Genomic DNA, 56,591 nt, shown 5'->3' on the forward strand with positions numbered 1-56,591 from the left:
CTATTGAGCCGAGCAATATGGCTTCGGAAAAAGAAGAAACCCCTCCACCTCACTACTAATAACAAGCTGTCAGATTGTTTGGTTTACTAACCTTTTAGTTGGAATTATTTGTTAAAAGCCTTTAAAACCAAGACTGTTAAGCCAAGCAATACCTTGTTCCATACTGTCTGCGAACCTATAAGGCATATGCTTTTTGAGTTCAGCGTCAAAGGAATCTACATAAACTTTATAGTTTGGAGAGTTGGCATCATCTAACCTTGCTAAAGCGCTAAATCCATTCGCTACCCAATAGTTTAATCCTTCTGTCAAAGTCTCATAACTTTCAGAGGTAATGCCTTCTAAATTGTGGGTGTCTATTATTAAGGCAAAAGGCTTTTTTTTGAGTTCGTCAATTAAGCCTTTCATTTCTTCCATGATTTTTTTAGAGGTTTCTAAATTCCATGCACCAGAAGCTCTAATGAGAATAATATCTTGCTGACGTTGAATTTGATATTCACCGTGTTCAGGGAATTTTATTTTAGGCATAGAGTAGGGGCGTTTTTCTCAATATTGACATAGGGATATTAATTAACCAATTAATGAAAATATACCAATCTCTGGCTGCAAAGCAATGGTCACAGGCCTATATATTTAAATCGAATTTTAAACTTTGCGTTAAAAAAGCTTAATTTATTCTGGCTTAAATACACCAATGACACTTTCGTTATTGCGGGTAGCCTGACTGACTTTTTGATCCGCTTGAGATTCTGCGTAGTCGCATTTTACGCACTGTAACTTTTCTATGTTATTTTCGAAATACAGCATGATAGTGTCTAATGCTCTACATTTAGGGCAAGTGGCGCCAGCCACAAAACGCTTTTTAATTTTCTTTTGCATGATTTCTAGGATTTTTTTGTGTGTTCATCTTGCTATGATACCCGCATTCGAATTTGAGTGTTATGACTAAGTCAAAATCGTGGCTAATTAGCTACTTTTTTACTTAAAGTTCCAGCTAAAAAATAGGTTTCCATGATCCAATTTTCAGATGTGTCGTTGATGCGCGGCAGCAAAGTATTGTTACAAAACGCCAATGCTACAGTTTACCCTGGTCACAAAGCCGGGTTAATTGGAGCAAACGGTTGTGGCAAGTCCAGCTTATTTGCCTTGATCAAAGGAGAGTTGCAAACTGAACAAGGTGATTTTTCTATTCCTAAAGATTGGCAAATTGTCTCTGTGGCTCAAGAAACCCCGGCAGTAGAACGTTCGGCATTAGATTATGTTATTGACGGCGATACTCGCTACCGAAAATTGCAAGCGCAGCTAGAAAAAGCTGAAAGTGCACACAATGGCGAGCAAATCGCGCACCTGCATGGCTTATTAGAGCAAGCCGGTGGTTATGACATTGATGCCCGAGCGGCCACCATCTTGGCCGGGCTAGGATTTGCAAACCATGTAATGAAAAATCCGGTATCGGCTTTTTCTGGTGGTTGGCGCATGCGCTTAAACTTAGCCCAAGCCTTGTTGTGTCACTCAGATTTATTGTTACTCGATGAGCCGACTAACCATCTGGATTTAGACGCGGTGATTTGGTTAGAAAAATGGCTGCAAAGATACACAGGCACGCTGATGTTAATTTCCCATGACAAGTCGTTTTTAGATAGTACAGTCAATGAAATTATCAGTGTCGAGCAGCAACAATTGGTGTGTTATTCAGGTAATTACGATGCTTACGAAAGGCAAAGAGCCGAACGTTTGCGCTTACAAAGCTTAGAGTATCAAAAACAACAAGATAAAATAGACCACTTAAATTCGTTTATACGACGTTTTGGCGCCAAAGCCAGTAAAGCCAAGCAAGCTCAGAGTCGGGTTAAACAACTCGCAAAAATGGAAAACTTGTTGCCTGTGATGGCGGCTTCTGAGTTTTCTTTTGAGTTTTTTACGCCACCTAAATTACCTAATCCTTTAATTAAAATGGAACAGGTTAAAGTAGGCTACGGTGCAACCATCATCTTAGAAAGACTACACTTGAATTTAGTGCCAGGCAGTCGCATTGGCCTACTTGGTAAAAATGGCGCAGGTAAATCCACTTTAATTAAGTTATTGGCTGGCGAAAAATCACCTATAGAAGGTATATATGAAACCTCAGCAGGTTTACGTATTGGGTATTTTGCTCAGCATCAATTAGAATATTTACGCGGCGATGATTCAGCTTTAGCCCATATTCAACGCTTAGACAAACAAGCCACAGAGCAAAGCTTGCGCGATTATTTAGGCGGATTTGGTTTTCGTGGAGACAGTGCTTTAAGTAAAGTTGCGCCTATGTCGGGTGGCGAAAAAGCGCGTTTAGTATTGGCATTAACTGTTTATCAAAAACCCAACTTGTTGTTATTAGATGAGCCAACAAACCATTTAGACCTAGATATGCGCCACGCCTTAAATATGGCATTGCAGGGCTTTGAAGGGGCTATGGTACTGGTTTCCCACGACAGGTTTTTACTGAATTCAGTGTGTGATGATTTTTATTTAGTCGACTCAGGCCAAGTGCAAGCTTTTAATGGAGACTTAGATGACTACAAAGAGTGGATTTTAAAAGGTGAAAAAGCAACGAGTCAGCCAACCGAAAAAACCTCTGCAAAACCTGACAGAAAACAAACTAAGCGGCTCGAAGCAGAATTTAGGCAAGTCACTAAGCCACTTAGGCAAGCTATAGAAAAAAACGAAAAAATTATGGCAGATTGTCATAAAAAGCTTGAGAGCTTAGAAACTAAACTGAGCGATACAAGCTTATACAATCCAGAAAACAAAACCACCCTTAAACAAGTGTTGGCCGAACAAGCCGAGTACAAAGCTAAGCTCGAAGAAGCAGAAATCTTATGGCTAGACAGCCAAGAGCAACTAGAACAAAAACAACAGGCTTTTGAACAAGCTAATGTTGAGTAATCCTTTGGTTTTAAAGGCTTATTAGTATGCTAAGGGCAATAATAGGGTTTTATCAAGATGAGTTAGATGACTGGGTCGCTAAATTAGCTTGTGGCCATTCCCAACATGTAAGGCATCAACCACCTTTTATCCTGCGCCCTTGGGTACAAACGCTAGAGGGGCGCAATTCTATGTTAGGACATCAGCTAAACTGCAAAAAATGCCAAAGTGACTAGCTATAATTAGCCTTTATAGCTGTCACTTTTCAATTTAATCCATTTGTAACGCCGCGCGGTAAAGCTTAGTTTATTTTTTTAGCAAGATGTTCGCCGTTTTGGTGCAAGGTTAAACTCTCTATATCGCCACTTTGGTTATGGTTAAAGGTCATTTTAATATCGGAGTTTTTAAGCATTAATTGATTGGCACTTAGGGCAATTAATTCAGCTTGTTTTTGCCCAGTGGCTTGCGCAAACATTTTGTTATTTTCTGAAAATATTTTTATATGAAACTTAGGGGCAAGTTCGTAAGAGCCTACAAAAGTAGCAAATACTTTAGGATCTAAATCAATGCTAGAGAAAGATGGTATAGGCTTGTCGGTTTTTACCCATACCTGATCTTGTTTGGTGCTTTTTAAGCTAACTGAAATCAATTTCCCTTTTTTATTGCGATTAAACTCTAAGCTCACTATGCCATCTTCGAAAAAGAATTGATCTTTGCCAAAAGGATGAATTTTAAATCTGGCCCCGCCACTGCGTAACGAATACAACTGACCGTCTTCAAAGGTGAAAGTACGCAGGTCATCGGCTGTTCTTTCGTATACTCCTTGATAAGATTTTAATTCAGAATCAGACAGTACAATTTTCTCCCACTCATAAGGTTTATCTATAGCGATAGCCGCCATTTTGCTCGCCGTTGTGCCAGGGGCAATACAATTGCAATTAGAAAGTATGGCAACAAACACCTTTTCCTCAGGCAGGTAGATTGACGCGCTTAAAAAACCGTTAATCCCACCGCCATGCTCAATGGCTTTAGATCCTTGAATATTGCCAATAAACCAACCCAAACCATAATCTATACTTTTGCCGTTATTTAATTGGCCCATTTGGTGTGCCAAACTTCGGCTTTTAGCAGTGATTACTTTATCTGTCATGACCGCTTGGTACCAAGTATGGATATCATCTACAGTGGATAACAAAGAGCCTGCGGCATAAGGTTGGGTCATGCTTAAGTAGTCAGCGTTTTTAAGCCTCTGTTCATCTTTTTCATAACCTGACGCGCGATTTTTTATGATCTGTGCATTGGAGCCATAGTATGAATTGTGCATATTTAAAGGCTTAAAAATATGATTTTTAATATAGTCGGGATAACTTTCGCCAGACACTAATTCGATAATGTAGCCCAACAATACATAGCCTGAATTGTTATATTTGAATTGCTCTCCAGGCGCAAACTCCAAGGGTTCATGCTTAAATAATTCAATTAGCTGTAATGGTGTGAGCTGCTTTTTTCTAGCCTCAGCATCCCAACTCGCCATGCTGGTGTAACTTTTTATGCCAGACGTGTGATTTAATAATTGTTGGACAGTTATAGTGTGGCCGCCGGTTGGATAGTCTTTAATATAGCGGGTGATGTCGGCGTTTAAGTCAAGTTTGCCTTGCTCAGCTAATTTTAATATTGCCACTGCTGTAAATTGTTTAGTGATTGAGCCAATCCGAAATACATTATCGGGTTGCAAGTCTAGATTTAACTCTAAATTAGCCTTGCCTAAGGCTTTTCTATACAAAACTTGGCCGTTTTTAACCACTAAGGCTGCGGCCCCTGGGCCGTTATCTTCAACTAATTCATTCATCAGCCGATCAAATTTGGGGTTTGCAAAGGCAAGCTGGCTAACTAATAAAAGTGCCGCCAAAAATAGGGTCAAGGTATGGGTTTTCATGCTTTGTGTATCCTTTCTCTCGCTTGTTGTTTTTATGACGAGTTCAACCCTAGACAAATTTATCAAGCTGGTAAAGGTTAAATTTTAAGCAAATGTTTCCCCCCTATTTTATGCAAAAATGTTACGAATAGCTTTAAAGATGATTATATCCACAAGACTTTAAGCAGCTGCCCATAAGCCTTTAACTTTCTCTAGGGTATTGCTTATGTTTATGAGCAATACCCTGTCATTTTTAAGTGTTTAAAACTTTTTTATAAAACCTTGTCAACCAAATTGCTTGTGCCTCGTTCTATAGTATAAGAGACCATAAACGAGAGTAATGATGAGCGATCTTTCTTTTCAGCAACTATGTCATTTAACTAGACGAGGCGGTTTTGCTGCTAGTAATAGTCAACTTGAGCGGCTGTCATCAGCCACCACTAAACAGCAAGCAGTTGAACAGTTAATCAATCAGCCTGCTAGTTTGATAGATTTGCCCGAATGGCATGGACTTAAGCCCCCACAAAAAACTCAAGATCCTGAGCTTAAACAACAAATTCAAAGACAAAGACGCCAAATGGGTAGGGAGTTAAAGTATTGGTGGTTTAGGCAAATGGTCAACAATAGTGCGCCTTTACAAGAAAAACTCACCCTATTTTGGGCTAACCATTTCACCTCTTCACTCGAAAAAGTCAAGTGGCCTGCAGCTTTATTGCAACAAAACCTTACTTTGAGAACTCATGCGTTAGGTAATTTTCGCGATATGTTAAAAGCGATTTTGCGCGACCCTGCCATGTTGGTGTATTTAGACAACGCTAATAGTAAAAAACAAGCGCCAAATGAAAACCTTAGCCGTGAATTACTTGAATTATTTACCCTAGGCGAAGGGCAATACACAGAGCAAGATATTAAAGAATTGGCTCGTGCATTAACTGGAGCTTCGGTTAATCGTAAAACAGGCCAATATATGTTTAGAAAAGGCTTTCATGATGCCTCAAGCAAGCTAATTTTTGCCGAGCGTGCAAATTTTACCCCTGATGATGTAGCCGATCTTATTCTACGGCAACCACAAGTTGCTGGATTTATTACAGACAAACTTTGGCGCTTTTTTATTGACGAGCAACCTGATCCTGTTGCAATAGACAAACTAAGCGAAATATTTGTACAACATGACTTTGCCTTTAAACCTTTATTAACTGAATTATTCTTGCAAGATGCATTTTGGGCAGCTTCTGGGAAACAAGTTAAATCGCCCATGGAACTTATGGTTGGCGCAGTTCAGCTATTTTCTTTACCTATGTTAAAGCCGCAAATTGTGCTTAAGGCAAGTAAAGGTATGGGCCAAGATTTGTTTAGTCCCCCACATGTTAAAGGTTGGGCTGGTGGCTATGCTTGGTATTCCAGTACAAACCTGGCCTTACGCGAACGCGCGGCTAAATATTTAATACAACAGGCTGATTTTATTCCGCAGTTTTGGCAACTATTAGCCACTGATGCTGTTGGACCTTTACCCGATTCTAGTGACCCTCAATATTTAAGTTTAGTGCTTAATGATCCCGCCTTTCAGGTTGTATAGGAGCCTTTTATGCAAAGACGTACCTTTTTAAAAAGTTTAGGGGCCCTGCCAGTGATGGCCTATTTTTCGCACTCAAGTTTAGCCCAACAAAACCAACAAAAAGTGTTAATTTTAGTGCAGTTTGGTGGCGGTAATGACAGTTTAAACATGTTTGTTCCTTACTCTGATCCGGCTTATTACGCGGCCAGAACAAGTTTAGCCATTGATGCTCAAGACGTGCTACCCATGAACGCTAACCTAGGCATGAACCCGGTCATGGGGAATTTATCTGAGGCTTGGCAAACCGGGGATATGGCAGTTGTGCAAGGTCTAGGTTATCCCGAGCCCAACCGCTCACATTTTCGTTCAATTGAAATTTGGCAAACGGCTTCAGACGCCCATGAAGTGCTCACACAGGGCTGGTTAAATAGCCTGTTACCCGAATCTGATTTTCCGTTACAAGGGGTGATGATCAGTGGTAGTCCAGTCGCCCTCAAAGGCGAAGCGAATCAGTTTAGCTTAAATAGTAATAGTGGAGATTTAACCCCGGTTTTTGTTCCTGCTGGGGTATCCAGCACTGCTGCAGTTGCGCATATAGTGCAGCAACGTCAGTCATACAACCAAGCTTTAGATATTGTAAACAGCGCATTTGAGCAAGAGATTGAGTTAACCACAGACTTTGCCAATGATGAGTTTTCACAAGATTGTAAATTAGTGGCCGAGACATTAGCAGCGGGCATTCGACCTAGTGTCATGCATCTTAGTTTAGGCAGTTTTGATACCCACAGCAACCAAAGAGCTTCGCATGACGCTTTACTTAGCCAATTAGCAAATGGACTTGCGGCTTTGCGTACAGAGCTTATTGCACAAGGGTTGTGGCAGCATGTATGTATTGCTAGTTACTCTGAATTTGGGCGCAGACTTACTGCTAATGCCAGTTTAGGTACAGATCATGGCACAGCTGCCAGTCATTTTGTGTTAGGTGGCGAGGTGAATGGGGGGATCTTTGGTCAAGCGCCCTCTCTGACTAATTTAGATAATGGCGATTTAATTTTTACCCAAGATTTTCGCCAGTACTATCGTACCTTAGCAGATTGGATGCAGTGGCAACCCTCGTCTGTGGTCGAGGAGTTTGCTAACCTAGGTTTTATTTAAATATTTAAAGGGGTTGGGCTAAAGGTGAAAATTTGATTGCAGTAAAAGACGTCTCACACTATGCCGAATAATAAGCGTTTAAACTGGCTAAAGCAGTTGGCCGACTAACAATGGACGCTAAAACTCGCCATGTTGAGCCACAAGATTTGGATAGCTTTTTGTTGAGTATTGAACAAAAAGCTTACCGAATGACCTTAATGTCTGTGGGGCAGCATGCTGATGCTATTGATATTTTGCAAGATAGTATGTTTAAGCTAGCAGTGAAATATGCGCATAAACCAGCCGAACAATGGAAACCGTTATTTTACCGAATTTTACAAAATCGAATAAAAGACTGGCATCGTCAACAAAAGATTAAGAACTGGGTGTTTTTTTGGAAATCCAGCGATCAAATGGATGAAGAAGGTGAAACGCTCGTTAGCCAAATACCAGAACAACAAAATTTACCCGATGAAGACTTAATGAATAGTCAACAACAACACACCGCCTTGCAGCAATTGGCTGATTTATCAGATAAACAAAGGCAATGTTTTTTACTCAGAAGTTGGGAAGGGCTATCAGTGACAGAAACCGCACAAATAATGGGATGCTCGCCCGGTAGTGTTAAAACTCATTACTTTAGAGCGGTAAATAAATTGCGAGCCGTGATGGAGGAAACCCATGACATCAAAATCTAAACAAGCATTGGTAGAACATCAGGTAAATAGACAGCTTGATCAGGCCAATGCGGCCTTGCCTGAGCAGGTTAAACTAGACATAGCCACTGCGCGCCTTCAAGCACAAGCCATGGCTAAAGCTAAACAACAGCCAAGGTTGAAGCCAAGAATAAGCATAATGCCTGCGTCTTTTGCTACGCTTGGGGTTGCAATATTAGTGGCGGCGTTAGTAAGCTATCAACCTAACCCTAAGATCCCGGCATTACCTGCAGCTATATTAACTGAGGAAGTCCCACTTGAAGATCTGGCTTTACTAGAGGATTTAGAATTTGCAAACTGGTTGGCGGAACAACAAGAGGTATTGCTTTAGTATGCTGTTAGCAACGCTTCTTTCTCACCCAAGCTTGGCTAAAGAAACGGTTAAGCCACTGCCCAGTGCCGATTTTTTAGAGTTTTTAGCAGAATTACAAAAAATTGACGGAAAATGGGTCAGTCCGTTAGATGTTCAGCCTCAGCCCGAAAAAACAGCTCAACCGCTTGACGCGCAAGCCGCCAAACTGCCCCCCAAAAAAGCGGCTCCTAAGCCCAGAGTACAGGAGCCAAAATCATGATGTTACGTATTCTGATTTTGTGCTGTTGTTTGCTGAGTTTGTCGGTGAATGCCACTGATTGGCAGGCCCTGAGCAAAGAGCAAAAACTGGTATTAGCTGAGTTTAAAAATACTTGGCAGGAACTTGACCAAGCAAAACAAAACAGACTGGCTTTAGGGGCACAACGCTGGATAGATTTAGATGCAGGTACACGCACTGAATTAAGCCAAAAGTTTTCACAGTGGCAAGCACTTTCGCCGCAAAAGCGCGAGATGTTACGCCAACAATTTCAACGCTTTAAACAGTTGCCTCCGCACAAACAAGCCAAATTAAGACAGCAATATAAAAGGTATAAAATGCTGTCTAAAGAGCGCAAAATGAAATTGCGAGAGAAGTTTATTCGTAGCAAGCAAAAACAACGGGCGCGAAAAAACAAAGGTCCCTAAAGTCACTTAGATTAAAACAGATAACCTAAATTGATAGACCAGGCCTGGCTGTTTTGGGTGCTGGCAAAGTCTAGGCTGGTATCTATATCAAGTATCCAATTTAAGCCTAGATCAAATGAAACAAACAGATGCATCTGCCCATAACTTTCGGTACCAATAGCCGCTGCTGCTGCTAGTTGATTGGCTATGACTCTGTTGGTTATCTGGCTAATGTTGCGACCATTACGCGAAATGGCAGCAGACTCACTGTTTATCACTTGGTTCCAACCTAAACTAAGGCCTAACATCAGGTCATGCTGAGCGCTTAACGCCACAAACTTAGAGGTAGACACAGCAAGACTCACAAAACGCGAATGTCCTTGGTCTAAAGAAGATTGATCAATTTGTGATTGTTGATAAAACAGTCGTTGAGCGAGTTCCCATTTTGACTGATGTAGACCGGCAACTAAACCCAATTGCCATTGATTAAAAGTCCAATCATGGCCAATGGAAAAAGAGACAGAGGGGGAGCGAGATTGTTGTTGAAAAACGCTCTGTTCAACCTGTTGTACTGCAATGCCTAAATCGTCTTGCCATTTTGAGTAATTGGCCGAAATTGACCAGTTTTGCCAATAATAACTGGCGAATATGCCCCAAGACTCAATGTTTAATTGGCCAGCAATGCGTTCTGATAACTGCATTTGATCATCTAGCTCAGCAAAATTAACCGATACCTGTAATTTGTCGGTTAAATCAAATGAGATAAGTCCAACCGGCCCTTTAGGGGCAAAATGTAACTCTCTATTTCCAGCAAAAGATACTTGCTCTGCTTGTGAGTAGCCTAAGTAACTAGAGCTAGCTTGGGCCGAAGTGCAGCATAATAGTAGAGTCAATGCGCTGCTTAATGAGCAAAATAGGAGGCGTTTATTCATGAATTAATCGTTCACATGCTAAGGACTTCATTAACCATATCAATCTTTGCAATAAATTACCGCTTTGACAAAAAAAACGGGAGCGCCAAGGCGCCCCAGTTGCCTTTTGCCAGCTAATTAAAAGATGTCGGAGTTATCTATTTCATCGATACAGGATTTTATCGCACGACGGGTGGCATGTTGAGATTGTTTAAACAGCACATATTCGCGCACACTTATTTCATTGCTGGCATCTGTATTCATAAGTGTAAAATTGTTTTGGGCTTTGCTGGCTGCTGCAGTTAACACTTCGTCTAAGTCGAGTAAACCATCGCCAGATGCATCAAGGTTGGCAAACTTATCTTCAATTGAATTAAATGCCTCAGGATCAGGGACAGTGATTTTTTCGTTGCCTGTTTGCTCTTTAATGTCAGCAACACATTGCACAATTTGTTCGGCGTATTCAGAATAATCAGTGAGGTTTTTAGCAGCCTTAACTTCTTCAAGACTTAACCAGCCATCTGCATCTGTATCTAGGCGAATAAACCTTTTTTCAGCTCGCTTTAATAATGGCGCGCTAAGCTCATCTAGATTCAAGGTGCTGTTATTGTCGCTATCTAAGCGTTTAAACATGGCTTTGGCACTAGTATTTTTATGTTTACTTTGGGCGAATAAATCGCCGGTAGATAACAGCAAAGTTGTAAAAATAGCGGCAATTAAGCCTAGGGTGAGTTTGTTTTTGTTGGCGTTGGTCATAAGTATTTCCTTTAAATTTATGTGACTTGCATAAATTACAACGCCTCAAACTAAGTTTGGTTGACAACAGTCAGCTAAAAACTAGGGATGATTGCCGTACACTTAGGTATTAGGATTTTTAAGATATAGTAAATTAAGGTATGCTTGAGAGCTGATTTTTGTTGTTATTGTGATTGATGCCTTTTTCTTCTGAATCCTTGCATAGCGTGCGCTACGGTGAAATAGTCACCAGTGATTTTAGCCCTTCTTGGTGGGCGAAAAATCGTCATGTACAAACCATTTTCCCGCGTTTTTTTCAAAAGCGCGCCAAACTTAAATTCAGTACAGAAAAGCTCACATTAGCTGATGGCGACTTTGTTAACTTAGTCTGGGCTGGCGAGATAGATAAAGCTCAAAAATTAATCGTAATGTTTCATGGATTAGAGGGTTCTATCCGCTCACATTACAGTAACGATATGGCGGCGCACTTGGTGCAGCAAGGTTATGCAGTTGTATTGATGCACTTTAGAGGCTGTGGTGGCGAACCTAACCTTAGCACCCGTGCTTATCATTCGGGGGAAACCCAAGATGCCTGGTATTTTTTAAATTGGTTGCAGGACAAGTATCCTCATATACCCAAAGCTGCAATGGGCTTTTCTTTGGGCGCTAATATGTTGTTAAAGTTATTAAGCGAACGCCCTAATCAGCAGATTGTTCAAGCGGCTATGGCCATTTCTACGCCCTTTGACTTAGATCTATGTTCGCGCAGTATTAACCGAGGGTTTTCTCGCTTATATCAAGCCTATTTACTTAAAAGTATGGTGAAAAATTTATTAGATAAAATGCAAAGGCTAGATTATTCCAAAGTGTTAAAAGTGAGCAAGCAACAGATTAAAGGCTTTTCTAGTTTTTGGCATTTTGATGAGCATGTCACCGCACCTTTGCATGGTTTTGCCAATGCCAAAGAGTATTACCAAAAGTGTAGCTCTAGTTCTCTACTAAAAAATATAGCTACCCCCACTTTAGTCTTGCATGCAAAAGACGACCCCTTTATGCACCCAGATATTTTACCTAAATCCGATGCACTTTCACCTAAGGTATGTGTGGAAGTGAGTGAGCATGGTGGGCATGTTGGTTTTATGCAGGGCAGTCCGTGGCGGCCTAAAATATGGATGCAAAAGCGCGCCACCGAGTATTTTGCGGACTTTTTTCCAGAGTTAAATCAGCCCTTAGAGGAAAACCTTAAGTGATTATACCTTTTGCCGAATTAGAGCCGGCCACCTTAATGAATATTATTGAAGGCTTTGTGTTATCTGAGGGTACAGAGTACGGCGAAACTGACGTACCTCTTGCAGATAAAGTACAACAAGTACTCACGCAGCTTAAACAAGGAGAGGTGCTATTGGTGTATTCTGAACTGCACGAAAGTGTCAATATTATCCCTAAACAACAATTAGGCGAGTTCGAAAACCCATCCACCCCAGATGCTTATTAAACTTTTATTTGGGGTTAAACACTAAGTTAAAATTAACTGGTACAGTTTGGCCAATGCTATTTAATCCAGCAAGGGCCTGTAAGGCCTTAATACCCTCCACTAAGCCAAAGTCAGAGGCTTGAATGAGTATTGGCTGAATGCTGCTTGCCACTAACTCACCGCTTAAAGTATGACTGACCTGTACCCACACCTCTATTGGCTTAGTTTGCGTCAATAAGGTTAAATTTGCTGGCACTTTAATGGCTAAGGTTTGGCCTTGCTTAAGCTGAGTAACAGTTTGAGGTAAAGTGGCTGTCACTTGCGCATGGGGGAAAGAGTTAACCACAAACAATTTGTCGCGCATACGAGTGTCACGGATCTCTATGCCCGAATCTATGCTAGCCAAAGCTATTGTAAGAGTAAATTCGCCTTTCTGACTGACCTGGCCTTGTAATTGTTTAAAGTGCATCAGCTCGCTGATGTGTTGGTTTTTAGTCGTTACAAAGTGCACACTGGATTGTTCTTCACTTAGGGTCCATTGCGCCTGTGCAGCTAAACTAAAACAAAGTGCAAAACAAAAAATGAATTTCGATAATATGGTTTTCATTGGATCCCTCAATTATTTTGGTTGTCGTTACCAAATTGGTATTTTACTACTTCTTGCCAATCAACATTCTGGTCGCCCATGATAAAAAAGTCTGGGTTAGTCACACTTTGTCTTTGGTTATAGCTCAAAGGCGCAAAGTCGTGGGCTAAAATATTGCCCCCTGCTTCTGTTACTATACATTGTGATGCCCCAGTGTCCCATTCGCCTGTTACTCCAACCCGCAAAAATACATCGGCTTTGCCTTCGGCAATAAAGCAGGCTTTTAATGAGCAGCTGCCAGCAGGTAAGGTTTGATAAACCCTATCTTGGCTTAAACTGGCCATGACTTTTTCGCGAGGTTGGCGGCGGCTAATGGCAATAATCATCGGATCGTCTTGAGGGGCATCTAATTGTCTAACATGAATTTGTTTGTGTTCAACCGGACACTCTTTATAGGCGCCTTGGCCTTTTGCAGCCCAATACAGGGTGTCGCCAGTGGGCCAATAAATCACTCCTAATTTAGGTTGATTGTTTTCAATTAAGGCAATGTTAACGGCAAAGTCTCCGCTGCGCGCAATAAACTCTTGAGTGCCATCTATGGGATCAATTAACCAATACCTAGACCAGTCTTTACGTTGCTCTAACGAACCAATATCGGTTTCTTCAGACATAATGGGAATATCTGGCGTAGCTTGTTTAAGCATGTCCATTATGACTTCATTGGCTTTGTAATCAGCTGTGGTGACAGGCGAATCATCGTCTTTTTGAAAGCTGGTAAAGTCTCCCCTGTCGTAAATATCTAACACCACTTTCCCGGCTTTGATTGCGGCTTTTTTTGCAATATCTAATAAGGCTTGGGTTTGATTTACTGGCATTCTTTATTCCTCCAGCACTTTTCAGCGAGTAGTAAGGCAGCCACGCATCGGGCTTCTTTAAAATCGGGTTGAGCCAAGAGTTCAGGCACTTTATGCATAGACCACTTAACTATTTCTAAAGGCTCGGGCTCATCACCTGGTAGCTGTTCGGCATATAAATCTTGGGCCATAAAAATGGTCATTTTGGCATCAAAAAAGGCTGGCGCCATACTAACCACATGCAAAGGCGTTAAATTATGTGAACCAAAACCGATTTCTTCTTTTAATTCTCTGTTAGCCGCCGTTTGGGCTTGTTCGCCTGGATCAATTAAACCTTTTGGAAAGCCCAGTTCGTAGGTATGAGTGCCTGCAGCATATTCACGGACTAATAAAAATTCATCTTGGTTGATAAAAGGCACTATCATCACTGCCCCTCTACCACTGCCAGCCATACGCTCGAACAGTCGGGTTTCGCCATTAGAAAACTCTAAATCTAACTGCTCGATTTTAAATAGCCGACTTTTTGCAATCACTTTGCGTGAATGGATCTGTGGCAGTGATTTTTTACTATCAGTGTTGCTCATGAATTTTTCACGTTATTATAGTCACCGTTTTAATGAGACATTGTGTCTAACACTCTTTAAATCAATGAATTTTCTAATAATTTAAATATACCTGTTAAATAAAGGACATGCCACTTGTCAGCACTTGCCTGGAACGATATTCATACTGTTTTATTAGATATGGACGGTACCTTACTTGACCTACATTTTGATACACACTTTTGGTTAGAACATATTCCGAATAAATTAGCCAAAAAACATGGCGAACCTTTAGCCCTAGTCAAAGCGCGAATGCAACAAGAATACGCCAAAGTGCAAGGCACCTTAAGTTGGTATTGTTTAGATTACTGGGCTGAAAAATTGGACATGGATATAGTCGAAGCCAAACGCGAAATTTCTCATTTAATCCGTATGCGCGAAGACAGCTTACCTTTTATAGATGCACTAAAAGCCACTGGACGTGAGGTGATTTTAGTCACTAATGCCCACCCAGATAGTTTGTCATTGAAAGTAGAGCATACTCAATTAGATCAGCATATAGACCAATTAATTTCGACCCATGAATTTGCAGTAACAAAAGAGTCTCAGGCTTTATGGGTAAAGTTACAAGCCAAGCTAAATTTTAACCCGGCACATACTTTATTTGTGGATGATAGCTTAGCTATTTTACAGGCCGCGAAAGACTTTGGTATTGCGCATTTGTTGGCCGTGAGTAATCCTGACAGCCAACTACCCGCTCGTGATATTAATGCTTTTCCTAGCGTTCAGGATTTTCGTTATTTGTTAGATGATATTCAGGCTACACCCTGCAATTAGCCTCACTACAGGCGTATGGGGTAATAGCCTTGAGCATCGGGCTGGCCAAAAAACTGCGCCGCTTGGTGTACTTCCCGAGGCAAGCTGGCTTCGGGTTTAAATCGCCCTTCAACCGAAAACTTAAAATCTGCTGGGATAGCCACTTTTGCCGTTAAGCCAAAGCGGTTAGGTGGTTGAATGTCTACTATCACTTTGCCATCTTCACAGCCTAAAGTGGCAGCAAAGCTACCTAAGTCAATATCCCCTGTAGCGCCAATAAAGCTGGCATTCAGCCACTCACCTTGGCCTTCTAGAGTTTGACACTGAGACTGATAAGCCAATTGCTTAATTTGTACTTTAAAGCGCCCATCAGCCTGCACTGGTATAGGTAAAGGCAAAATACTAATAATTAAATCTGTGGGTAAATACACGGTAAGGTTGTTGGCATCTATATGCTGTTGGCTAAGGTTAACTTGGCCGCGAATAGAAATGTCTTCGCTGTTGCGCATATTGCCTGCTTGCAATTGCACGTCAAGATTGCCAATTAACAAAGATACAAAAGACAATTGCCAGTTTAGGTTAAATATAGGTACCCCATTAATGACTATATTTTGCGCATGCCCTTGCCAAATACTGCCTGAAGCCTGACTAACAGAAACATTAGTGGGTAACTTTATATTGGCCAGTACCACTGCTGCTGGCAGTTTGCTTAGCAAAAAAACAAGGTAGACGACTAAGCTAAGTGCGCTCCATTTAACCACTGACTTCATATTTTTCCTAATTTAAGACGACGAACTTTGACTATGCCGGGGGCATTGGCTTCGGCCATGTCTATATCTAAAATACTGACCCCTATTTTTTCTAATGATTGCAGCCAACCAAGTAAATCATTAAAAGGCGCTTGGTCTATCCATACTTGCAACTCATCCCCTTGAGGCTGCATACGTGAAATGCTTATTTTCATACGACTGGCAGCTTGGTTCACCACCTGGGGTAAAGAACCAACAAAGCTTGTGCTTTGCCCAGCATTGTTACGTAATTGAATGGCGCGATTGGCATGTTGTTGCACCCAAACTAACAGCGCTTGCTGATTTTCTACGGCTTTTTGACTGCGCTCAAGGGCATGATTTAACGGCGACCAAATTCCCCAATAAAAACTAGCAAGGACCAGTAAAACCCCAGATAACATGACTAACCTTTGTTCGCGGGTGCTTAATTGGCTGAAAGTACTTTTAAGCTTGTCCATGTTAACTCCTAATGGTCAAAGTGCCGATAACCTGATCGTCTTTCTGGTTAATCGCACCTTGTTGGACGCTAAAACCTTGGGCTTCGGCGGCGCGTTTAAATTTATCTAAGGCATCAAAGTTTTTAGCTACAGCTTGCATGCGTAATTCGGCTCGGGCGCTATCAAACCTCATTGTCTGAGGCGAAACGTTAGAGCTTTCAAATGCTTGGCTCAATTGCGAAAGCAAAACTAAAAAGGAGGTGTTGGCTCCCCCTTGTTCTAGGGCATTCATTTTACGTGTCATAGTGGTTTTTATGTCACGATACGCCCCACCTTGAGGAAAGGCGCGTTGGTATTCGCTGTGAATTTGCGTTTTTATACTGGCCAACTCGGCGTCTAAACTTTGCAGTTGTAGGCTTTTGTCAATCAAGCTAGTTAATAAAGCTACTGCTGCTAGACTGGCGACCAGTCGCCATTTTTTCCACGCACCAGTGGACTGATTTTTAACCGTGAATTCACCTTGCAACAAGTTAAATTTTGCGGTTTCAGCACCTTGGGCTAAGACCTTCATGGGTAATTCTAACGGCATGCTGTGAGCTTCGACATTATCTAGTGCAGACAAATCAAGTTCAGAATAATTGTGTATTTGTAGTGCAGTTTGGTGCTGCGAAAAATGGCGTTTGGCATGATGTTTAATCGCCTGCATTAACCAGTCGTGCTCACCTTGCAGACCTGCCCAACTGTCTTGGCGCACTAATAATTGCTCGCCTACAGCCAATACACTCCAAGCTGAGTCATCACTGCTAGGTAAAGCCAAGACATCCGGAAGCATACGTTCACAATGCAAGTTGGCCTGCTGTAATATATTTAACCAGCTTTGAATTTTGCTTTTAGCCACCACTGCAACAGCTTGCTGGTTGCCCTCTTTGGGACCTAAGGCAAAAAATTGTTGTTGAATATCGCCGCTAATTTCTTCTTCAAGCATATATGGAATAGCAGCTAGCGCTTTGCGCCCTGCTTTTGCAGGTAGGCTTACCCATTTGAGCAACACGTCGCTGGTGGGCACTAAGGCACAGACTGCACGGCGTCCAGCACGCTCGGTTAAACTGGATAGATGTTCGGCATCGGGCAATTCACCCGAGGCAATAATTTCGCTTTCATGGCTCGACCACACCATCCAATGTATAGGCTCTGCTGGGGTGGCGCCTAGACGCACAACTAACTGTTCCATAAGGTGTTAACTACCTTTTTGCTGTGTAATTGATTGAAACATTCTTACTTATCTAACACGACTAAATTCCCGAAGGAGCACAGATATACTGTCGTCTTTATCTAGTTTTAATAGGCTTTGCATAGCAAAGTTTGCGCTATTGTACTGGGTTTGGGTGTATAAAATAAAATGCGATGATTTTACCTCAAACCATGACTTTTGTGTGTCTGTTAAATTAAGGGCAAGTATTTCTTGGCTATTTAAAAAGTCTTCGACCGATTCGTAGCCGTCTAACGGACGACTTTCTATTAGATTTTTGGCATCAAACAAGCTTAACCCTGTTGCTGCTGCGATAACAGCGGCATTTTCGCTAGTGACTGTATTAACATTAATTAAAAATAAATTGTTATTGGGGATCACGCAGACTAAATCCAGTACCGCTTCTAACCAGGCTAATTCTATTCCGTGGACTAAACGCAATTCTGACTTATGTACCATGTAATTATTGGCTGCCATATAGGGAAACTGGCGACTTTCGTATTCACTGTCTTCTGCCCCTAAGGGTTTAGGTGTGCTATCTGCATCTAACCAATCGGCAAGTGAATCACGTAAGGTGTCTTTGTTGTAGCCTGATACCTGACCTTCAAGGCTATCTAATAGCCGCTCAAAGGCAAGCAATTGTTCGGGTACTGTAGTGCCATTTTCACTAACTTGTGGATTGGAAGCTGGTGATGCTGTTTGGTTTTGGCTGTCGAGCTTTAATGCATTTAGGTTAAAACAACTTTGTAAGTCGACTAACTGAGCTTTTATGCCGCCGCCTTCAATGGGGTAAGCAAATTCTTGACTCCATGCCTGTTCTAGGTGCATCACCTCTTCTTCGGCCAGTTGTTGCATAGATAGTCGGGCGTATTGCTCTGCTCCCATGGCATACCAATAGGCTTGGTTAGTTTCTTTTATATTGCTAGCCCGCTTCACTTGTAATTGCAGCCTGCCACCCATTTCCGTGGCTAATACACTTACGATGGCCACAATCAACAAAACTATGATCAGGGCTACACCTTGTTGCTTAGAAGCTGGGTTTAAGCGAGAGCGATTCATAAGCCGTTAGCCAAAATAAAGTCTCGACGAATTTTGCCAAAATCTTTACTAACTAAGGTTATAGATATGGCTATAGGCAAGTTGGCACCATTGTAGCTTTCTTGCCAATCATCTAGTTCTTCGAGTTTTTCTTGATCGGTTAAAAAGCGTACTTGAAAATCTTCAATATCGGTTAATAACACTTTAATTTTGGGCTCGTATCCAATGATATTGTCTACATAGTTGCCGTATAAACGTTGCAATTCTTGGTCTTGTACCCGGTAACCTATGGCTTGCAAAGTACTACGAGGCAATAACATTTGTGGGTTATGCCAGCCGGCTCGTACAAAACCTAAACCATCAAAGTCACTATTTAAGGCGCCGTCGCCGCCAGCTATGACTACTCCAACGGCTTCGCCATTAACCCTTAACGCGCGAGGCACAATTTGTAAAATGTCGCGCTCTAACCTGAGCATGGCTCTTTGTAATTTTTCTAATTTTTCGAAGCGTTCTGAAGATAAAGTGTCACTATTAATCACAGAGGTTAAAACCCCAGTGCTAGCAAGGCCAATCACGGTAAAAATTGCCATTGCCACCAAAATTTCAATTAGAGTAAAACCACGATTTTTGCGGGAGTGAAAAAACATTATTGGGTCTGCTTAGCAATAAAAGTATTGGCTGAGGTGACAGTTTCTGAAAAATTTTCATCTAGACCAACTGACACCACTACTTGCACCATATCTTGGTTGCTGGTTTTATTGACATTTTGTTGCCAAAACCACAAGCGTCCACCCATTTCTTGTTGACCTTTTAGGTTGTTTTTTATTGGCCAACTGGTATCTATATGAAGGGCGGTGAGCCTATTATTGGCGACCCAAGTGGCAAAGGTAATCTCTTCAATTTGTGCGACGCCGCGTAGGTGTTCGCTGGCAGATTTCATTATGGCTGTTGCAGTTAAGGCAAAAATTAACAAGGCCACCATAACTTCTAATAAGGTCATGCCAGCCATGGCATGTGGATTAGTTTTAGAGTTCATTCAATGGCCCTTCTAAGGTTAAAGGCACACTGTCTTGGCCACTTAACCTAAAGTAGCTAGGTAACTCATCGGTCACATCTCCAAGGTAACCCAAAGACAAAGTAAAAGGGGTGATTTCTCCGCTAGAGTAAATAAACACTTGCGGTGGCGGTAGCGGCTTTTGTTGTTGCTCTCCAATTTCAACTGAGTCATTTGACACAGACAGGCTCTCATCAAATAAGTCATTCGCAAACAAGTTGCTGTCGGTATCCCAGGGTAAGTCTGTGAGGTTTAATTCTAAATTAAATGTGTCGGGTAGTTGGTGTTCTGCGAACGCGGGGTCGATTTGTAATTTTTGCCACTCTTGTTGCTCATCAAGCCACATAAAATAATAACTGTTGTTATCCGTCTCTACCCTTAGCCCCAATTGTTGTTGATTTAATACGGCATAATCAGATGCCATATTAAATACCACTTGCAAACGTTGGCTTTGCTTTTTTAATAAGTCTTGTTGAGTTTCGCCCGAATAATTAAGTACTACCGCCCCTGCCGCTAATCCCATAATCAGCAACACCAGCATTACCTCTAGCAAGGTAAAGCCTCGCTGCTGTTTTTGCACGACAGGGCCCATAGGTATTTACTCGACTAACTGCGTAATTAGTTTAAGTAGTCGTTTAAATTCCAATTACCAATGTCATCTTCAGTACCAGGTTGGCCATCTGGACCATTCGAAAAAATATCAATTTGGCCTAGTTCCCCAGGGCTTAATAATTGGTATGGGTTATTCCAAGGGTCGTTGGGTAAACGGGTAATATAACCATTTTTACGGTAATTGCGTGGAATGGGCTCAATAGTAGGCTCCTTTACTAAGGCTTCTAGACCTTGCTCAGTAGTAGGAAACATATTATTGCTGAGCTTGTATTGAGTTAAGGCATTTTCAAGACTTTGAATATCAATAGCAGCGGTTTTAAGTTGAGCTTCTTCTTGGTTGCCCAAAATTTGTGGCGCAATCATTCCCGCCATAATGCCAATAATAAGCAATACCACCATTACTTCTATCAAAGTAAAACCACGAGTTTTGCCTGCAAAGTGTTGTTTTTTCATTAGATATTCACCATAGAGTTTAACGCCATAATAGGTTGTAAAATTGCCAAAACAATAAACAACACTATGGTCGCCATTGTTACTATCAATAAAGGTTCAAATACTTTGAGTGACACACTGACCAAAGATTCAAATTGTCGGTCTTGATTATCCGCTGCCCGCCCTAGCATTTGTTGTAATTCACCACTGCGCTCACCCGATGCAATCATATGCATCATCATGGGTGGAAACATTTTTGTTTGTTCTAAGGAGGCGCGCAAACTTGAGCCTTCTTTAACATGACCGGCTGCTTCTTTAACTGCATCCCGAATTTCTAGGTTTTCTAACACCTCACTGGCAATACGCATGCTTTCTAATAAAGGCACAGCACTAGAGGTTAAGATGCTCAAGGTTCGGGCAAATCTGGCGGTATTTAAGCCTTTAGATAACTTACCTAAAACCGGCAAGGTTAAGATAAACCTGTGATAGCGCTTTTTCATAGCCGGTTTTTGTAACATTCGATTGACCGCTAAACTGCTGACTATGAGCAAAATGGCAACAAACACCCCGTAGTCACGTAAAAATTCGCTTATATCGATTAAAACTTGGGTAATAGTAGGCAAGCTTTGCCCCATATTTTGAAACTGCCCAACTATTTTAGGTACTACTACTGTTAACAGTAAGATGATAATAGCAAAGGCAAAAAACAACATTATGCTGGGGTACACCATGGCCTGGGTAATTTGGCTTTTAGTTTGTTGGCGCTTTTCTGTGTAGTCGGCTAAGCGGTTTAATACTGTGTCTAAATGGCCAGATTTTTCACCCGCAGCTACCATAGCTCTAAATAAGTCGTCAAAGACATGGGGAAATTCTGCCATGGCGTCTGCTAGCGTATGGCCTTCAACTACTTTACTGCGCACCGCCATCATCATATTTTTTTGGCGTGGCTTTTCGCATTGTTCAGCTACAGCTAATAAGGCTTCTTCTATGGGTAATGCCGATTCTACTAAAGTTGACAATTGCCGTGTGAGCAAAGATAAATCGGCTGCCGAAATGGTATTTTTAAATAAACTAAAACTGCCTTGAGATTGGCGTTCTTTTTCGGCTACTTGTTCAACCTGCATGGGGATCAGTGATTTTTCACGCAATTGCTGACGCACTTGCCTAGGGTTGTCCCCTTCTAACACCCCGCTCTTAGTTCGACCACTTTTGTCCATGGCCTGATATGCATAAGCGGCCATTAGTCTTCCCTCGTCACCCGTAACACTTCTTCAAGTGAAGTTAAGCCTAATAATACTTTTTGACAGCCATCATCACGAATACTAGGGGTGCTTTGTCGAATGTGTTTTTCTATGGCTTGTTCGCCGTGCCCATTGTGGATCAGTTCGCGAATGCCTTCGTCTACTACTAGTAATTCGTGAATACCTGTTCTGCCTCGATAACCGGTTTGATTACAGGCCGCACAACCTTTGGGTGAATGCACTTGATGGTTATTTAAATCAGATACTGGAATGCCTAAAACTCTGCATTCTTGTTCGCTAGGGGTGTGTGGCACCTTGCAATCTGGACACAAGGTACGAACTAAACGTTGAGACAAAACCCCTAATAAACTAGAAGATAATAAAAAGGGCTCTATGCCCATGTCTTCTAAACGGGTGATGGCACCAGCGGCCGTATTAGTGTGTAAGGTAGACATCACTAAGTGCCCAGTTAAACTAGCTTGTACACTGATTTGTGCAGTTTCTAAATCTCGAATTTCGCCGACCATGACCACATCGGGATCTTGACGTAATATGGCACGTAAGCCCCGTGCAAAAGTCATGTCTACTTTAGGGTTAACCTGAGTTTGGCCAATACCTTGTAAATCAAATTCAATGGGATCTTCAACTGTCAGTATATTGCGATCTTTTGAATTTATTTCGCTTAATCCCGCATACAAAGTGGTGGACTTACCCGAGCCTGTTGGACCTGTGACCAATAATATGCCGTGTGGCTTATGCACCAGTTTGGAAAAATAATCGCGATTAGTTTGGGTCATGCCCAAGTCTTTTAAGTTGAGGCGCACGTTATTTTTATCTAATAAACGTAGTACCACGCGTTCGCCATGACTTGACGGCATAGTCGAAACCCTAACATCCACTGCACGACCCGCAATTCGCAAGGTAATACGACCATCTTGTGGCACGCGTTTTTCAGCAATATCCATTTTCGACATCACTTTGATACGGGATACCAACATAGCTGCCATCTTGCGATTTGGGCGTAAAATCTCGCGCAATACGCCGTCTACTCTAAAGCGCACTAAAAGTTGTGTTTCGAAGGTTTCAATATGAATATCTGAGGCACCCTCTTTAATGGCTTCGCCTAACATGGCGTTGATCAATTTAATGATAGGGGCGTCATCTTCGCTTTCGAGTAAGTCTTCAGTATCGGGTAACTCTTCGGCTAAGCTAAATAAATTGCTCTCGTTGCCAATGTCTTCCATTAACTGTTTAGCCGCTGAGGAATCACGTTGAAAGGCATGAGTTAAAATGGACTCAAATTGACCTAATTCAATTTCTTTTAAACGGAATTCAGCCCCTAAAAACCGCCTAACTTCGGCAAATACCTGAAATTCTGTGTCTTGGGTATGATACAAAATGGCTGGGGATTCGCCGGTATCCAGCAATACTTGATGGCGCTTTGCAAAACTAAAGGCCAGTTGTTTATGTTCTGGCTCGTCTATTGGCGCGTCTAAGTCGGTACCTGCTTCTAAAAGCGCCTGCTCTTCGGCCTCAGCTGCACTCATTGCGGTATTTTGTTGCGCGCTGTTATCCATAGCGGACATAACTAATTGCTATCCTTTTTGGCGTCTTTTTTGAGCATGTATTCGCTGTAAGAAGGTGGAAGCGCTAAGCTGTCGTCCCACTCTGGTAGTGCTGGGCCTTCGGTTAATGGCATAAGCGGAATACCTTGAGATTGACGTTTAAGCTGCTCGGCGCGAATGTACTGATATTTTTTCTGGCTTATTTCATTCATTTTCACCCCATCACGGACTATGGTTGGGCGAATAAATACCATTAAATTACGTTTGCGTTTGCTGGTAGAAGTAGACTTAAATAAGTGGCCTATAAACGGAATATCACCTAAAAGCGGCACTTTAGACACACTTTCTTGCACGTCTTCATCTATTAGGCCACCTAACACTATAGTGCCACCATCGTCCACTATGACTGATGTTTTGATTTCTCTTTTGTTAATTAATATATCCACTGAAGTGGCACCACTGACACTAGAGACTTCTTGTTCAATTAATAGTTGTACCGCATCACCTTCGTTAATTTGGGGGGTGACTTTTAATTTAATCCCTACTTCTTGACGTTCAACCGATTGGAAAGGATTTGCATTATTAGAGCCTGTAGTAGAGCCGGTAATTATGGGTACCTCTTGTCCTACAATAAAAAAGGCTTCTTCGTTATCCATAGTTGTTAGGTGAGGTGTAGCCAAAATATTAGAGTTAGTGTCGGTACTTACTGCTTGTAACACTGCTCCCCAGCCATCTTTCACGCCACCTAATAAAAAGCCATTTACCCCACCCAATAATGAGGCCAGGGTAGATAAATCACCCAATTGGGTTTTTTCTGTAGGCACTACTACTGTATCGCCATTTGAGGTAGTGGTAATAGAGTCAACTATGACTTTGTCTTGCGCTTGATCTACGCCAATGGCCAAACTTCCTATGCCTACTACCCCATTAGTAAATTGGGTGCCGCCGCCTTTTTCGTTAGCCCATTGCACTCCTAGGGTGGTGCCATCACCTTCAAATACTTCAACAATAATGGCTTCTACTTGGACTTGTGCCCGGCGTACATCGAGTTGACGGATAACCTCTTCTAACGAACGCATCATGTCGGGTTCAGCAGTGATGACTAAAGCATTCGAGTCTTCGTGGGCATCTATGCTGACTTCACGATTATTGGTTTGACGCCCTTTAGTGCCGCCTTTTTCTTCGGCTTGAATACTGGCACTCACACCTTGCAATACTTTGACTAGATCTTCTGACTTAGCATAATTTAAAAAGATCACTCGAGTGTTGCCGCTGGTTTCTAAGTCTTGATCCATGCGTTGAATTAAATTAACTAAACGTTGACGGGCTTTAATATCGCCACTGACAATAATGCTATTGGTTCTGTCGTCTGCCACCACTCTAGGGTCAGACTTGCCGCCAGTGTTGGCTTTACCTTGAGACTTATTGATACTCTCAATAATACGTACCATTTCGGTGGCAGAAGCAAACTTTAATTTTACAATCTCGACTTCTTCATCACCGGCTTTATCTACCCTTTGAATAATTTCCACTAAGCGATTTACTACTGATGCACGGCCAGTTAGCATCATGACGTTTGAAGCATCGTGACTGACAACATTGCCTCCACCTGCAGTATCGTTAAGTTGGCGTAATAGTGGTGCAAGTTCACGTACAGGCACGTTGTAAACCGGCATTACGCGGGTGATCATTTCGTCGCCATCAAAAGGGGTGCCATCAACTACAGGCAAGTTAGATTTCGAGGCATCTTTTGAACGAATGACTTTAATCACCCCAGTAGACATTTCTACTGCTGAATACCCATAGACTTGCAACACATTTAAGAAAAACTGGTAATACTGCTCTTCGGTTAATAAATCATAACTACGCACTGTTATTTTGCCGCGTACATTGGGATCAACTATCACGGTTTTCTTTAAGTTTTTACCTACTATGTTAATAAACTCACTGATTTCAGTGTTTTTAAAATTAGGCGAGTATTCTGTGGCAGAGACAAAACTAGACACCACAAATAAGGCGCTACTTACCATAAGTAGAAGTGGTTTAAGAATAAGGGGGCGATTGCTCGACATAAACATCATGCTTCTGGTTCCTCTTCCCCTTGGGGGAGCTCGAGATAAATAGTAATAAGTTGATTTTGACGTTCTACCGACATTTGTAGTGATTGCAATTCTTTTAGCAAATTCATGGCCTCTAAAGCCTGTTGAGTGTCGGTTAAATCTAAACCATTGATTTCGGTGATCACATCGCCAGCTTGTAGGCCGGCTGATTTAAATAAGGTTGGTTTTCTGCCTGGGCTAACTCTGTATCCAGTTAGTTCACCTTCGGGACGATGGGGGGCGACTGCAATATAGTCAACAAAACTTGAAGGTTGAACTTGTAACTCGCGCCCAGCTTCTAGGGCTTCATCGGTTAACACTAGGCGTTGTGGGCCTTCATTAATTTCTGGTTTTTTTGCGCTGTTACTGGGCCTAGCCAAGGCTTGACTGCTGGGCTTATTATAATCTACGCCGTCTAACATTAGGGTTTCGTTGGTTGGCCCATTTTTGATTATGACTCTATCAGCATATACTTCTTTTAAAGTCGCATTAGTGCCTTCAATTTTTTCGCCAATGCCATAGGTTTGTTGTTGATTGCGGTTTTCGATTATGGCGGCGCCAGATTCTTTGTCTGTGCTACTTACTACCCCAGTTAAGGTTAAATTTAGTCGGGTAACAGGTGCATCTATCACTGCCACTTCTTCTACTTTAGGTGGGGCGGCTAAATCACCAAATAGATTAAGACGCTTAATGTCAGCTAGGTTTAAATTTTGATCTGGGTTGTTAGCTTTGTTTAGAGATCCAGTTGTATGAGTAATAGTTGCAGAATCAGAAGAAGACGACACTGGCACTAAACGCCATGTTAAGTCGGCCGCGTAGGCAAGAAGATATATAGCCAGTAGTATCACCAACAAACGATTAATTTTGTGTTGGTTTTTCACTATTTGGAGCCATATCTGATTAGCGGTATGATTTACAACAGTCATTGTTTCTCAGTAGGGCGTTAAAACACTTAGCTTGCTATGATAACCAGTACTAACAAGAGCGACAACATTATTCCACAAATGTAACAAAATTAACTTTTTTATAAGAACCATAGATGCAAAAAAATCGCGAAAGCCAAGTTACAGTACGCTTAGACAAATGGCTCTGGGCAGCACGTTTTTATAAAACTCGAGCCTTAGCTAAAGAGGCTGTGCAGGCTGGTAAGGTACAGTATAATGGCCAACGCAGTAAGCCTGGCAAAATAGTAGAGCTAGGTGCACAAATTAAAATCCCTCAAGGCTACGATATTAAAGAGGTGGAAGTGCTGCAACTAAAGGAGCAACGCCAAGGTGCTCCCTTAGCTCAGTTAATGTACCAAGAAACTCAGGCCAGCCAAACACGCCGCGAAGGCAATGCTGAAGCGCGTAAGTTGAGCGCATTTTTTAGCCCTAAACCAGATAATCGACCAGATAAAAAGCAACGTCGACAAATTATTCAATTTAAACAACAGTAATATTTAAGGTAACCCTTATGGCATTTGACCAACTTCATCGCTACATTTTTGACCAAGGCAACGTTAGAGGAGAGATGGTTCGACTTGCTGATAGTTATCAAGCAATTTTAGATTCCTACGCCTATCCACAGGTGATCCAAAAGCTATTGGGTGAACTTATGGTTGCAACTAGCATGTTAACCGCTACTTTAAAGTTTGAAGGTGACATTGCCATTCAAATACAAGGAGAAGGCGCCCTTACTTACGCTGTGATCAATGGTACTCACAAACAACAGTTACGTGGGGTGGCGCGTTGGGATGAAAGTTTAGAGTCTTTGCCGAGTGAATTTAGCCAATTAGTTAAAAATGGGGTGTTAGTGATCACTATAACGCCTGAACAAGGAGAGCGTTATCAGGCAATGGTAGCCTTAGATAAGCCCACCTTGGCCGAATGTATCGAACAATATTTTGCGCAATCAGAGCAATTGGCCACTAAGGTCATATTGCGTACCCAATTAGACAGTCAACCGGCCAAAGCCTGTGGCATGTTTTTACAAATTTTACCCACCAGTAGCCAAGCCACAGATAAAGCCGATACCGATTTTGACCACTTAGTAGCCTTAACCGACACCATTAAAAGTGACGAATTATTTAATCTAGACGCTGAAGATATTTTGCATAGGTTATATCACCAAGAAAATGTTGAGTTGTTTACCCCAACCCCAGTGGTGTTTAAATGCAGCTGCAGTAAAGAGCGCAGTGCTTCAGCCCTAACGGGTTTAAGCCTAGAAGAGTTGCTAGATATTGTTGCCAAAGAAGGGGCAATAAAAATGAATTGTCAATATTGCCACACAGAATACAGCTTTGATGCCATAGACATTCAAAGCATTCATGCTGGTACCTTTAACCTTTCTGCAGGACAAAGTTAATCTTAATACCCTATAGATAACCTAAAACGGCTTAGTTCAGTGTTGATCAATACTAAGCCTAAGGTGAATTAGGGCTTTGAGGTGGAAGTTGTTGTAAAATTTGTGCCGGTTCTATAAAGCCGTATTGGCGTTTTAGTTGATTAATAAGGTGTTGTTCAGTGTGGATGAATTGGTTAATTTCATCTATTAGGGCTCTTTGCGTTATGGTTGAAAGTTTAAATTCCACTTGTGAGTGGGGTAGGCTGGGATCAAAACTAAAGTCACTAAACTCAGGGTGTTGCTTAACTAGATTACGTCCAACAAAATAATCTATTTCCGCTCCATCTACTCTATGTAGCGCTAATAATTGCAAAGCTGCTAAAGGTTTGATAACTGAAAACAGACTAACTTGCTCTGCAGCAATAATCTCATTCCAGCCTACTTGAGGAGTATAGCCTAGTGGAATACTTAGTCTTTTTACCTGCTTTACGCCTTGTCCTAACTTAGCTTTATCTACCCATGCACCACCCAAAGTTGTCACTATAGTATGGCTATAATATTTACCTTGGGCGTAGGTTTGTTTGTTGTTGAACAAAGGGTTATCTGGATAAACTAGGTCGAGCGAGCCTTTTTCTAGCTCTTTTTGTAAGCGCAATACAGGCATTTGATAATAATCAAATTGATGGCCACTGACTTCACTAAACTTTTCTAATACCGCCCAAATAAAGCCTTTGTCTGTTTCAGAATCAAAATGATAATGCGGGTAATACTGAAAGTTTTGGGTGGCAACCACAAAGGTTTTAGCAGGCAGGCAAATAGACCATAAAGATGCAAATACTAATGTCAGCAGCAATTTACGCATTCGCCTTCCTTTGTGAATCAATCTGCAAAAAAGCATTATTCTTTATATAACTTACTCAATAAAAAGATCGGTTTATCCTGCCTGATTTTTATCCAATTTTCTAAGTATTTAGCCAATTAACTTTAAGGAGTGAGTTAAACCTAAATTTGTACACAGCTAAAACCCATGACAACTGTAGCCTTCAAGCCGTTTAGGTTTTTTATGCATAAATAAAAAATGCTCAAATCCCACAGAAAAAGCAAAAGGATTGGCGTTATAGTCGGCATAATATTGATCTCTGCCCAATTTAGCTTCATTGACTCCAGCAGCAAAGCTACTTAAAAAGTCATCATGATTGTTCATTATTACACTAGTGTGAGTATCAGTGTGTTCAATTAATTCAAAGGCCCCTTGCTCAATAAATTTATCTAAAAGGCTGGGATTAAAATACCCACTATATTGCTCAGTTTCTGGCTGATACTCCACTAAAGCATCTGGGTTTTGCGCGTAGGCTTCCATTAAAGAAACAAATAATTCTCGGGTTTTTTTAGCAATCATTGGTTTTACCTAGGAGGTTGCAAAGGCCAAGTGACCTTGATTCTGGGCTTGGTTTTTTCAGTGGCTACACCATTAAGAAACAGCTCAACAGCTTGAGTAACATTTTGCTGGATTTGTTGTTCGGTGGCAATAAAACCGGGATCTAGCATGGCATGCATATGCAGATGGCCTTTCACCATACCCAATAATAAGTGACAGGCGAGTTGCGGATCTTGAATTTGTATTAGTTGTTTAGCCTGCAATTGTTGCAAATAATCTGTTAGCCCTTGTGGACCTTCAATCAAGACATGTTGCGACATCATCTGACCAATTTCAGGAATGTCTGAAGTGGTGCGTATTAATAACCTAAACAAGGTGAGCATATCTGGCTCTAAAAGTTTATGTAAAAAAGACTGACAAACTTTGACTAAATTTTCATGTACAGAATGTCCCTCATCAATATTGGATAAGAGTAGATTAACTTGGTTAACTTTTTGCTGCAGTACCGCTTTAAATAAGGCTTCTTTATTGCCAAATTCTGCATAGACAGTGCGCCTAGAGCCGCCAGATTGTTCGATTAACATCTGCAAGGAGGTGCCTTGATAGCCATGTTCTAAAAACAATTTTTCGGCACAAGCTAATAGCTTTTTGGCGCGGTCGCTGAGTATATTGGGTTGATGCATAGGCCTAACTAATTTAAGCAAAGAGCCTATACTATAAATCCTTTTTGACTTTGGTACTAGTTAGTACCAAAATGCCATGAGTGATTGGTACCATTTAGTACCAAGAGTTAGCTTGCCTTGGTACTAGCTAGTACCCTAAGTGTGAATTGGAGAACTGCATGCGTATTTGGTTTTTATTGCTGGCGATTATGCTCAGTGCTTGTAGCGAAAAAAACATTGATGACCAGCCGGTGATCCGTCCTATAGCTTGGACTAAAGTTGCCCAACAAGACTTCACTCAGGTAAGACGTTTAGCAGGCGTAGTTGAGCCAGTTGAAACCGCTAATTTAAGTTTTTTAGCTAGTGGTAAGGTAAAACAAGTTAAGGTTAAATTAGGGCAAAATGTGGTGGCTGGTGAAGAATTAGCTAGCTTAGATCAACGAAGCTTTAGGCTAAATTACCAAAGTGCAGAAGCGCAGTTAGAACAGGCAGAAGCCGCCTTTATTGAAGCCAAAAACGAGTTTAACCGTTATGCCGAACTGGTGGAAAAAGGGGTGGTATCGCGCTCTGGTTTTGACAATGCTAAAGCAACCTTTGATGCAGCCCGTAGTGCCAGAAATGTTGCAAAAACTCGACTAGATATTGCTCGTAAAGATTTACAAGATAGCCGCTTATTAGCTCCTTATGCTGGGGTCATAACCCAACGTAATGTTGAACCTTCACAGCAAGTGTCTGTTGGCCAAGCCGTATTTGAAATAGAGGGTAAAGACGGACTCGAAGTACAAGTCACAGTACCAGAAACTATTATTCAAGAGCTAAATACCGGTATGCGTTTACCTGTTCACTTTCCGGCATTGCCTAAAGTAACACTGACAGGAGTGATTACCGAAGTGGGGGCCCGCGCCGCTTCAGCCAATGCGTTTCCGGTTAGTTTAGTGTTGCAGGATTTGCCCAAAGGCTTACGTGCAGGCATGACAGCAGAAGTAGATGTGACTTATTCGGGGGTGGGGCGCACTGGATTTAAAGGCCCAAGTATTCAAATTCCGGTTTCGTCAATTCTGGCAGGACCTGACCAACAAAGTTTTGTGTTTGTGTATGATCCACAACACCAAAGTGTACATAAGCGTCAAGTTGTGACCGAAAACGTGCTAGACAACGCCATTTATATTTCTAGTGGCTTAGCGCCAGGAGAAATTATTGCCATAGCCGGTGTAAGCTTTTTACGCGAGGGGCAAAAAGTACGCTTATTAGAGCAACAAAACCAAGTGTTTAATTAAGGGGTTAACATGAACTTAACCCAAGTTGCTTTTACTTACCGCCGAGCATTACTTTTAGCATTAGGGATTTTATTGCTAAATGGTTTATTTGCTTATTTTACTTTGCCAACCAAAGAAGATCCCACTATTACCATTCGGGAGGCAACAGTTACAACTCTGTATCCAGGAATGTCACCAGAGCGGGTTGAGTTGCTAATCACTAAAACTTTAGAAGAGCAAATTCGCCAGTTACCAGAAGTAGAAAAGTTACGCTCTACGTCGTCCACAGGCATGTCGGTAATCCATGTTGAAATTTACGATCGGTATTTTAATTTAGATGATATTTGGCAGTCGTTGCGCAATAAAGTGCAACAAGCTCAAGCCTTATTACCCGAAGGAACCCACAGCTCTCAGGTAAATGATGAAATTGGTGATGTGTCTGTCATCACTTTAGCCTTAACCGCTGAGGGTTTTAGTCATGGGCAAATGTTTGATATGGCTAAACATATTCGCGATAACCTGTATGGCATAGCCGGCACCAAAAAAATTGAGCTTCACGGGGTGCAAGACGAACGAATTTATATTGAGGCCTCAAATGCGCGATTAGCTCAATTGGGCGTATCACCTAATAGTTTAATTAGCGATTTACAAAATCAAAATATCATTAGTTCAGGGGGGCAAATTGATACAGGCAAAAAGTCTTTTATCATTGAACCTACAGGGAATTTTGGATCTTTAGAAGAGTTAGCCAATACCTATATTCGATTAGCAGGACGCGACGACTATGTAGCGCTGAAAGACATAGTGAGTATTAATCGTGGATATGTTGATCCTCCAGATAAACCCGCTTATTTTAATGGTCAGCTAGCCATTATGTTTGCCATTTCAATGTTACCCGAATACAACTTATTGGAATATGCCCCGCGCATTATGTCAAAAGTTGAGGAAATTCACCGCACTTTACCCATAGGTTACCAACTAGATGTTGCCACTTATCAGGCTGATCAAGTCAAACAAACCGTACATGGAGTGTCGCTAAATGTATTACAAACCTTAGCCATAGTGTTAGTGGTAGTGATGTTGTTTTTAGGTGTGCGCACTGGGCTAGTGGTTGGCACTATAGTGCCATTTGTGATGTTGGCTACACTGGCCATTATGCAGTTTAGTGGCATTGACATGCAGCGCATGAGCTTGGCGACTCTAATCATAGCCTTGGGCTTATTGGTAGATAATGGAATAGTGATAGCCGAAGATTTTAAAAGTCGGCTAGAGAGCGGTTTGGCTAGAAAACAAGCTATGCTGCAAGGCTCTAAAGAGTTAGCTATTCCATTGCTCAGCTCATCGGCCACCACTATTTTGTTTTTCTTGCCTTTGATGTTAGCCGAACATGTGTCGGGAGAATACACACGTTCCATTTCTTTGGTTATTTTAATCACCTTACTGACAAGTTGGGTGCTGGCCCTTTGTGTGACCCCGATTTTTTGTTATTACTTTATTAAACTGCCAAAAGGTACTCATCAGACCGCGCGTTCACATAAAAGACTCTATCTGAGTTACGAGCATTTGTTACATAAACTGTTAGCTCACAAAGCTTGGTTTGCAGTGGGTATTTTTGTCAGCTTTGCTTTGGCTATTTTTGGCCTAAGTATGTCTGCTAAACAGTTTTTTCCAGATTCAGATCGCGATCAAATTTTAGTCTATGTTGATTTACCCAATGGCACCTCATCCCGCGAAACCAATAGGCAAATGCAAGACATAATGCAATGGTTTAACCAACAACAAGGATTTGACTATATTACTAGTCATTCTGCCTATGTTGGTTATGGTGGGCCGCGCTTTGTGTTGTCGCTTACCCCAATTGATCCGGCTGAAAATAAAGGCTTTTTGGTGCTAAATATACAGCCTAAGCAAGACATAGAAGCTTTAACCCATAGTATTGGCCAACAAATGCACGAAGCCTTTCCGAATGTGTCGGCTAGGGTCACTAAAATGTTTTTGGGTCCATCAGACTCCAACACTATAAAAATTCAGGTTAAAGGGCCAGATAAACACATTATTTATGCCAAAGCAGAGCAAATCATGGCCATGCTGCACACCATAGCGAACACCCAAGATATTCGCAGTGACTGGGAAAATCGTATTACTAAAGTAGTGGTAAAGGTTGACCAACAAAGAGCCAGACGAGTGGGAGTAACCTCTGCCGACATTGCCAATTCCTTACAAAGTTATTTTGTTGGTGCTGGGGTAACTGAATACAGAGAAGCTGACGACATTATTCCTGTGGTGTTTAGAGCCAATGCCACTGAGCGCTCAAATTTAGACCGATTGCGCTCTTTAAATGTGTATTCTCAAGCCAGTGGGAAAACCGTACCACTTTTTCAAGTGGCAGACTTTGAGCCGGTGAACCAATATTCTAAAATTCAACGGGAAAATATGTTTCGCACAGTGAGTGTAGAAGCGCGCAATACCCGCATGGCAGCAGAAGACCTTAAGTTGTTAGTTGATGATAAATTGCAATTGTTAGCAGCAGATTTACCGGTAAATCACAGCATTGAATACGATGGGGTGATAGTTGAATCGGCCACTGCGCAAAAAGCTTTGGCTGCCAGTATGCCTTTGGTATTAGGGCTTATATTTATTTTACTGGTGGCGCAATTTAACTCCTTTAAACGCGCATTTATAGTGGTTTGCACTATGCCTTTGTCGCTTATAGGTGCGGTGGCTGGGTTGCTAATTATGCAAGCACCCTTTGGTTTTATGGTGACTTTAGGGCTTTACAGTTTAGCGGGCATTATTATTAATAACGCCATAGTGCTGATAGATCGCATTGATATTGAGCGTGCTGCGGGAGAGACTGATTACCAAGCCATAATCAACGCCAGTAAATCACGTTTACGACCTATAATGATGACAACTATCACAACGGTAATGGGATTGTTGCCATTAATTATAAGCCAAGACCCTTTGTTTTACGGCATGGCAAATGTGATAGCTTTTGGTTTGGCTGTGGGCACCATTTTAACTTTAGGGGCAGTGCCAATTATGTATGCCGCGTTATTTAAAGTTAAAGCTAACTAAAGTGGTTTAAGCAAAATCATTCTGTTTGATGAGTTAAAACTATGCTGGCAACTAGCCCACCATCTGGGTGATTGTCTAAACTCACTTTGCCTGAATGCATATCTACAATACGTTTAATTATGGCTAAACCTAAACCGGAGCCAAGACTACCTCTGGCTTTGTCGCCTTGAGTAAAAGGCTCAAATAGTTCCTGTATTTGCTCAGCTGGAATGCCCTTGCCAAAATCCCTAACCGAAAAATACAACTGTTGTTCTTTTTTACGGAAGTGGGAATGAATTTCTATAGAATTGCTGCCATAGCGAAAGGCATTTTCGATTAAATTATCTATCACGCGTTTTAATGCCACCCGTCGTATAAGGGTGTTAGGTAAGGGCTGTAAATTTAATTTAATGTGGTGGTTTTCTTCGATGTTTCTGGCTTGCGCGGCTTCTTCTAATAGGTCGTTGATATTGCCAAGAATTAAAGACTCTTGTTGGTCTTGGCGCACATAATCAATGAATTGGTCGATAATATCGTTCATATCTTCAATATCATGCACTATGCCATCTTTTATCCAATCTTGATCATCAGGCAGCATTTCGGATGCTAATCGAATGCGGGTTAAAGGCGTTCGCAAGTCATGAGAAATACCCGCGGTTAATAAAGCCCGATCATCTTCTAACTGTTTAATACCCTTTGCCATTCGATTAAATGCGCGGGTTACCGCAATGATTTCGGTTGATCCCACTTCTTTTAATGGTTCGGGGACTTGGCCTTTACCTACTTTTATGGCCGCTTCTTGCAAAGCTTTAAGCGGACGGTTTAAGCGAGTCACAAAGACTAAACTTCCACCCACGCTTAACACCCCTATCATTAATAAATACACAAGGTGTGGCGAGCCTTCGCCTTGGCCTAAGCCTACCATAGGAATGGTGATCCAAATAGATGGGTCTTGTGGAGGATTGATCCAATATAAATAAGGTTCGCCGTGGGTAATGCGCACTTGCGCTTCACCGCCCAACATATCAGACATTTGCCGTGACCAAGATTGATAAGGGGTAGCTAACTCTAAGCCATTGTCTATTGCTTGAGCTTGGGTAAAGACCTGCATACCAGCGGCTTGATAAAGCTTAGGGTCAAGCTTAGCAGGTTGATCTTGCTGTTCTTGAACAAAAACCAATTTAATTTGTGAGGCCAACAAATGATTAATTTGTTGCACATTAGGGCTAACAAAATAAAAAGTGACAGATACTAAAGACACAATTTGATTGATCAGTAGCAATAAACCAATCAATAAAACCGTTTGTCCAAATGCACTTTTGGGTAGCAAGCTCACTTAGGCCCTACAAGCAAGATCATTAACATTGTTAGGCTTTTTCACCATCTGGCACAAAAACGTAACCTAATCCCCACACGGTTTGAATATATCTAGGACTAGTTGGGTCTTCTTCTAACATACGACGTAATCGAGACACCTGTACATCTATGCTGCGTTCTAAGGCACTGTAATCTCGCCCGCGCGCTAAATTCATAAGTTTGTCGCGCGATAAAGGTTCTCTTGGGTGAGTAACTAAAGATTTAAGAACCGCAAATTCACCACTGGTTAAGGTCATGGCTTGTCCATCAGCACTCATTTCTCTAGTTCCTAGATTAAGTGAGTACTTACCAAACTGAATAATTTGCTCGGCTTGAGAAGGTGCGCCAGGTGCTTCATTGGTTTTGCGTCTAAGCACAGCTTTAATACGAGCGAGTAATTCTCTGGGGTTAAAAGGTTTAGGCAAATAATCGTCGGCACCCATTTCTAAGCCAATGATGCGGTCAACTTCATCGCCCTTTGCGGTTAACATAACAATAGGAATTTGGTTGTCTTTTTGACGTAAACGCCGACAAATTGATAAGCCATCTTCACCTGGTAGCATTAAATCTAATACGATAAGGTGAAAATTTTCGCGCTCTAACAACCTATCCATTTGTTCAGAATTGGCGGCTGCACGCACTTGAAAACCTTGCTCAACTAAATAACGTTCTAATAAACTGCGCAGGCGCATATCGTCATCTACTACTAAAATTTTAGTTGTTTCTTGTCCCATAACCCCATCCAAAAGGTAAATTCTTATGCTTTACACTATATGGTAAAGCCTAAACATTCAAAAGCTAGAGTTGATGCAAGCGAGATTTGGATTGTTACAAAGTTTGTCTTAGCGACACCAAGACACTTAGCTTTTGCGGGTTTAAAAGAATTTTTTACCGGTTAAGGCGATATAACTAGCGAATATGCCTACTAAGGCATATACCACTTCAAAAAAGCTGATAGATTCAGTATTTTGGTTGATTAACATAAAGACTAAAGTCGCGGCCAACATTAAAGATGGGATGGCGATAATGCCAATCGCTAGGCGAATAGGAAAAGATAGTTTTTGTTCAGTTTGCATATAAAAGATCTGTCATTCGTCTAGGGTTACTTTTCACTCACCCAATCCAATTGAAAGCCTGCACGGCGCTTTTTATCCAGCAGCTCTTCTAATAAAGGCATTAAGATTAACTCCATGGCTAAGCCCATTTTTCCACCAGGCACCACTATAGTGTTGATGCGCGACATAAAAGACCCATCAATCATTTGTAACAAGTAGGGGTAATCCACATTCTTCATTTCACGGCGAAACCTAACCACTACATAACTTTCGTCTTGGCTTGGGATCTCTCGGGCACTAAAGGGGTTTGAAGTATCTACAGTAGGAACACGCTGAAAGTTAACATGAGTTCGCGAAAACTGCGGGGTGATGTATTTAAAATAATCATCTAGGCTACGAACTATGCTGCTCATGACTGCTTCTCGCGAATGGCCGCGGTCGGTAGTATCGCGCACAATTTTTTGGATCCACTCTAAATTAACTATAGGCACCATGCCTACCAGCAGATCGACATGTTTGGCTACGTCTACTTCATCGTTTTTTACGCCGCCATGTAAGCCTTCATAAAACAACACATCGGTATTTTCGGGCAAATCTTGCCAAGGGGTAAAAGTACCAGGCATTTGGTTAAATGGTACAGCTTCATCAAAAGTATGTAGGTATTGCCTGTGTTTGCCTATGCCTGTTTGACCGTATTCGGTAAACAAGGACTCTAACATTTCAAAATCGTTAGCTTTAGGCCCAAAGTAGCTTATATGCCTACCTTGCTCTTGGGCTTTACGAATTTCTACTTCCATTTCTGGGCGAGTGAAGCGATGAAAACTATCACCTGCCACCACAGCAGCATTCACTGATAGGTTTCTAAATATATGCCTGATAGCATTAGTGGTCATAGTGGTGCCCGCACCAGATGAACCTGTAATGGCAATTATGGGATGTTTTACTGACATTCAACTTACTTTGTCGCGAAGTGAAAGACATTTATAAGCAAGCTTGCTACTGGGGTCAAGGGCTAGTTGAACTGAATATCATTTTTGTCAGGATAAAGCCTATGAATCTGTTGTGTTTTAAAGCAATCTGGATGATACAAATCATCACGAAATAAAATTCGCCATATGAGGGTCTAGTCGGGTTCAATAAGCTACTGCTGACCTTTAACACTAGGAAATACATAATGAATATAAAACGAGGGATAGTATTAGCTCTGATTGCGCTAATAGTGACTATTTTTTTAGTTTTTGATTTGGGGCAATACCTCACCCTCGATAGTTTAAAGCAGCATCAAGATAAATTTAGCCATTTTATCGCCACCAACTGGTTGCAGGCTTTTATTATTTATTTTGTTATTTATGTGACGGCCACCGCTTTAAGTTTACCCGGTGCGATTATTTTGACCTTAGGGGCTGGAGCATTGTTTGGTTTGGGCTGGGGTTTAGTGCTGGCGTCATTTGCATCAACCATGGGTGCCACTTTGGCATTTTTAGTGTCTAGGTTTTTATTAAGAGATTGGGTGAGTGCAACCTTTTCTAAGCGTATTCAAGCCATTAATGCTGGCATAGAGCGAGATGGTGCCTTTTATTTGTTGAGTTTGCGGCTGGTGCCTGTGTTCCCATTTTTTGTAATCAACTTAGTAATGGGTGTGACTAGTATTAAAACTGTTACTTACTACTGGGTTAGCCAAGTAGGCATGCTGTTAGGTACAGCTGTGTATGTAAATGCAGGAACCCAATTAGCAGAAATCAATGCGGTGGCTGATATTGTTTCTGGCCAATTGATTTTGTCTTTTGTGCTATTGGGGTTATTTCCTATTTTGGCCAAGTTCATACTAAATAGAATCAAACAAAAGCGCGTGTATAAAGGTTGGCAAAAACCTAAGTCCTTTGATCGTAATCTGGTGGTGATTGGCGCGGGTGCAGCAGGGCTAGTAACGGCATATATTGCAGCTGCGGTTAAAGCCTCAGTGACTTTAGTAGAAAAACACAAAATGGGCGGTGATTGTTTAAATACTGGTTGTGTCCCTTCTAAAAGCCTTTTACATGCGGCTAAATTAGCGCAAGTGCATAAAGTTTCGGCACGCTCAGGGGTGACCTATGAAACGCCAAAAGTAGACTTTAAAGCAGTAATGAACAAAGTGCATAGTGTGATTAAAGCGATTGAACCACACGACTCCATAGAGCGTTATGAGTCTTTGGGGGTTAAGGTTGTCACTGGCAGCGCTAAAATAGTGTCGCCTTGGCAAGTGGATATTCAAACCCAAGACGGCATACAGTCGTTAACCACAAAAAACATTGTGATAGCCACAGGCGCGCGTGCTTTTGTGCCCGCTATTCCAGGTTTAGACCAAATTGATTATTTAACTGCAGAAAATTTATGGCAGTTAACCGCTTTACCTGAACGACTTGTGGTTTTGGGTGGAGGGCCAATAGGCTGTGAATTAGCCCAAGCTTTTGCACGCTTAGGCAGTAGCGTGACCCAAGTAGAAATGCAGTCACAACTTTTAGCCAAAGAAGATCCTGATGCGGCAGCGGCGCTACAGCAACAATTGTTGCAAGATGGCATAGATGTAAGATTAGATAGTAAGGTTGTGGCTATAGAATCAAGTCCTGATGGTCAGGCAATAGTGATTGAAAAAGACGGCCAACCACAAAAACTAGCCTTTGATAAAATTTTAGTGGCAGTGGGTCGCCAAGCCAATTTAGACGGTTTTGGATTACAAGAACTAGGTATAGAAACCGATAAAACAGTTGTCACCAATGACTTTTTACAAACTAAATATCCTAATATCTTAGCCGCCGGTGATGTGGCTGGCCCTTATCAGTTTACCCATACTGCTAGCCATCAAGCATGGTATGCAGCAGTGAATGCCTTGTTTAGACCCTTCAAAACCTTTAAAGCCGACTATAGCGTGATCCCTTGGGCGACCTTTACCGATCCAGAAATTGCCACAGTAGGTTTAAATGAAACAGCTGCGCAGGCCCAAGCTGTGCCATATGAGATTACCCGCTACGACATTGGTGGTTTAGACCGCGCGTTGACAGACGATCATGCCAAGGGATTTGTTAAAGTTTTAACTGTACCAGGTAAAGACAAAATTTTAGGTGCCACCATAGTTGGTGCCCAAGCAAGTGAATTATTGGCTGAATTTGTGTTAGCGATGAAACATGGCTTAGGCATGAATAAACTATTGGGCACTATACACATCTATCCTACTATGGCCGAGGCCAGCAAAAATGTTGCGGGCAATTGGAAGAAAAACCATGCGCCAGCCGCGCTTTTGGTTTGGGTAGAGCGTTTTCATAAATGGCGAAGGGGCTAAGGTTGCAAACTAATAAAGGCAAAAAATTAAGTTATAGGCTGCTAATAGCTGTGTGTGCCTTAAGTGTGTTCAGTGCCACTGTTATTCAGGCCTCCCCAAGCCCTGAGGCAGCGCTAAGTGAGCAAAGCCAAGCATGGCAACAAACCCTTAAAAATGCCCAAGGCAAATCGGTGTTCTTTTATGCTTGGGGAGGATCCAAACCAGTTAACGACTATATTCGATGGGCTGCCAAAGAAGTCGCTAAGCAATATAGAATTAAACTAGTACATGTGAAAGTCACAGATCCTGCTGAGGCAGTTGCCAGACTTGAAGCAGAAAACGGTAGAACCAGCGCTATAGACCTAACTTGGATAAACGGCGAAAATTTTGCTTTTTTAAAACGCCAAAACAGGCTATTGGGCGATTTATGGACCAGCATACCTAATGCGGCCAATTTAGCCCTTGATTCCTTACCCATTAGCATAGACTTTGGTGAGCCCATGGATGGTTATGAAGTGCCTTGGGGAATTGGTCAGTTTAATTTAATTGCCGAACAGTCAGTCTTTGTCCAGAATCAAGTGTCGCCAGCCTTGCTGTTAAGCTTGGCAAAACAGCAGCCACAAAAATTAACTTACCCAAGGCCGCCTGAGTTTCATGGCACGACCTTTTTAAAACAATTATTAATAGGCTTAAGCCAGTCAGACCCCAGGCTTTATGTAAAAGCCTCAGAAGAAAGTAAACACTCACTTATAAATTTGTTATTTAATTATTTGGATCAACTGCATCCTTATTTATGGCAACAAGGACGAGCGTTTCCTAGTTCGGCGGCCGAACAAATGTTGATGTATCAACAGCAAAACCTAGTTATGGCTGTTAGTTTTAACCCCAATCAATGGGCTAAAGAACAAGCCAATAAACAAATCTCTGCCAGCAGTGTTAGACGTTACTTTGCCGAAGGCGCCATCACCAATAGTCATAATCTAGCTATTCCTAAATTTGCTGCCAATGCTGATGCGGCTAAAGTGGTGATCCACTTTTTGTTAAGCGAACAAGCGCAAATTCAAAAATTTAATGGTAGTTGGGGCGATCCTGCAGTAATCAAAGCCTTGCAAAATACCAAACAAACTATGCCTACTCACCCAGAGTTACACAGTTCTTGGCATGTACTAATAGAGGATGCATGGCAGCAAAGATACGGTGGTTAATATTTTGTAGCTTAGGCTTGCTGGTTGCTTTTTTTAGCCTTTTGCCGCTAGTGGGAGTGTTAGCGGGTTTGTGGCCTAGCGTGTCCATTAGTTGGGCTGATATTCAGACCTTTTACGCTTATCAAGGCTTAGTGCAGTCGGCTGTTACCTCTTTGGGGGTGGCAATATTCAGTAGTTTGTTGGCTTTTTATTTAGCTTTTTTGGTGTTTAGCCAACTTTATCAACTCAAGGGTTTAGCTAACTTTGAAAAGCACTTAATTCCACTGCTTTCGTTGCCACATATCGCAATTGCAGTGGGGCTGGTTTTTATATTTAGTGACGGCGGGGTGTTTTTTAGCCAACTTGGTTTACCTAGAAAAAGCCTAGTAACTTTGATTTTTGCGATAGTGATAAAAGAAGTGCCATTCTTTTTGCTTATTTTAGGCGCCATAAGTCGACAATTACCCATTCAAGCATGGTTGCTGCAAGGTAGAGCTTTGGGGTATCAGTCAGTACCCGCTTGGTGGCTGTTGGTTTTTCCCAAAATGTTGCACCAAGGTCGCTTAGCCTTAATTGCCGCGACAGCTTATACCTTGTCTGTAGTCGATTTAAGTATGTTAGTTGGGCCAAATGTACCAGAGTTATTTGCGGTATCTGTGTACCGTTGGCAGAGTAGTTTTGCAGCAGGCGATCAAACCCTGGCTTTTTTAGCCAATGTTTTGTTAATACTATTATTAGCTGTGGCCGTTGGTATTTTATATGTCCATGAAAAGTTGCTTTGTAATGGCCTAAAATTATGCGCTATTAAGGGGCGTATTTTGTCTATGGCTATTTGGCATAGGGCAGCAACATTTTGGCTTCCTATTACCGCTTTATTAAGCGTGTTAATCATTTTAGTGTTTGGCCTGTGGTCTTTGGGCTATGGCACAGTAACAGCTTGGTCAACACTGTCTTTTAGCCTTTGGCAGCAAGAGTGGTGGTTTGCTTCTCAAGCACTTTTAGATGCTTTATATATTGCCTTGTCTAGCGGACTCATTGGCTTACTTTTGGCTTGGTCTGCGCTAGAAATACAAAAGTATCTAAACCACTATTTACCCGATTATTTTTGGTTATTGGCGATTATCTTGCCGCAACTCAGTATGGTGATGGGATGGCAAGTATTACACTTAAATTTGCAAGGTCAGTATCATATGGGCTGGGTAGTGTGTGCCCATGTGCCTTTTACTTTTGCCTATGCGTATTTAGTATTAAAAGGTCCGTTTTTAAGCATTAACCCAGGTTATGAATGGGTGGCAGCGAGTTTTGGCTACAACAAATGGCAAACCTGCTTGCATGTTAGGTTAAGCTTATTATTGCCAGCCTTAACTCGAGCCTTTGCCATTGTTTTTTCTGTGAGTATTGCGCAGTATATTCCCACCTTATTAATAGGGGCTGGGCGCGTCTCAACCATTACCACTGAATCTGTTGCAATAGCCACAGGTAGTCAACAAGATCTCATCGCTATCTATATGTTAATGCAGGCCAGTTTACCGTTTTTAGTGTTTTTTATAGCCACCCTTTTTGCATGGAAGTTACGCGCTAGTGATGGAGAAGCCAATGTTAGAAATTAATCAATGTGTCATTGAAGCTGCTAGCTGGCAAATTGAGTTGCCTAATATTCAGGTGAAGCCCGATGAGCTATTAGTGATTACCGGCCCAAGTGGCATCGGAAAATCTACTTTTTTACATTGGTTATTAGGTAACCCCGCTACACATGTTGAGGTCAGCGGACAAATATTGCTAGATCAACAAGCGGTAATGAACTTGCCTATTGAACAGCGCAAATTTGGCTTATTGATGCAAGATGTGTATCTATTTCCCCATTTAAGTGTGTTAGATAATATTTGTTTTGCCCTGCCAAAAAAATCAGATTTGCGCAGTAAAACCCAGCGACAAGCTGCAGCTATGTTGTTACTTGAGCAAATATCTTTAGGCCATTTGGCCAAGCGCTTTCCTGCTAACTTAAGCGGCGGTGAACGTTCCAGGGTGGGGTTAATCCGCGCTCTAGCCAACCAGCCTAAAGTCATGTTGTTAGATGAGCCTTTTGCGGCTTTAGATCCCCTAACTCGTGCGCATTTGGGAGAATGGGCGTTTTCACATTTAGCAGAGCAACATATACCTAGTGTAATGGTGTCTCATGATGTTGATCACTTACCCAACTCTGCCACTAACTTGTGTTTAGCCGATTATTATCAAGCTACAAATAAAAAAGGAGAGCGCCTTGATTGATCCGATACTTAATTCGCTACTCAGGCAGCCTTTAAGGTTAATTGCTAAACCTTTTGTTAAAGCCGGCATCAGTGCAGATCAGATTACCTTAGGTGGCTTTGTACTAGGTATGCTAGCAGTACCTGCCATAATCACAGAGCATTATTTATGGGCTTTAATTTGTATTTTAGTTAACCGTTTTTGTGATGGATTAGATGGAGCGATTGCGCGCTTAACCACTAGTTCAGACGCTGGTGGGTTTTTAGATATCTGTTTAGATTTTATTTTTTATTCGGCCATAGTTTTAGCTTTTATTTTTGTTGATCTTAATCAAAATGCTTTGGCTGGCAGCTTTTTAATGTTGTCTTTTACCGCTACTGGCACCTGCTTTTTGGCCTTTGCCAGCTTAGCCAATAAATATAATATTGAAAATCCTAAGTACCCGAATAAAAGTTTGCATTATATGGGCGGCTTAGCAGAAGGCTTTGAAACTATAGTAGTGTTGTGTTTGTTTTGTTTATGGCCGTCGCACTTTGTGAGCATCGCAATAGTCTACGGCCTAGTATGTTGGGTGACTGCCATAGTGCGCATAATGAGCGGTTATCGAACCCTTAAACAGTTGAGCTGAATTGCAACTCATCTAACTTAAGGGTTATTTTTTATAATAGCCCACAAATAAGTCTGCCCATGTTTGGCCATTGTCTTTAGAGGATTGCCATCTTTGTTTTACTTTATCGTAAGGCAAAGGGGTGTAAGATATTTTATGTAGGGTAGTAGAGCCATCTTTGGCTAAGCGCTGTCCTTGAAGGACCATCACATTACCTTCTAATTGACCATCTAGGTATAACACGCCCCCTTTGTTATCTATCCAGGTTTGGTGCCACTGCTTAAGTTGACTATCATAAAAATTATAACTTTTACCGCTAAAATCTCCGTTGGCGGCTTGCCAATTTTCAGACACTACACAACCGTCGAGTATAGAAACAACCTTGTTGGTGCCGAGCAATTGCCCTTCTTTATTCGACACTTGCCAATTGCCTAGCCAAAAATCAAATTGTTTATGTTGGGGGGTATCACAAGCTGATTTTGAAGGAGGGGGCGGAACATCTTGCGCCTGCACAACTAAGCTTAAAACTAGACAACAAGTAAATAGACTATTGCGGCCAAATATCATAACCATTCCTTAGGTGCATATTGCAAAAATGTGGTTTGGTAAAGTATAGGGGAAATAATGATAGGTGTGAATATAGCTAAGATTAGGCAAACTTAGCCATCTAACTTTTGTTTTTAAAGGGCATGATCAATAAAGATGTTAGCCTAGTATGGCTTTGTATTGATGAGTATTGTTTGAGGCCGAGTTTTATGCCCGAATCGCCATTTTGTGCATCTTGAGTATAAGAGCCAAATACTCTGTCCCAGAGCGACAAATTAAAACTAAAGTTGCTATCGGTTTCCCTCACGTTTTGGCTATGATGAATTCTATGCATGGCCTGAGTGACTATGACTTTTCTTAATAAGCGTTCAAGCTTTGTGGGAAGATTGATATTGCTATGGTTAAATAAAGAGCTGGCATTAAGGACTATTTCAAAGATCAAAATAGCGATAAGGGGCGCGCCAAGTAGCAATATTGCCAATACTTTAATCGCTAAGCTTATTGCTATCTCAAAAGGGTGAAAGCGTAAGCCAGTTGAGGCATCTAAATGGGGATCGGCATGATGCACTTGGTGTAATCGCCATAACCAAGGCACTCGATGAAAAAGTCTATGCTGCCAATAAATAAAACAATCCAATAAAATCAAAGTAATAGGCACACTTATCCATAAGCTTACGGAGATACCATTCCACAAACCCAAATGATTATTTTGTGCATAAATCCCTATTGCCGCTAAACCCGTGGGTAGCATCACTCTTGCCACTAAAGCACCAAGCAATACCATAGAAAAATTGCTAAACCAGCGTTGACCTGTGCTAATAGCCGAATGTCGGCTTGGTTTAAGGCTTTCCCACAGTAACATTAGAACTAGCACAGTAATAAAACAGCCTAGCCTTATCCAAGTCTCATTAATCATATTGAGTGATGGTGATCCTTTAGGTGAATCTATTAGATATAAACAACTATTTTCTATACTATCATTGAGTTACTAAATTACAGGACATTGTTTTAATGAAGACACTTACCTTAGTTGCGGGTCTTTTAGCCCTATTCATATTGCTCGTTTCTGGGCCTTTATATCAACTTGAGATCCTTAGCCTAGGTCATGCGTTTTTGGGTATGCGCATTGCAGTCATTACCGGTGGCATTGCCCTAGTCTTGGCACTAATCCAAATTATCTTTATGCATAAAAGTATCTCTTGGCCCAAAACAGGGGTAGCGGTAATTTGTGCGGCAATAGCAGTAGCCATGCCACTAAGTTTAATGATGAAAGCTAAATCAGTGCCTGCAATTCATGATATCACCACTGATGTGGTTAACCCGCCAAAATTTGTGGCTATTTTACCATTAAGAGCTGATGCCCCTAATCCTGCTGAATATCAGGGTGAAGAAATTGCAAAGCAGCAACTATCAGCTTATCCAGAATTACAGACTCAAACCTTTGCTTACCCAGCTGATAAAGTCTTTGCGGCAGCCCTAACAACGCTAGGCGCCATGGGCTTAGAAGTGATAGCTGTAGAAGAAAACGAAGGCCGCATTGAAGCGGTAGACACCACTAGATGGTTTGGCTTTAAAGACGATCTGGTTATCCGTATTCAGTCAGAAGGGCAAATCACCTTGTTTGATGCCAGAAGTAAATCCCGTGTGGGTAGAAGTGATGTAGGTAAAAATGCTGAACGTTTAACAGAGCTAATTAATAAAGTACAAGCGCGTCTTTCTGCTTAAAAATAAAACCCATAAAAAAAGCGCCTAGGCGCTTTTTTTGGGATATTGAGTCTAAATAGTTTAACTTTGCTGTTCACGTTTAATGGCGCGATAAGCAATATCATCACGGTAAAACATGCCATTCCAGCTAATGCTTTTGGCTAACTGGTAAGCTTTATGTTGCGCTTGAGTGACAGTGTCGCCTAAAGCGGTGGCGCATAAGATTCGGCCGCCATTAGTGGTAATTTTGCCATCTACTTCTTTAGTGCCAGCATGGAAAACTTTACTGTTGTTATCACCTAAGGTTAGGCCACTGATTTCGTCACCTTTTGCATAATCGCCTGGATAACCTCCAGCCGCGAGCACAACTCCTACTGCTGCTCTTGAATCAAACTCAGCTTGTACTTGGTCTAATTTCCCAGCTAAGGCAGCCTGAATTAATGCAATTAAATCAGATTGCAAACGTAGCATAATAGGCTGGGTTTCGGGATCACCAAAGCGACAATTGTATTCGATAACCTTTGGGGTGCCATCAGGCATGATCATTAATCCTGCATATAAAAAGCCAACATAAGTGTTGCCTTCTTCAGCCATACCATTGACTGTGGGATAAATGACCTGCTGCATGACTCTTTGGTGGATCTCTGGGGTTACCACAGGTGCAGGTGAATAAGCACCCATTCCACCCGTGTTAGGGCCAGTATCAGCGTTTCCTACTCGTTTATGATCTTGGCTGGTGGCAAAAGGTAAAACATTTTTGCCATCTACCATCACTATAAAGCTGGCCTCTTCGCCATCTAAAAACTCTTCAATGACAACTCGGCTTCCCGCTTCACCAAACGCATTGCCAGCTAACATATCGCGTATTGCGTCTTCAGCTTCGCTTAAGGTCATGGCGACAATAACGCCTTTGCCTGCCGCTAGGCCATCTGCTTTTATAACAATAGGCGCGCCTTTTTCTTGCACATAAGCAATGGCAGGGTCAATTTCGGTGAAATTTTGGTATTCAGCTGTGGGAATTTGATGACGTGCTAGAAAGTCTTTAGTAAAGGCTTTTGAACCTTCTAGCTGTGCTGCGGCTTGTGACGGGCCAAAAATGGCAAGCCCTTTCGCTTGAAATGCGTCTACTACCCCTAGTACTAACGGTACTTCAGGGCCGACTATGCTAAGGTCGATCTGCTCTTTTTCAGCAAAATCTAACAAGCCGCTAATATCTTCAGCCGCAATATCGACATTGCTTAGTTTATTTTCCAGTGCGGTGCCTGCGTTGCCAGGCGCTAAAAACACTTGGCTAACTTGAGGCGATTGGGCAGCTTTGTAAGCTAAGGCATGTTCGCGACCACCGCCGCCAATAATCAATACTTTCATAGGGATAGTAAACTTCTTTGCTATTAGTTTTTAATAAATTTAAGGGTCATACGGTTGCTTTCACCTATAGCTAAATATTTTGCTCGGTCTTGATCACCAAGGGCTAAAGTAGGTAGCAAAGTCCATACGCCTCGTGGATGGTTGGCGTTGTCCATAGAGTTCTGGTTAATATCACTTTGTGCACTTAAGCTAAAGCCGGCTTTTTCGGCGGCGGCAATCACTACAGATTGCTTCATATAACCCGATTTCTTTTGCATTTCATCATCTGCAGATTCTGGCAGTCGGTGTTCAACTACACCTAAAATGCCGCCTTTTTTCAGGGCTTTAGCAAAACTAGCAAAAGCTTTCTCGACCCCTTCTACACCTGCATCCATGTACCAGTTATGTACATTTCTAAAGGTTAATACGCGATCTAATGAGCCGGCTGGGGCAAAGTCTGGGTTTTTATTATGGTGAAAGGCGGTCAGTTTAACCTTTTTATAATCTTCACGTTCTGCCATGGTTTTTTTAAAGCTATCTAACAGGCGTTGATAATAACCAGGCGCCCCTTCGTACAAATAAAAGTGTGCAGCGTAATACTCACCCTGATCTTTTAATAACGGGGCTAAAATGTTGCTGTACCAACCGCTACCCGGCGATATTTCGGCGACCGCCATGTTGGCTTGCACATCGAAAAAGCGCAAAGTTTGTTGTGGATTACGGTATTCATCACGCACACGCTCTTTAGCGCTACGGTGTTCATTACTTACTGCATCACTAATGGCATCGGCAAATACTGGGCTGACGCTAAATAAAGATAAGGTTACTGCAACTTTTAGGGCACGTTTAAACATAATATTCTCTCGTAGTTGGCAAATAGTATCGAATAGAGTGTAACGGCAATTTGGAAAACAAGTAACAGGCAATCGAGTCAAAAATGTGAATTTTTGACTCGATTTAAGCTGAACCCTTAGTGCTTAAAGTGGCGCATACCAGTAAAGACCATAGCAATGCCGTGTTCATTGGCGGCATCTATTACTTCTTGATCGCGCATTGAGCCACCTGGCTGAATAATGGCGCTAATACCTGCCGCAGCTGCAGCATCTATACCATCTCTAAAAGGGAAAAACGCATCAGAGGCCATCACCGAACCTGCAACTTGTAATCCTTCGTCAGCGGCTTTTATGCCAGCTATTTTTGCTGAATAGACACGACTCATTTGCCCTGCACCCACACCTATTGTTTGGCTGTCGTTGCAATAAACAATGGCGTTAGATTTAACGTATTTGGCAACCTTCCAAGTAAAAAGTAAATCTTTTAGTTGTTGCTCAGTGGGTTTTACCTTAGTCACAACTTCTAAGTCTTCAGCTTCAACCATGCCAAAATCACGGTCTTGCACTAAGAGTCCACCGTTTACGCGTTTAAAGTCGTGGCCTTCGGTGAGTTGACCTTGCCAATCGCCACAGGCTAATAAACGTACGTTTTTCTTGGCCGCTACAACTTTAACAGCTGCTTCGCTGACAGTTGGGGCAATGATGACTTCAACAAATTGACGCTCAACAATGGCTTGGGCTGTGGCCTCATCAAGCCCGCGGTTAAAGGCGATAATGCCACCAAATGCTGAAGTAGGATCGGTTTGATAAGCGCGGTTGTAGGCACTTAAAATGTCATCACCTAAAGCCACACCACAAGGGTTAGCGTGTTTAACTATTACACAAGCAGGTACATCAAATTCTTTTACACATTCTAATGCGGCATCGGTATCGGCAATGTTATTAAATGACAATTCTTTGCCTTGTAACTGAGTAGCAGTGGCAACTGAGGCCTCTTGAATATTATTTTCAACATAAAAAGCCGCGCTTTGATGACTGTTTTCGCCATAACGTAAATCTTGTTTTTTAGTGAATTGCATATTGTAGGTGCGCGGAAATTCACTGTGTTGATGGCCACAGTCTGCTTCACATTCAGCAGATTCAAGCATGGCACCAAAATAGTTGGCTATCATGCCGTCGTATTCTGCGGTGTGCTCAAAAGCCGCTATGGCTAAATCAAAGCGGGTTGTGGCAGTCACACTATTTTGATTAGCCTGCATGTCTGACATAACGCGAGCATAGTCTTTGGCTTTGACTACTATAGTCACATCTTTGTGGTTTTTAGCCGCTGCGCGCACCATAGTTGGGCCGCCAATATCGATGTTTTCAATGGCGTCTTCAAGACTGCAATCATCTTTAGCTACAGTGGCTGCAAAAGGGTATAAATTGACTACTACTAAGTCTATGGGCTGAATGTTGTTGTCTGCCATAACTTGTTCGTCTTGACCGCGACGGGCCAAAATACCGCCATGAATTTTAGGGTGTAGAGTTTTTACCCGGCCATCCATAATTTCAGGGTGACCTGTGTAATCTGAAGCTTCAATTACAGTTAAGCCGCTTTCGCTTAACAATTTTGCGGTGCCGCCAGTAGATAATAACTCTACCCCTTGATTCGCTAAAAATTGCGCAAATTCTACTATTCCAGTTTTATCAGATACGCTTAACAAAGCGCGACGAATAGGTTTTGCAATTGAGTCTTGTGACATAGTGGTTCCGTTTTTTATGACAAATAATTTTACTAACTGAGTTTTATTTATTGTTGACTAACTGGTCATGCTCGATACAAACAAAAAGAGCACCATAAGGTGCTCTTTTAGTTTAGGGGATAAATCTTAGTTCATTCCGTATTGTTTTAGCTTTTTACGCAATGTACCGCGGTTTATGCCAAGCATGATTGACGCTTTAGTTTGGTTGCCGCGAGTGAAAGTCATGATTTCTTCTAACATAGGCGCTTCTACTTCGGCCATTACTAGTTCGTACAAGTTTTCGATATTGGTGTTATCAAGTTGTTTTAGATACTTATTAACAGCTTGTTTAACAGAATCGCGAAGAGGCTTTTGTGCCTGAGTTTGCGAAGGAGTCGTTACCGTAGTTGAAAACGGAGAAGTTACATTTTGTTCGAACATATACAATCTTGCTCTTTAAGTTAGTCATATTAAGCAGCAGGTGAAACAGATTCATTCACGGATGAATGGCTCGTTTCGCTTGCCAATTTATTAAAGTACATAGTTAACGCTTCAAGTTGCTGCCCTGCATCATCGATGGCGTTAAACTTTGCACGGAACAGCTTTTGCTGATCGTGTTCTGCCAAATACCAACCCACATGTTTGCGGGCTATTCTGCTCCCTTTAAATTCACCATAAAATTGGTGAACATTGGCAACGTGTTCAAGCAATACATTGCTCACTTCGTCAATGCTAGGGGCAGGCAATATTTGGCCTGTTTGCAGATAATGTAAGATTTCTCGAAATATCCAAGGGTGACCTTGTGCACCTCGACCAATCATTAACGCATCTGCTTGGGTGTATTCTAAAACGTGCTTTGCCTTTTGCGCGCTCGTTATATCACCATTGGCAACCACCGGAATAGACACAGCTTGTTTAATCGCTTTAATGGTGTCGTATTCAGCGTTACCTTTATACATACAGGCTCGGGTGCGACCATGCACCGCCAATGATTGAATACCGTTATCTTGGGCAATTTTGGCAATTAATAAGCCATTGCGGTTTTCAACATTCCAACCTGTGCGTATTTTTAAGGTAACAGGCACATCTACTGCATTGACAACCGCTTGAATGATTTTCTCAACCAGAGGGGGATCTTGTAGTAATGCTGAACCTGCTAATTTTTTGTTTACTTTTTTTGCTGGGCACCCCATGTTGATATCAACAATCTGTGCACCGTTTCCTACATTGTACTGTGCGGCTTGTGCCATAAGTTCAGGATCCGATCCCGCTATTTGCACTGACCTAATGCCTTCTTCTCCTTGATGATCCATGCGTTGCTTGGATTTGTCTGAGTCCCAGACCCTTGGATTTGAAGAAAGCATTTCTGATACCACCAGCCCTGCCCCTAGCCTTTTACATAATTGCCTAAAAGGGCGGTCTGTCACCCCAGCCATGGGGGCTAATATCAAATTATTTTCTAATACGTAAGGACCTATCTGCATAATATAGAATGATTAACCTTCACATTTAAATTGTGCAAAAATCGTCCGTGTTATTAAAAAGGGGCGCAAGTTTAAGGGTTTTTGCTTGGCTTGAAAAGGCTAGAAATCAAACTAATTTGTACTTTTTTTAAGCAAAGCATATTGACTTTGATAAAATAGCCGTTTTAAAAACTGGTTAACCACTTGAGGGGTTAAAATTTTTCTCTTGGGTAGCTTTAGCGCTTTATATTGCCTACTAATATATCTTTAAACATCACCCAATCTCCTAACAAACTGTATAAAGGATAGCGAAAAGTAGCGGGTTTGTTGTGTTCAAAAAAAGCGTGGCCTGCCCAAGCAAAGCCATAGCCTAAAACCGGTATGAACCACAAGAGTTGCCATTGACTGGTAAATAAAGTGTAGATAATCAAAGCTATTATTAGTGCACTGCCGATAAAGTGTAAGCGTCGACAAATAAGGTTTTGGTGTTCGGCCAAATAATAAGGATAAAATTCGGCAAAATTATTAAATTGTTGCTTGGATTCTGAACTCATAGTTTGACCTGCTAATTTAGTTAAGTTGAACTCTGTTAGCTTACTGACAAGTGGCAAAATGTCTAGAAACTTGAGCTTGGGCCATGGTTAATATTGCACTCATTTTCTGAGATAGATAAACACCAAGACTTGAGTTTAATAAATTCGACCCCATCCACAGCACAAGCACTTAGCAACTGGATTTTAGCATGCATAATCATATCGACATTACTCCTGAAAATTTTCAACAAGTCATTTTACAAGATTCACAGTCGCAGGTAGTGATGGTGGAGTTTTGGGCCGAGGGGTTTGAACCTAGCCAGCAACTAGCCCCAGTGCTAGCCAATGTTGCTGCTAAGTTTTCTCAGCATTTAATTCATGCACGGGTGGATTGTCAGCATCAACAAGAAATTGCAGGTCAGTTTGGGGTGCAAAACTTGCCTACTGTGATTTTAGTCAAAGAAGGCCAGCCCATAGACGGCTTTGCTGGCGTACAAACTGAAGAACAAATAATTGCGGCTTTTGAAAAACATTTGCCTAAACCTGAAGACGGTTTATATCAGCAAGCCCTTGAATTAGTGAATCAAGGTGATTACCAACAAGCTTATACATTATTAAAACAGGCCAATGACCTAAACAGCGAGCGTGCTGATATCAAGTTATTGTTAGCAGATTGTCAGGTAGAGTTAGGCCAGCTCAAACAAGCTAAAGCGATACTTAGTACAATAGGCTTGGTGGATCAAGACGCCTTATACAATAGTATTTTAGGTAAAATTGAATTAGCCGAACAAGCTGCAGAATCACCAGAAATTAAAGCCTTGCAAGCAGAACTGGCGGCCAACCCAGATGATTTAGGGATAAAAGTTAAATTAGCCGTGCAATTGCACCAAGCCAATCAAACCGAAGAAGCCTTAGAATTGATCATGTCTGTGTTATATAAAGACATTAATTTTGCAGATGCTAAAAAACTGACCTTAGACATGATCAATGCATTACCAGATGGTGATCCGTTAAAATCTAAATTTAGACGTAAAGTATATGGTTTATTGTACTAAATAGATTGTTAGGCAGTTGCAAATACAGAAGTTATAATGGCAGCGGATTAGATTTAAAACAGAGTGGGTTATGCCAATTAAAAAATGGCTTATTCAATATAGTATAGGGTTACCTATTATCTTTATGCTGCTGGCAACAGTTCAGTACTTAAAAGGGCGGGACTTATATTACTCACTGTGGTTTGGGTTGTTTTGGTCTTGTTTATCTCTTAGCATTTTTGCCTTAAGACGCGCCTATAATTATCGAAAAAATATAGCCTGCTCTTTGTGTAACGACTTACCTAAAAAAACACAGTCCTAACATGCCCTCAGTGGTTTAAGGGCTGTTGAGCAGATGCTTTTCTAATAGTTCGTATAGCTTATCTAATTCAAAAGGTTTAGATAAATAGCCATTAAATCCTTTTTCTAGGTAGCTTTCCACTTCACCACTCATAACATTTGCCGTACAGGCAATGATCGGAATATGAGCATCTTGCTGGCGGATTTTTAAGGTTGCATTTACCCCATCCATAATAGGCATTTGTATATCCATTAATATTAAATCAGGCTGGAGTTGTTTGTATTGTTCAATAGCTTCTTGACCGTTGCTGGCTTTTACTATGCTCGCCCCGGTTGGTTCAAGCGCACATTGTAATACCATCATGTTGATCTCATTGTCTTCTGCTAACAGCAGTTGTATACCTTTTAGGTTGGGTATGGTTTGCGGCTCGACTGCTAAAGTGGTGTTAGGGGGCTGACCAATAGCCATAGGTAAACAAATTTTAAATTTAGTACCTTGGCCTTTTTCAGTATCTACTTCTAAGGTGCCTTGCAATGCTTCGACTAAGCCTTCGCAGATAATTAAGCCTAAGCCAGTTCCACCAAATCTTCTTGAAATAGAAGAATCTGCTTGAGCAAAAGGTTCAAAAGCACGCGCCAATTCTTCGGTGGTCATTCCTATTCCACTGTCTTCAATGCGGATCACTAAAGTGTCACCTTGATCTATTTTGGCATAACTAAAGTCTAATAAAACTTGCCCTTTGTCGGTAAATTTAATGGCATTGCTTAAAAGGTTTAATAATATTTGGCCAATCCGAGTAGGATCACCATGCCAATATTGCGGCATCCCAGGTTGCAATTTGATCACAAAACTTAAGCCTTTGTCATTGGCCGTTTGAGTTAAAGTGAATTCGATAAACTCAATAATGTCTTGCAAATAAAATTCTGTGTTTTCAATTTCAATTTTGTTGGCTTCAATTTTAGAGAAATCTAAAATATTGCTAATAATAGACAACAACTTTCGTGCCGAAAACAATGCGTTTTCTGAAAGCTTTTCTTGACTGTGGGTCAAGGTACTTTTCTTTAGCAGCTGTAACGTACCTATAACACCATTTAAAGGGGTGCGAATTTCATGCGACATGTTGGCTAAAAATTGTGATTTAGCCAGATTAGCCTGATTGGCTTTGTTGGTTTGAGTTAATAGCGCTTTTCTTTGATGTTCTTCACGTTGAAAGATCAATAAGCTGACTAACCATAATGCCAGCAATAAAACATAAATTAACCAAGGGGTTTGTTGCTGCAATATTGACTGATCGCGCCAATCCATAGCAATTCGCCATGCACCTAAAGGTAAAGATATTGAGGTAGTGGCTTGGGCGCTTTCGAATATAGCTTGTTCACCATAGATAGTGGAATAGGGGGCTTCCGCTTGTTTTATGGCTACTGTTATTTGCGGAAAATTAGCCTTTACAGAATTAAAGATTAAATCGTAGTTGATCACCACAGAAATAATGCCCCACAAAGAATTATCGTTAATATTGATGACTCTTTGCCGGGCAATCAGGCCAATGCCTCCTTGCACTAGGTTAACCGGGCCATCCATCAATATATCGTCGTTTTGGATAGTTCGTTTAACTGCAGCATATTGGACAGGAATGGTCTTGTAATCTAAGCCTAGGGTTTTTTCGTTTCCTTCAACTGGGTAGATATGGCTAATGATTAAATCTTTAGCTACCCCAACATTTCTAATTTGACTGTCATGAGCAAGTAAATTTTTGGCAAACCTAGAAAATTGCTCCTGAGTCATATCAGGATGTACCGCCACATAACTTCTAAGCCCGGCTGTTAACGCAAGGTTTTGTGTCAAAGCTCGCTCTAATTGAGCACGGTATTGTGATAGCAATTGAGTTGCTGAGATTTTAATTCTGTGAGACTCAGTTTGGCTCTTAAAATAACTAAGCGCCATGGCCATCATTGATAATAAAATCAATGACACTAAAGCTCTAATGACAAAAACGCGAGTGATAATAAACATTGAAATACAACCTACTATGTTTAATCGACAACCTGTAAAGCGATTAAGGGTTCACCCGCCTACTATATAACGAACGGCTGCATTTTACAGAAAAATTGTTAATGCCTTAGTTTCCATCAAGTTGCAGTGCTAATAGTTTGCAGTATCGCCCCAACTGTCAGCATTGGCAGCAAGGGTTTGGCTTGCAAGAGACTGAATTTTGCATACCATGTGAAATACAGCAGCATAGTGTTTAAGCTGTGCTTTGGGCTTTTTAGATTAAGGTACCTTTTGTGCATAAAATCATTGTTTTGTTATTTTTATCCCTGTGTTTTGGGGCGTGTGCCAACAACGATTGGCGCAGTGCCAGTAGAGAGCCAGCTGGCATAGCAGTTGATCCCAAAGTTGAAAAACGCGCGGTAATAGAAGTTTATGCGGCAGATGCGTATAGCTGGCGTGGTTGGTTTGCGGTGCATACTTGGATGGCAATCAAACCGCAAAATGCTGAAAAATATACTGTATATGAAGTGGTAGGTTGGGAGGTAGATCAAGGTAGACCTGCGCTACGCCAATATCAAACTATTACGCCAGACAAATATTGGTATGGGGCAAAGCCGAAAAAAGTTTTAGACATTCGTGGTGATAAAGCGCATAAGCTCATTCCTAAAATTCAAGCGGCGGTAGCACGTTATCCTTGGGCCAATGAATATAGATTATTCCCTGGCCCTAATAGCAATACTTTTCCTCAGTGGGTAGGTTTACAGGTACCAGAGTTGGAATTGTCTCTACCTTTTAGGGCGATTGGTAGTGGCTATGCAGACTCAGAATAAAAACCTAGGCCAAATGCATTACAATAAACTACAAGTAGAGAATTTGCATGGTTGAAAGTCAAATGTATAACTTGTTTGATGCAATACTTATTGCCTTGGCAATAGTGTTTGTTTTAGAGGGAATAGGCCCGATGCTGTTTGCCCGTAAATGGCAAAACTTTTTATCCTATTTATCCCAACAACCTAGTCAGCAGCTAAGAACCACAGGCGGGGTATTATTTACTATTGGCCTAGT

Annotated in this window: 61 protein-coding genes (2 of these 61 running past the window's edge); 25 read left to right on the top strand and 36 right to left on the bottom strand. The window is 41.6% G+C overall.

What is annotated here, in order from left to right:
• A protein-coding gene (locus ACVCDT_RS10980; RefSeq protein ID WP_447132822.1) for a SlyX family protein crosses the window boundary here: on the top strand, window positions 1-59 show its final stretch. Its footprint begins 154 nt before the window's first position; 59 of the gene's 213 nt are visible here — the last part of the coding sequence; its start codon lies off the left edge, out of view; it ends in the stop codon at window positions 57-59.
• A 52-nt stretch (window positions 60-111) separates the two neighbouring features.
• Here ACVCDT_RS10980 and ACVCDT_RS10985 read toward each other — a convergent pair whose 3' ends face one another.
• Together ACVCDT_RS10985 and ACVCDT_RS10990 are read right to left on the bottom strand one after the other, a co-directional pair.
• On the bottom strand, window positions 112-525 hold the full coding sequence (locus ACVCDT_RS10985) for a hypothetical protein (protein ID WP_447132823.1): 414 nt from the start codon (window positions 523-525) through the stop codon (window positions 112-114).
• Between the two features lie 144 nt (window positions 526-669).
• Window positions 670-876 carry a YheV family putative zinc ribbon protein gene (locus ACVCDT_RS10990; protein ID WP_447132824.1) on the bottom strand — a complete coding sequence of 69 codons (207 nt, stop codon included), beginning with the start codon at window positions 874-876 and terminating at the stop codon, window positions 670-672.
• Between the two features lie 132 nt (window positions 877-1,008).
• Here ACVCDT_RS10990 and ACVCDT_RS10995 point away from each other — a divergent pair, with 132 nt between their 5' ends.
• Both ACVCDT_RS10995 and ACVCDT_RS11000 read left to right on the top strand, forming a co-directional pair.
• On the top strand, window positions 1,009-2,919 hold the full coding sequence (locus ACVCDT_RS10995; RefSeq protein WP_447132825.1) for an ATP-binding cassette domain-containing protein: 1,911 nt from the start codon (window positions 1,009-1,011) through the stop codon (window positions 2,917-2,919).
• A 26-nt stretch (window positions 2,920-2,945) separates the two neighbouring features.
• On the top strand, window positions 2,946-3,134 hold the full coding sequence (locus ACVCDT_RS11000) for a DUF3565 domain-containing protein (RefSeq protein ID WP_447132826.1): 189 nt from the start codon (window positions 2,946-2,948) through the stop codon (window positions 3,132-3,134).
• A gap of 65 nt (window positions 3,135-3,199) precedes the next feature.
• Here ACVCDT_RS11000 and ACVCDT_RS11005 read toward each other — a convergent pair whose 3' ends face one another.
• The gene (locus ACVCDT_RS11005) at window positions 3,200-4,834 is read right to left on the bottom strand and encodes a serine hydrolase (protein ID WP_447132827.1); all 1,635 of its coding nucleotides are present in this window, start codon (window positions 4,832-4,834) and stop codon (window positions 3,200-3,202) included.
• A 322-nt stretch (window positions 4,835-5,156) separates the two neighbouring features.
• On the opposite strand from ACVCDT_RS11005, the gene ACVCDT_RS11010 reads away from it, so the two are divergent.
• The 6 genes from ACVCDT_RS11010 (at window position 5,157) to ACVCDT_RS11035 (ending at window position 9,215) form a co-directional block, all read left to right on the top strand.
• Window positions 5,157-6,389: a DUF1800 domain-containing protein gene (locus ACVCDT_RS11010; RefSeq protein WP_447132828.1), complete on the top strand. Its 1,233-nt coding sequence runs from the start codon at window positions 5,157-5,159 to the stop codon at window positions 6,387-6,389.
• A 9-nt stretch (window positions 6,390-6,398) separates the two neighbouring features.
• Entirely contained in the window at window positions 6,399-7,523 is a 1,125-nt protein-coding gene (locus tag ACVCDT_RS11015; RefSeq protein WP_447132829.1) for a DUF1501 domain-containing protein, read from the top strand.
• A 110-nt stretch (window positions 7,524-7,633) separates the two neighbouring features.
• Window positions 7,634-8,200: an RNA polymerase sigma factor gene (locus ACVCDT_RS11020; RefSeq protein WP_447132830.1), complete on the top strand. Its 567-nt coding sequence runs from the start codon at window positions 7,634-7,636 to the stop codon at window positions 8,198-8,200.
• Window positions 8,184-8,549, top strand: coding sequence for a hypothetical protein (locus ACVCDT_RS11025; protein ID WP_447132831.1), 366 nt, complete (start codon window positions 8,184-8,186; stop codon window positions 8,547-8,549). The genes ACVCDT_RS11020 and ACVCDT_RS11025 overlap by 17 nt, the downstream gene beginning before the upstream one ends.
• A gap of 1 nt (window position 8,550) precedes the next feature.
• Entirely contained in the window at window positions 8,551-8,790 is a 240-nt protein-coding gene (locus ACVCDT_RS11030) for a hypothetical protein (protein ID WP_447132832.1), read from the top strand.
• Window positions 8,787-9,215: a DUF3106 domain-containing protein gene (locus ACVCDT_RS11035; protein WP_447132833.1), complete on the top strand. Its 429-nt coding sequence runs from the start codon at window positions 8,787-8,789 to the stop codon at window positions 9,213-9,215. The genes ACVCDT_RS11030 and ACVCDT_RS11035 overlap by 4 nt, the downstream gene beginning before the upstream one ends.
• Before the next feature lie 11 nt (window positions 9,216-9,226).
• Here ACVCDT_RS11035 and ACVCDT_RS11040 read toward each other — a convergent pair whose 3' ends face one another.
• Window positions 9,227-10,087: a hypothetical protein gene (locus tag ACVCDT_RS11040; protein WP_447132834.1), complete on the bottom strand. Its 861-nt coding sequence runs from the start codon at window positions 10,085-10,087 to the stop codon at window positions 9,227-9,229.
• A 156-nt stretch (window positions 10,088-10,243) separates the two neighbouring features.
• Entirely contained in the window at window positions 10,244-10,861 is a 618-nt protein-coding gene (locus tag ACVCDT_RS11045) for an EF-hand domain-containing protein (protein ID WP_447132835.1), read from the bottom strand.
• A 176-nt stretch (window positions 10,862-11,037) separates the two neighbouring features.
• Between ACVCDT_RS11045 and ACVCDT_RS11050 the strand changes: the two genes are divergently transcribed.
• Both ACVCDT_RS11050 and ACVCDT_RS11055 read left to right on the top strand, forming a co-directional pair.
• Entirely contained in the window at window positions 11,038-12,090 is a 1,053-nt protein-coding gene (locus ACVCDT_RS11050) for a hydrolase (RefSeq protein WP_447132836.1), read from the top strand.
• Entirely contained in the window at window positions 12,087-12,335 is a 249-nt protein-coding gene (locus tag ACVCDT_RS11055) for a YheU family protein (RefSeq protein ID WP_447132837.1), read from the top strand. Before ACVCDT_RS11050 ends, ACVCDT_RS11055 begins: the two co-directional genes overlap by 4 nt.
• A gap of 4 nt (window positions 12,336-12,339) precedes the next feature.
• Here the strand turns inward: ACVCDT_RS11055 and ACVCDT_RS11060 are convergent, their stop codons facing one another.
• The 3 genes from ACVCDT_RS11060 to nudE are packed head-to-tail and all read right to left on the bottom strand — an operon-like array spanning window position 12,340 to window position 14,338.
• Window positions 12,340-12,921 (bottom strand): YceI family protein, encoded by a 582-nt coding sequence (locus ACVCDT_RS11060; RefSeq protein WP_447132838.1) that lies wholly within the window; start codon window positions 12,919-12,921, stop codon window positions 12,340-12,342.
• An 8-nt stretch (window positions 12,922-12,929) separates the two neighbouring features.
• The gene (gene cysQ, locus ACVCDT_RS11065) at window positions 12,930-13,775 is read right to left on the bottom strand and encodes a 3'(2'),5'-bisphosphate nucleotidase CysQ (protein WP_447132839.1); all 846 of its coding nucleotides are present in this window, start codon (window positions 13,773-13,775) and stop codon (window positions 12,930-12,932) included.
• Window positions 13,766-14,338, bottom strand: coding sequence for an ADP compounds hydrolase NudE (nudE, locus tag ACVCDT_RS11070; RefSeq protein ID WP_447132840.1), 573 nt, complete (start codon window positions 14,336-14,338; stop codon window positions 13,766-13,768). Before nudE ends, cysQ begins: the two co-directional genes overlap by 10 nt.
• A gap of 114 nt (window positions 14,339-14,452) precedes the next feature.
• Between nudE and yrfG the strand changes: the two genes are divergently transcribed.
• Entirely contained in the window at window positions 14,453-15,133 is a 681-nt protein-coding gene (yrfG, locus tag ACVCDT_RS11075; protein ID WP_447132841.1) for a GMP/IMP nucleotidase, read from the top strand.
• A gap of 5 nt (window positions 15,134-15,138) precedes the next feature.
• Here the strand turns inward: yrfG and ACVCDT_RS11080 are convergent, their stop codons facing one another.
• The 12 genes from ACVCDT_RS11080 to gspC are packed head-to-tail and all read right to left on the bottom strand — an operon-like array spanning window position 15,139 to window position 26,553.
• Window positions 15,139-15,882 carry a type II secretion system protein N gene (locus ACVCDT_RS11080; RefSeq protein ID WP_447132842.1) on the bottom strand — a complete coding sequence of 248 codons (744 nt, stop codon included), beginning with the start codon at window positions 15,880-15,882 and terminating at the stop codon, window positions 15,139-15,141.
• Window positions 15,879-16,358, bottom strand: a complete 480-nt coding sequence (locus tag ACVCDT_RS11085; protein ID WP_447132843.1) for a type II secretion system protein M — start codon at window positions 16,356-16,358, stop codon at window positions 15,879-15,881. Before ACVCDT_RS11085 ends, ACVCDT_RS11080 begins: the two co-directional genes overlap by 4 nt.
• Before the next feature lies 1 nt (window position 16,359).
• A complete protein-coding gene (gene gspL / locus ACVCDT_RS11090; protein WP_447132844.1) occupies window positions 16,360-17,568 on the bottom strand; it encodes a type II secretion system protein GspL in 1,209 nt (402 codons plus the stop codon).
• Window positions 17,569-17,616: 48 nt separating this feature from the next.
• A complete protein-coding gene (gspK, locus tag ACVCDT_RS11095; RefSeq protein ID WP_447132845.1) occupies window positions 17,617-18,645 on the bottom strand; it encodes a type II secretion system minor pseudopilin GspK in 1,029 nt (342 codons plus the stop codon).
• Complete coding sequence (gene gspJ / locus ACVCDT_RS11100; protein WP_447132846.1) at window positions 18,642-19,271, bottom strand: type II secretion system minor pseudopilin GspJ; 630 nt, start codon at window positions 19,269-19,271, stop codon at window positions 18,642-18,644. The genes gspK and gspJ overlap by 4 nt, the downstream gene beginning before the upstream one ends.
• On the bottom strand, window positions 19,271-19,660 hold the full coding sequence (gene gspI / locus ACVCDT_RS11105) for a type II secretion system minor pseudopilin GspI (protein WP_447132847.1): 390 nt from the start codon (window positions 19,658-19,660) through the stop codon (window positions 19,271-19,273). Before gspI ends, gspJ begins: the two co-directional genes overlap by 1 nt.
• A complete protein-coding gene (gene gspH, locus ACVCDT_RS11110; protein WP_447132848.1) occupies window positions 19,650-20,258 on the bottom strand; it encodes a type II secretion system minor pseudopilin GspH in 609 nt (202 codons plus the stop codon). Before gspH ends, gspI begins: the two co-directional genes overlap by 11 nt.
• A 38-nt stretch (window positions 20,259-20,296) precedes the next feature.
• The gene (gspG, locus tag ACVCDT_RS11115) at window positions 20,297-20,743 is read right to left on the bottom strand and encodes a type II secretion system major pseudopilin GspG (RefSeq protein WP_447132849.1); all 447 of its coding nucleotides are present in this window, start codon (window positions 20,741-20,743) and stop codon (window positions 20,297-20,299) included.
• The gene (gene gspF, locus ACVCDT_RS11120) at window positions 20,743-21,963 is read right to left on the bottom strand and encodes a type II secretion system inner membrane protein GspF (protein ID WP_447132850.1); all 1,221 of its coding nucleotides are present in this window, start codon (window positions 21,961-21,963) and stop codon (window positions 20,743-20,745) included. Before gspF ends, gspG begins: the two co-directional genes overlap by 1 nt.
• Entirely contained in the window at window positions 21,963-23,549 is a 1,587-nt protein-coding gene (gene gspE / locus ACVCDT_RS11125; RefSeq protein WP_447132851.1) for a type II secretion system ATPase GspE, read from the bottom strand. Before gspE ends, gspF begins: the two co-directional genes overlap by 1 nt.
• Before the next feature lie 2 nt (window positions 23,550-23,551).
• On the bottom strand, window positions 23,552-25,609 hold the full coding sequence (gspD, locus tag ACVCDT_RS11130) for a type II secretion system secretin GspD (protein WP_447132852.1): 2,058 nt from the start codon (window positions 25,607-25,609) through the stop codon (window positions 23,552-23,554).
• Window positions 25,606-26,553, bottom strand: coding sequence for a type II secretion system protein GspC (gene gspC, locus ACVCDT_RS11135; protein ID WP_447132853.1), 948 nt, complete (start codon window positions 26,551-26,553; stop codon window positions 25,606-25,608). Before gspC ends, gspD begins: the two co-directional genes overlap by 4 nt.
• A gap of 113 nt (window positions 26,554-26,666) precedes the next feature.
• On the opposite strand from gspC, the gene hslR reads away from it, so the two are divergent.
• Both hslR and hslO read left to right on the top strand, forming a co-directional pair.
• Window positions 26,667-27,065 (top strand): Hsp15 family ribosome-associated heat shock protein, encoded by a 399-nt coding sequence (hslR, locus tag ACVCDT_RS11140; RefSeq protein ID WP_447132854.1) that lies wholly within the window; start codon window positions 26,667-26,669, stop codon window positions 27,063-27,065.
• A gap of 17 nt (window positions 27,066-27,082) precedes the next feature.
• Window positions 27,083-27,973 carry an Hsp33 family molecular chaperone HslO gene (hslO, locus tag ACVCDT_RS11145; RefSeq protein WP_447132855.1) on the top strand — a complete coding sequence of 297 codons (891 nt, stop codon included), beginning with the start codon at window positions 27,083-27,085 and terminating at the stop codon, window positions 27,971-27,973.
• A gap of 58 nt (window positions 27,974-28,031) precedes the next feature.
• Here hslO and ACVCDT_RS11150 read toward each other — a convergent pair whose 3' ends face one another.
• From ACVCDT_RS11150 to ACVCDT_RS11160, 3 genes are all read right to left on the bottom strand, one after another.
• A complete protein-coding gene (locus ACVCDT_RS11150) occupies window positions 28,032-28,814 on the bottom strand; it encodes a hypothetical protein (protein ID WP_447132856.1) in 783 nt (260 codons plus the stop codon).
• Between the two features lie 156 nt (window positions 28,815-28,970).
• On the bottom strand, window positions 28,971-29,351 hold the full coding sequence (locus ACVCDT_RS11155; protein WP_447132857.1) for a hypothetical protein: 381 nt from the start codon (window positions 29,349-29,351) through the stop codon (window positions 28,971-28,973).
• Between the two features lie 5 nt (window positions 29,352-29,356).
• Window positions 29,357-30,013 (bottom strand): TetR/AcrR family transcriptional regulator, encoded by a 657-nt coding sequence (locus ACVCDT_RS11160; RefSeq protein WP_447132858.1) that lies wholly within the window; start codon window positions 30,011-30,013, stop codon window positions 29,357-29,359.
• Window positions 30,014-30,171: 158 nt separating this feature from the next.
• Between ACVCDT_RS11160 and ACVCDT_RS11165 the strand changes: the two genes are divergently transcribed.
• Together ACVCDT_RS11165 and ACVCDT_RS11170 are read left to right on the top strand one after the other, a co-directional pair.
• The gene (locus ACVCDT_RS11165) at window positions 30,172-31,269 is read left to right on the top strand and encodes an efflux RND transporter periplasmic adaptor subunit (protein ID WP_447132859.1); all 1,098 of its coding nucleotides are present in this window, start codon (window positions 30,172-30,174) and stop codon (window positions 31,267-31,269) included.
• A 9-nt stretch (window positions 31,270-31,278) separates the two neighbouring features.
• Complete coding sequence (locus ACVCDT_RS11170) at window positions 31,279-34,326, top strand: efflux RND transporter permease subunit (protein WP_447132860.1); 3,048 nt, start codon at window positions 31,279-31,281, stop codon at window positions 34,324-34,326.
• 16 nt (window positions 34,327-34,342) lie between these two features.
• Here ACVCDT_RS11170 and envZ read toward each other — a convergent pair whose 3' ends face one another.
• The 4 genes from envZ to ACVCDT_RS11190 form a co-directional block, all read right to left on the bottom strand.
• A complete protein-coding gene (gene envZ / locus ACVCDT_RS11175; RefSeq protein WP_447132861.1) occupies window positions 34,343-35,641 on the bottom strand; it encodes a two-component system sensor histidine kinase EnvZ in 1,299 nt (432 codons plus the stop codon).
• 31 nt (window positions 35,642-35,672) lie between these two features.
• Window positions 35,673-36,395 (bottom strand): osmolarity response regulator transcription factor OmpR, encoded by a 723-nt coding sequence (gene ompR / locus ACVCDT_RS11180; protein WP_447132862.1) that lies wholly within the window; start codon window positions 36,393-36,395, stop codon window positions 35,673-35,675.
• 141 nt (window positions 36,396-36,536) lie between these two features.
• Window positions 36,537-36,737: a hypothetical protein gene (locus ACVCDT_RS11185; RefSeq protein WP_447132863.1), complete on the bottom strand. Its 201-nt coding sequence runs from the start codon at window positions 36,735-36,737 to the stop codon at window positions 36,537-36,539.
• A 26-nt stretch (window positions 36,738-36,763) separates the two neighbouring features.
• On the bottom strand, window positions 36,764-37,666 hold the full coding sequence (locus ACVCDT_RS11190) for a phosphoribulokinase (protein WP_447132864.1): 903 nt from the start codon (window positions 37,664-37,666) through the stop codon (window positions 36,764-36,766).
• A 224-nt stretch (window positions 37,667-37,890) separates the two neighbouring features.
• On the opposite strand from ACVCDT_RS11190, the gene ACVCDT_RS11195 reads away from it, so the two are divergent.
• Genes ACVCDT_RS11195 through ACVCDT_RS11215 form a run of 5 tightly spaced genes read left to right on the top strand, consistent with a single transcriptional unit; the run spans window position 37,891 to window position 44,070 of the window.
• Window positions 37,891-40,032 carry a dihydrolipoyl dehydrogenase family protein gene (locus ACVCDT_RS11195; RefSeq protein WP_447132865.1) on the top strand — a complete coding sequence of 714 codons (2,142 nt, stop codon included), beginning with the start codon at window positions 37,891-37,893 and terminating at the stop codon, window positions 40,030-40,032.
• 2 nt (window positions 40,033-40,034) lie between these two features.
• Window positions 40,035-41,216, top strand: a complete 1,182-nt coding sequence (locus tag ACVCDT_RS11200; RefSeq protein WP_447132866.1) for an ABC transporter substrate-binding protein — start codon at window positions 40,035-40,037, stop codon at window positions 41,214-41,216.
• Window positions 41,192-42,805, top strand: a complete 1,614-nt coding sequence (locus tag ACVCDT_RS11205) for an ABC transporter permease family protein (RefSeq protein WP_447132867.1) — start codon at window positions 41,192-41,194, stop codon at window positions 42,803-42,805. Before ACVCDT_RS11200 ends, ACVCDT_RS11205 begins: the two co-directional genes overlap by 25 nt.
• Window positions 42,792-43,463: an ABC transporter ATP-binding protein gene (locus ACVCDT_RS11210; protein ID WP_447132868.1), complete on the top strand. Its 672-nt coding sequence runs from the start codon at window positions 42,792-42,794 to the stop codon at window positions 43,461-43,463. Before ACVCDT_RS11205 ends, ACVCDT_RS11210 begins: the two co-directional genes overlap by 14 nt.
• A complete protein-coding gene (locus ACVCDT_RS11215; protein WP_447132869.1) occupies window positions 43,456-44,070 on the top strand; it encodes a CDP-alcohol phosphatidyltransferase family protein in 615 nt (204 codons plus the stop codon). The genes ACVCDT_RS11210 and ACVCDT_RS11215 overlap by 8 nt, the downstream gene beginning before the upstream one ends.
• A 24-nt stretch (window positions 44,071-44,094) precedes the next feature.
• On the opposite strand, the gene ACVCDT_RS11220 is transcribed toward ACVCDT_RS11215, so the two are convergent.
• A complete protein-coding gene (locus ACVCDT_RS11220) occupies window positions 44,095-44,616 on the bottom strand; it encodes a hypothetical protein (protein ID WP_447132870.1) in 522 nt (173 codons plus the stop codon).
• A gap of 100 nt (window positions 44,617-44,716) precedes the next feature.
• Window positions 44,717-45,511, bottom strand: coding sequence for a sterol desaturase family protein (locus ACVCDT_RS11225; protein WP_447132871.1), 795 nt, complete (start codon window positions 45,509-45,511; stop codon window positions 44,717-44,719).
• Window positions 45,512-45,606: 95 nt separating this feature from the next.
• Here ACVCDT_RS11225 and ACVCDT_RS11230 point away from each other — a divergent pair, with 95 nt between their 5' ends.
• Window positions 45,607-46,320, top strand: a complete 714-nt coding sequence (locus tag ACVCDT_RS11230; RefSeq protein WP_447132872.1) for a DUF1499 domain-containing protein — start codon at window positions 45,607-45,609, stop codon at window positions 46,318-46,320.
• A 60-nt stretch (window positions 46,321-46,380) separates the two neighbouring features.
• On the opposite strand, the gene purD is transcribed toward ACVCDT_RS11230, so the two are convergent.
• The 6 genes from purD to ACVCDT_RS11260 form a co-directional block, all read right to left on the bottom strand.
• The gene (gene purD / locus ACVCDT_RS11235) at window positions 46,381-47,667 is read right to left on the bottom strand and encodes a phosphoribosylamine--glycine ligase (protein WP_447132873.1); all 1,287 of its coding nucleotides are present in this window, start codon (window positions 47,665-47,667) and stop codon (window positions 46,381-46,383) included.
• A 23-nt stretch (window positions 47,668-47,690) separates the two neighbouring features.
• Complete coding sequence (locus tag ACVCDT_RS11240; protein WP_447132874.1) at window positions 47,691-48,500, bottom strand: class I SAM-dependent methyltransferase; 810 nt, start codon at window positions 48,498-48,500, stop codon at window positions 47,691-47,693.
• A 116-nt stretch (window positions 48,501-48,616) separates the two neighbouring features.
• Window positions 48,617-50,224 (bottom strand): bifunctional phosphoribosylaminoimidazolecarboxamide formyltransferase/IMP cyclohydrolase, encoded by a 1,608-nt coding sequence (purH, locus tag ACVCDT_RS11245; RefSeq protein WP_447132875.1) that lies wholly within the window; start codon window positions 50,222-50,224, stop codon window positions 48,617-48,619.
• A gap of 126 nt (window positions 50,225-50,350) precedes the next feature.
• Window positions 50,351-50,644: a DNA-binding transcriptional regulator Fis gene (fis, locus tag ACVCDT_RS11250; RefSeq protein ID WP_447132876.1), complete on the bottom strand. Its 294-nt coding sequence runs from the start codon at window positions 50,642-50,644 to the stop codon at window positions 50,351-50,353.
• 29 nt (window positions 50,645-50,673) lie between these two features.
• A complete protein-coding gene (dusB, locus tag ACVCDT_RS11255; RefSeq protein ID WP_447132877.1) occupies window positions 50,674-51,687 on the bottom strand; it encodes a tRNA dihydrouridine synthase DusB in 1,014 nt (337 codons plus the stop codon).
• A 215-nt stretch (window positions 51,688-51,902) separates the two neighbouring features.
• A complete protein-coding gene (locus ACVCDT_RS11260) occupies window positions 51,903-52,220 on the bottom strand; it encodes an Mpo1-like protein (RefSeq protein ID WP_447132878.1) in 318 nt (105 codons plus the stop codon).
• Window positions 52,221-52,408: 188 nt separating this feature from the next.
• On the opposite strand from ACVCDT_RS11260, the gene ACVCDT_RS11265 reads away from it, so the two are divergent.
• On the top strand, window positions 52,409-53,254 hold the full coding sequence (locus ACVCDT_RS11265) for a tetratricopeptide repeat protein (protein WP_447132879.1): 846 nt from the start codon (window positions 52,409-52,411) through the stop codon (window positions 53,252-53,254).
• A 316-nt stretch (window positions 53,255-53,570) separates the two neighbouring features.
• On the opposite strand, the gene ACVCDT_RS11270 is transcribed toward ACVCDT_RS11265, so the two are convergent.
• The gene (locus ACVCDT_RS11270) at window positions 53,571-55,547 is read right to left on the bottom strand and encodes an ATP-binding protein (RefSeq protein WP_447132880.1); all 1,977 of its coding nucleotides are present in this window, start codon (window positions 55,545-55,547) and stop codon (window positions 53,571-53,573) included.
• A gap of 272 nt (window positions 55,548-55,819) precedes the next feature.
• On the opposite strand from ACVCDT_RS11270, the gene ACVCDT_RS11275 reads away from it, so the two are divergent.
• Window positions 55,820-56,356, top strand: coding sequence for a DUF3750 domain-containing protein (locus ACVCDT_RS11275; protein WP_447132881.1), 537 nt, complete (start codon window positions 55,820-55,822; stop codon window positions 56,354-56,356).
• A 47-nt stretch (window positions 56,357-56,403) separates the two neighbouring features.
• Window positions 56,404-56,591: the 5' portion of a DUF2065 domain-containing protein gene (locus ACVCDT_RS11280; RefSeq protein ID WP_447132882.1), read on the top strand. It continues 22 nt past the right edge of the window; the window shows 188 of its 210 coding nt (coding positions 1-188); its start codon is at window positions 56,404-56,406; the stop codon falls past the right edge of the window.

This window comes from Paraglaciecola aestuariivivens, assembly GCF_052983255.1.

Coding starts and splice junctions, on each gene's coding strand:
- ACVCDT_RS10985 (WP_447132823.1), bottom strand. CDS start 525: ATGCCTAAAATAAAATTCCCTGAACACGGTGAATATCAAATTCAACGT.
- ACVCDT_RS10990 (WP_447132824.1), bottom strand. CDS start 876: ATGCAAAAGAAAATTAAAAAGCGTTTTGTGGCTGGCGCCACTTGCCCT.
- ACVCDT_RS10995 (WP_447132825.1), top strand. CDS start 1,009: ATGATCCAATTTTCAGATGTGTCGTTGATGCGCGGCAGCAAAGTATTG.
- ACVCDT_RS11000 (WP_447132826.1), top strand. CDS start 2,946: ATGCTAAGGGCAATAATAGGGTTTTATCAAGATGAGTTAGATGACTGG.
- ACVCDT_RS11005 (WP_447132827.1), bottom strand. CDS start 4,834: ATGAAAACCCATACCTTGACCCTATTTTTGGCGGCACTTTTATTAGTT.
- ACVCDT_RS11010 (WP_447132828.1), top strand. CDS start 5,157: ATGAGCGATCTTTCTTTTCAGCAACTATGTCATTTAACTAGACGAGGC.
- ACVCDT_RS11015 (WP_447132829.1), top strand. CDS start 6,399: ATGCAAAGACGTACCTTTTTAAAAAGTTTAGGGGCCCTGCCAGTGATG.
- ACVCDT_RS11020 (WP_447132830.1), top strand. CDS start 7,634: ATGGACGCTAAAACTCGCCATGTTGAGCCACAAGATTTGGATAGCTTT.
- ACVCDT_RS11025 (WP_447132831.1), top strand. CDS start 8,184: ATGACATCAAAATCTAAACAAGCATTGGTAGAACATCAGGTAAATAGA.
- ACVCDT_RS11030 (WP_447132832.1), top strand. CDS start 8,551: ATGCTGTTAGCAACGCTTCTTTCTCACCCAAGCTTGGCTAAAGAAACG.
- ACVCDT_RS11035 (WP_447132833.1), top strand. CDS start 8,787: ATGATGTTACGTATTCTGATTTTGTGCTGTTGTTTGCTGAGTTTGTCG.
- ACVCDT_RS11045 (WP_447132835.1), bottom strand. CDS start 10,861: ATGACCAACGCCAACAAAAACAAACTCACCCTAGGCTTAATTGCCGCT.
- ACVCDT_RS11050 (WP_447132836.1), top strand. CDS start 11,038: ATGCCTTTTTCTTCTGAATCCTTGCATAGCGTGCGCTACGGTGAAATA.
- ACVCDT_RS11060 (WP_447132838.1), bottom strand. CDS start 12,921: ATGAAAACCATATTATCGAAATTCATTTTTTGTTTTGCACTTTGTTTT.
- cysQ (WP_447132839.1), bottom strand. CDS start 13,775: ATGCCAGTAAATCAAACCCAAGCCTTATTAGATATTGCAAAAAAAGCC.
- nudE (WP_447132840.1), bottom strand. CDS start 14,338: ATGAGCAACACTGATAGTAAAAAATCACTGCCACAGATCCATTCACGC.
- ACVCDT_RS11080 (WP_447132842.1), bottom strand. CDS start 15,882: ATGAAGTCAGTGGTTAAATGGAGCGCACTTAGCTTAGTCGTCTACCTT.
- ACVCDT_RS11085 (WP_447132843.1), bottom strand. CDS start 16,358: ATGGACAAGCTTAAAAGTACTTTCAGCCAATTAAGCACCCGCGAACAA.
- gspL (WP_447132844.1), bottom strand. CDS start 17,568: ATGGAACAGTTAGTTGTGCGTCTAGGCGCCACCCCAGCAGAGCCTATA.
- gspK (WP_447132845.1), bottom strand. CDS start 18,645: ATGAATCGCTCTCGCTTAAACCCAGCTTCTAAGCAACAAGGTGTAGCC.
- gspJ (WP_447132846.1), bottom strand. CDS start 19,271: ATGTTTTTTCACTCCCGCAAAAATCGTGGTTTTACTCTAATTGAAATT.
- gspI (WP_447132847.1), bottom strand. CDS start 19,660: ATGAACTCTAAAACTAATCCACATGCCATGGCTGGCATGACCTTATTA.
- gspG (WP_447132849.1), bottom strand. CDS start 20,743: ATGAAAAAACAACACTTTGCAGGCAAAACTCGTGGTTTTACTTTGATA.
- gspF (WP_447132850.1), bottom strand. CDS start 21,963: ATGGCCGCTTATGCATATCAGGCCATGGACAAAAGTGGTCGAACTAAG.
- gspE (WP_447132851.1), bottom strand. CDS start 23,549: ATGTCCGCTATGGATAACAGCGCGCAACAAAATACCGCAATGAGTGCA.
- gspD (WP_447132852.1), bottom strand. CDS start 25,609: ATGATGTTTATGTCGAGCAATCGCCCCCTTATTCTTAAACCACTTCTA.
- gspC (WP_447132853.1), bottom strand. CDS start 26,553: ATGACTGTTGTAAATCATACCGCTAATCAGATATGGCTCCAAATAGTG.
- hslR (WP_447132854.1), top strand. CDS start 26,667: ATGCAAAAAAATCGCGAAAGCCAAGTTACAGTACGCTTAGACAAATGG.
- hslO (WP_447132855.1), top strand. CDS start 27,083: ATGGCATTTGACCAACTTCATCGCTACATTTTTGACCAAGGCAACGTT.
- ACVCDT_RS11150 (WP_447132856.1), bottom strand. CDS start 28,814: ATGCGTAAATTGCTGCTGACATTAGTATTTGCATCTTTATGGTCTATT.
- ACVCDT_RS11155 (WP_447132857.1), bottom strand. CDS start 29,351: ATGATTGCTAAAAAAACCCGAGAATTATTTGTTTCTTTAATGGAAGCC.
- ACVCDT_RS11160 (WP_447132858.1), bottom strand. CDS start 30,013: ATGCATCAACCCAATATACTCAGCGACCGCGCCAAAAAGCTATTAGCT.
- ACVCDT_RS11165 (WP_447132859.1), top strand. CDS start 30,172: ATGCGTATTTGGTTTTTATTGCTGGCGATTATGCTCAGTGCTTGTAGC.
- ACVCDT_RS11170 (WP_447132860.1), top strand. CDS start 31,279: ATGAACTTAACCCAAGTTGCTTTTACTTACCGCCGAGCATTACTTTTA.
- ompR (WP_447132862.1), bottom strand. CDS start 36,395: ATGGGACAAGAAACAACTAAAATTTTAGTAGTAGATGACGATATGCGC.
- ACVCDT_RS11185 (WP_447132863.1), bottom strand. CDS start 36,737: ATGCAAACTGAACAAAAACTATCTTTTCCTATTCGCCTAGCGATTGGC.
- ACVCDT_RS11190 (WP_447132864.1), bottom strand. CDS start 37,666: ATGTCAGTAAAACATCCCATAATTGCCATTACAGGTTCATCTGGTGCG.
- ACVCDT_RS11195 (WP_447132865.1), top strand. CDS start 37,891: ATGAATATAAAACGAGGGATAGTATTAGCTCTGATTGCGCTAATAGTG.
- ACVCDT_RS11205 (WP_447132867.1), top strand. CDS start 41,192: ATGGCAGCAAAGATACGGTGGTTAATATTTTGTAGCTTAGGCTTGCTG.
- ACVCDT_RS11210 (WP_447132868.1), top strand. CDS start 42,792: ATGTTAGAAATTAATCAATGTGTCATTGAAGCTGCTAGCTGGCAAATT.
- ACVCDT_RS11220 (WP_447132870.1), bottom strand. CDS start 44,616: ATGATATTTGGCCGCAATAGTCTATTTACTTGTTGTCTAGTTTTAAGC.
- ACVCDT_RS11225 (WP_447132871.1), bottom strand. CDS start 45,511: ATGATTAATGAGACTTGGATAAGGCTAGGCTGTTTTATTACTGTGCTA.
- ACVCDT_RS11230 (WP_447132872.1), top strand. CDS start 45,607: ATGAAGACACTTACCTTAGTTGCGGGTCTTTTAGCCCTATTCATATTG.
- purD (WP_447132873.1), bottom strand. CDS start 47,667: ATGAAAGTATTGATTATTGGCGGCGGTGGTCGCGAACATGCCTTAGCT.
- ACVCDT_RS11240 (WP_447132874.1), bottom strand. CDS start 48,500: ATGTTTAAACGTGCCCTAAAAGTTGCAGTAACCTTATCTTTATTTAGC.
- purH (WP_447132875.1), bottom strand. CDS start 50,224: ATGTCACAAGACTCAATTGCAAAACCTATTCGTCGCGCTTTGTTAAGC.
- fis (WP_447132876.1), bottom strand. CDS start 50,644: ATGTTCGAACAAAATGTAACTTCTCCGTTTTCAACTACGGTAACGACT.
- dusB (WP_447132877.1), bottom strand. CDS start 51,687: ATGCAGATAGGTCCTTACGTATTAGAAAATAATTTGATATTAGCCCCC.
- ACVCDT_RS11260 (WP_447132878.1), bottom strand. CDS start 52,220: ATGAGTTCAGAATCCAAGCAACAATTTAATAATTTTGCCGAATTTTAT.
- ACVCDT_RS11265 (WP_447132879.1), top strand. CDS start 52,409: ATGCATAATCATATCGACATTACTCCTGAAAATTTTCAACAAGTCATT.
- ACVCDT_RS11270 (WP_447132880.1), bottom strand. CDS start 55,547: ATGTTTATTATCACTCGCGTTTTTGTCATTAGAGCTTTAGTGTCATTG.